Raw genomic sequence first — 56,455 nt, forward strand, 5'->3', positions numbered from 1 at the left:
CATTCATCTGCCCGTTTGGAGCGCTTTATGCAGTTATGCGCTGATACCAATATGCAGGTGATTCAACCAACTACAGCATCCCAGATCTTCCATGTCTTACGCCGTCAAATGATTCGTCAGTTCCGCAAACCGCTGATCTTGATGACGCCAAAATCATTGTTACGCAATAAAGAAGCGGCTTCACCTTTAATTGAATTCACAAAGGGAGGGTTCCAAACCATTCTTCCTGAACGTGATCAGACAATTGACAAGCAAAAGGTTACTCGTTTAGTGATGTGCTCTGGTAAGGTTTACTACGATTTAGCCAAAGTGCGTACTGAGAAAAAATTAGATGATGTTGCGATTATTCGTCTAGAGCAACTCTATCCATTCCCACACAAGGCATTGACGGCCGAGTTAAAAAAATACCCAAACCTTGCTGAAGTGGTGTGGTGTCAGGATGAGCCGCAAAATCAGGGTGCTTGGTTCTTTGTTCAGCATAATATTTTGGAGAACATGTCTGAAGGCATGAAGCTGGCCTATGCCGGTCGCACAGCATCAGCCTCACCAGCCTGTGGTTACGCCCATTTACATCAAGAACAACAGAAGTCTCTACTTACCGCAGCCTTCGCAAAACTTAAAGGTTATGTCATTACGAAGTAAACGTAGACATTACTCCATATAAAAACACTCAATAGGATTAATCATGGCCATTTTTGAAGTTAAAGTTCCCCAGCTCTCTGAGTCCGTAGCAGAGGCTACTTTATTGCAATGGAAAAAGAAGGTCGGCGATGCAGTTGGTCAGGATGAAATCCTGATCGAAATTGAAACGGATAAAGTGGTCTTGGAAGTTCCAGCGCCATCTGCTGGCGTCATTACCGAGATTGTGGTTGCTGATGGCGGCACTGTTCTCGCCGAGCAGTTGATTGCAAAAATTGATAGTACTGCTGTTGCCTCTGCCCCTGTAGCCGCAGCTCCTTCACCTGCAGCAATTCCAGCTGTTGTTCCTGCTAAAGCCGCTCCTGTAGCAAAGTCATCTGCTGCTGCCGCTCCTTCAGCCGCAAAAATTCTTGCTGAAAACAATCTTGGCGCTAGTCAGGTTGCTGGTTCTGGTCGTGATGGTCGCGTGACTAAGGGTGATGCACTGAACGCCATTGCTGGCGGTGCAAAACCCGCTGCATTGCCAAGTGCCCCTATGCCATCAGGTGAACGTCCCGAAGAGCGTGTTCCAATGAGCCGCTTGCGTGCGCGTATTGCTGAGCGCTTACTCGAGTCTCAGGCAAACAATGCCATCTTGACCACCTTTAACGAAGTGAACATGGCCCCAGTCATTGCCATGCGCAACAAGTACAAAGATCAGTTTGAAAAAGTACATGGCGTGAAGTTAGGCTTTATGTCTTTCTTTGTTAAAGCCGCAACGCATGCACTGAAGAAGTTTCCGCTATTGAACGCTTCTGTTGACGGCAATGACATCATCTACCACGGCTACTTTGATATTGGCATTGCAGTGAGTTCCCCGCGGGGTTTGGTGGTTCCCATTTTGCGTGACGTTGACCAAATGAATTTAGCGGATATCGAGAAAAAGATTGCTGAGTTTGGTGCGAAAGCCCGTGAAGGGAAGTTGTCCCTAGAAGATTTAACTGGCGGCACATTCTCCATCTCTAATGGTGGTGTATTTGGATCGATGCTGTCTACTCCCATTATCAATCCTCCTCAGTCTGCTATTTTGGGGATTCATGCGACCAAAGAGCGTGCGGTAGTAGAGGACGGTCAGATCGTGATTCGTCCAATTAATTATTTGGCTTTGTCATACGACCACCGCATTATTGATGGTCGTGAAGCGGTGCTTGGTTTAGTTGCCATGAAGGATGCTTTAGAAGATCCCTCACGCCTCCTGCTGGATTTGTAAGGGGAAGATGATGAGTCAATCTTTTGATGTATTAGTAATCGGTGCAGGCCCTGGCGGATATATCGCTGCTATTCGGGCAGCACAACTGGGCTTTAAAGTCGCCTGCGCCGAATGGAATGCTTATGACGATCCCAAAGGCGAGCCCCGTTTAGGCGGTACCTGCCTTAACGTGGGCTGTATTCCTTCTAAGGCTTTGTTGGCCTCTTCTGAGGAATTTGAAAAGATCAATCATCACGCCGCAGATCACGGCATTACTGTTGGTTCAGTCAAGCTAGACTCCAGCAAAATGATCGCTCGTAAGGATGCGATTGTGACCAAGATGACCTCAGGGATTCAGTTCTTGTTTCGTAAGAACAAAATTACTTTACTTAAGGGCCATGCCTCATTTGTAGCTAAGGATGCTGATGGCTATCAAGTCAAGATTGACGGCAAAGACAAAGAAGTGGTGACTGCTAAGAATGTCATTATTGCCACCGGATCTAAAGCGCGTCATTTGCCGAATATTCCAATCGATAACGTCCTGATCAGCGATAACGAAGGTGGTCTTAAGTTCGACTCCATTCCGAAGAAGCTTGGCGTCATTGGAGCTGGCGTCATCGGTTTAGAGTTGGGCTCCGTATGGCGTCGCGTTGGTTCTGAAGTCACCATTCTTGAGGCATTACCCTCTTTCTTGGGCGCTTGCGATCAAGGGATTGCTAAAGAAGCGCATAAGATCTTTACGAAGCAAGGCCTCAAAATCAATATGGGTGTCAAGATTGGTGAAGTCAAGGCAGATAAAAAAGGGGTAGTGGTGAACTACACCGATAGCGAGGGCAAAGCGCAGAAATTAGAATGCGATCGCTTGATAGTTTCTGTTGGTCGTGTACCCAATACCGATAAGTTAGGACTTGATCAGATCGGTCTCAAAGTGGATGAGCGTGGTTTTATTCCAATCGATGAGCATACTTGCGCTACTGCAGCCCCTGGCGTTTATGCAGTAGGTGACGTAGTGCGTGGACCCATGCTCGCCCACAAAGCTGAAGATGAAGGCGTACTCGTTGCTGAAATCATTGCTGGTCAAAAGCCACACATTGATTACAACTGCATTCCTTGGGTGATTTACACCGACCCTGAAATTGCGTGGGTTGGCAAAAGCGAAGAGCAGCTTAAACAAGCGGGCATTGCTTACAAGGCTGGTCAGTTCCCCTTTGCTGCTAATGGTCGTGCATTAGGTATGAATCGGACCGATGGTTTTGTCAAAGTATTGGCTGATGAAAAAACCGATGAAATTTTGGGTGTGCATATTATTGGACCCAATGCCTCTGACCTGATTGCTGAAGCAGCTACAGCCATGGAATTTAAAGCGGCAGCCGAGGATATTGCTCGTATCTGCCATCCACATCCAAGCTTATCTGAAGTATTTCGTGAGGCAGCATTAGCGACAGATAAACGCGCATTAAACATGTAATTGAAAGTATTAGAGTATTACCATCAAGAGTTAAAGGCGCGCGGGTATCAAGGTGATCCCGCGCAGCTTGCTGCCATTGAGCGCTTACAGCGCTGCGAAAATGAGTGGGTTGCTTATAAAGAAATCCGTAGCAATGGCTTTAAAAAGAAACTCTTCCATCCGGATTTACCTCGGGGGGTCTATCTTTGGGGTGGCGTCGGTCGGGGTAAATCTTTTCTCATGGATTGCTTCTTTGCAGCCTCTCCTTTAGAAAAAAAGCTACGCATTCATTTTCATGAGTTCATGCGAGAAGTGCATCATGAGTTGCATGAGCTTTCGGGAATGTCTGATCCTCTAGACGAGCTTTCCAAGAGAATTGCTCAGCGCTATCGCCTGATTTGTTTCGATGAGTTTCATATTAATGACATTGCGGATGCGATGATTTTGTACCGTCTGCTTAGTGCACTCTTTGAAGATCGTGTCCAGTTTGTGATGACCTCAAACTATCAGCCTAGCGAACTCTATCCTAATGGCCTGCATCGTGATCGCTTGCTTCCTGCGATCAAACTCCTAGAAGAGCAGCTCGACGTGATGAATGTGGATGCTGGCAATGACTATCGACGAGTACAAATGGCTCAGGTTCAGGCTTATCTCACGCCTGTCAATGCGGGCACCCAGTCCATCTTGATGCAAATGTTTAAGACCTTGATTGGCAATCAAAAGGAAACAGTGCGTCCCGTTCTGCGGATTGAGTCTAGAGAGTTGAGGCCTCTCCACATGGCCGAAGGAGTAGTGTGGTTTGATTTTCAAACCTTGTGTTGTGGCCCGCGCTCCCAAAATGATTATCTGGAAATTGCCAAGCGCTTTCATACGGTCATTTTGTCTGGAGTGCCTTATATGCCCCCGAGAATGACCAATGAAGCAAGACGTTTTATTTGGCTGATTGATGTCCTTTATGACCATAAAATCAAATTAATCCTCTCTGCAGAGCTGCCCGCGGTTGATTTGTATACCGAGGGTCAAATTACCAGCGAGTTCTCCAGAACAGTTTCTCGCTTAATTGAGATGCAAAGCCGTGCTTACCTAGATGCACCTCGCCGGGTAATTGATACCAGCTTGACCTAAAATAGGTTCATGACCAGTATTTCTACCCTAAATGCCGATTTACATTGCCACTCGGTGGTTTCTGATGGAACCTTGACTCCCGAGCAATTAGCAGAGCGTGCCTATAAAAACGGTGTCCATTTATGGGCATTGACTGATCACGATGAGTTGGGTGGCCAGGAGAGGGCTCGCATTGCAGCTGGCTCTCTGGGTATGGATTATCTTGGTGGTGTTGAGATCTCAGTAACTTGGATGGGGCAGACCATTCACATTGTGGGACTTGGTATTGATGCCACTCACGCTGGAATTCTCGAGGGATTGCGAAGGACTCGTGAAGGCCGTGGTAACCGTGCCAAGCAGATGGCCGAACAATTATTAAAAGCGGGGATTCCAGGTGCTTATGAGGGTGCCCTGCATTTTGCAGGAAATCATGACTTAATTTCTCGCACCCACTTTGCCCGTTTTCTAGTTGAGCAGGGCATCTGTCGTGATACAGATCATGTGTTTAAAAACTACTTAGTTGAGGACAAACCCGGCTATGTGCCACATCTCTGGGCAACCCTAGATGATGCGGTAGCCTGGATTAAGTCGGCAGGGGGCGCTGCTGTGATCGCTCATCCTGGCCGGTATAAGTTAAACGCAATGCAGATGGATGCGCTTTATAGGCATTTCAAAGAAATCGGCGGCATAGCAATCGAAGTGATTACCGGTAGTCATAGTCCGCATCAATATCAAACCTATGGCAAGATTGCCCAGCACTATGGTTTTTTGGCTTCTCGGGGGTCTGACTTTCATGATCCGAAAGAAAGTCATATGGATCTGGGTGCCTTGCCCCATTTGCCTGATCATTTAACCCCAGTATGGACGCTGTTCCACTGAGCCTGTATTTATACATAACCGTTTCATTTACCTTTAAAGAATAACGATCAAGATGTTTGCAGAACGCGTTCTCTCTGGCATGCGACCAACCGGTAGCTTGCACCTGGGCCATTACCATGGCGTTTTAAAGAATTGGGTTCGCTTGCAGTCTGAGTATCCTTGTTTCTTTTTTGTAGCAGACTGGCATGCCTTAACGACTCACTACGAAACCCCAGATGTGATTGAACAATCTGTTTGGGATATGGTGATTGATTGGCTGGCTTGTGGTGTTGATCCCAATCAGGCCACGCTATTTATTCAGAGCAAAGTGCCTGAGCATGCTGAGCTTTTCTTGTTATTGTCGATGGGCACCCCCTTAGGTTGGCTTGAGCGAGTGCCTACCTACAAGGATCAAATTGAAAAGCTCAAAGAAAAGGATCTACAGACCTATGGTTTCCTGGGCTATCCCTTGCTTCAAGCGGCTGACATTCTGATCTATCGCGCGCAATTTGTGCCGGTGGGTGAGGACCAAGTGCCGCATGTGGAGATGACGCGTGAAGTAGCCCGCCGTTTTAATTATCTGTATGGACGCGAGCCTGGCTTTGAAGAGAAAGCACTTGAGGCCGTCAAAAAATTAGGCAGTAAGCGTGCCAAGATGTACGCTGAACTCCGTGTGGCATACCAGGAGCGGGGCGATGATGAGGCTTTAGAGCAAGCTAAGGCATTGCTTCAAGAGGCACAAAGTCTTTCCATGGCGGATCGGGAAAGATTATTTGGTTTCTTGGAAGGCGCTCGCAAAATTATTCTGCCAGAGCCACAAGCGCTGCTGACCTCTGCGTCACGCATGCCCGGTATTGACGGACAAAAAATGTCGAAGTCTTATGGCAATACGATTAGCATTCGTGAAAAACCAGAAGAAGTGATTCGCTCTATTCGTACTATGCCGACAGATCCTGCGCGGGTTCGTAGAACGGATCCAGGAGATCCTGCGCGTTGCCCTGTATGGCAGTTGCATACCGTCTATTCCAATGAAGAGACTAAAGCTTGGGTTCAAAAAGAATGTCAGTCAGCCGGCATCGGTTGCCTGGAATGTAAGCAGCCCGTGATTGACGCGATTCTTGCCGAGCAACAACCCATGTTTGAGCGTGCACAGAAATATTTAGATGATCCTAGTTTGCTGCGCTCTATCATTGCTGATGGTGGTGATCAAGCACGCAAAGTTGCTCAGGAAACCATGCGTGAGGTCCGTGAGTGTATGGGGCTAGCGTACGACTAAGGCCACTTCTTTGTTCCCAGGACATGATTTGATTGCAGAAGCTTCTACTTGGGTGAGACGTTTTGCCCCAGTCATTCCAAAGGGTGGGATCGTCTTGGATCTGGCTTGTGGTACTGGTAGGCATACCGCGTTAATGGCATCTCTTGGCCACACCGTGCTGGCAATTGATCAAGATGTTTCAGCAGTTCAACTTCTACAAAGTGACTCAATTCAAATCCTTGGGCTCAATCTTGAGGCTTCTAATTGGCCATTGCTAGGTCGGCAGTTTTCCGGGATTATCGTGACGAATTACCTCTACCGGCCATTTTTGGATGAATTGCCCCAAATGCTCATTGAGGGTGGCGTCTTGATCTATGAAACCTTTGCGGATGGGAATGCCGCATTTGGCAAACCCTCAAATCCGGATTTCTTACTAAAGCCGGGGGAATTGCTTGCTTTGGCTGGGGGAGCTGGGCTGAAAGTGATCGCCTATGAAGATATTTACGTAGATCAGCCTAAACCAGCCATGGTTCAGCGGATTTGTGCCGTAAAAGGGCATTTAAATGAACCCATTCCGTTACAATTTGTTGGTTAACCATCAGATAATCTAGACCCATTCAGTGACTTATAGCAGCCAATCAAACGCCCATAAAAAGCCGATCGCTGGCAGCATGCCGGCCATTGTGACGCCGATGTTCGAGGACGGCAGCTTGGATTTTCCTGCCCTACGTTCTTTGCTCGATTGGCATGTGGCGGAAGGTTCAGATGGCATTGTGATTGTCGGTACTAGTGGCGAGTCTCCAACGGTTTCTGTGGAAGAGCACTGTGAGCTGATTAAAGTCACCGTTGAGCAGATTGCAGGACGAATCCCCGTTATCGCCGGAACAGGCGGTAACTCCACCACTGAGGCGATTGAACTCACCCAGTTTGCAAAATCGGTTGGCGCCGATGCTAGCTTGCAAGTTGTCCCTTATTACAACAAGCCAACTCAAGAGGGCATGTATGCTCACTTTATGAAGATAGCTGAGTCGGTTGATTTACCGGTCATTCTATATAACGTCCCCGGCAGAACGGTTGCAGATCTTGCTGGAGAGACCACAGTTCGTCTCGCTGCAGTACCTGGCATCATTGGGATTAAAGATGCCACCGGTAGTATCGAGCGCGGCACCTTACTGCTGGCTGATTTACAGCGCGCGGGGCATGCTGATTTCTCCGTATTTTCTGGTGACGACTTGAGTGCTGCGATGTTGATGTTGATGGGGGGCAAAGGGAATATTTCGGTGACTGCCAATATCGCACCTCGTTTAATGCACGATTTGTGTCAGGCAGCGATGTCGGATGATGTCCTTAAGGCGCGTGCGATTCAATATCAATTACTGGCCGTTCATAAAGCCATGTTTACTGAGGCAAACCCGATTCCTGTGAAATGGGCCTTGCATGAAATGGGCAAAGTCACAGCCGGAATTCGTTTACCGTTAACCCCTTTAAGCGTTGCCTTACGTGAACCTTTAAAGACTGCAATGTTACAGGCCGGCTTACTATGATGAATTTGATGCAACTCCTGCGTAAGTACTGCGCCTCTTTTTTGATTGTCACTATCTCAGCCCTTGGTTTGGTTGCTTGTAAGTCTGTTACGACCAACGATACAGTGGACTACAAGTCTGCCGGCGCTGTTCGTGGACCCAATTTATCGTATCCACCTGACTTGATTACCGCTCAAGCAGATCGTCGCTATATTGTTCAAGATGGCTCTGCCACGATGTCTGAGTACAACGCTGCGGTGAAAAAATCTGTACAGATGCGCAAGAATGTGATGACGGGGATTCCTGGCATGCGTATTGCTCGTGATGGCGAGCGCCGTTGGTTGGTAGTGGATAAGCCAGCTCCAGAACTGTATCCCCAGGTGAAAGATTTCTGGCAAGAGAACGGCTTTTTATTGGTCATCGATTCACCGTCGACTGGCATTATGGAAACTGACTGGGCTGAGAACCGCGCCAAGATTTCTCAAGACTTCATTCGCTCCACTCTTGGTAGTATGTTGGATTCTCTTTACGATACTGGTGAGCGTGATAAATATAAAACCCGCCTTGAGGTTATTAACCCAGATCAGACGGAGATTTATATTACTCAGCGTGGCGCGCTGGAAAAATGTACAACGGATGCTACCGGTAACTGCATCTCAACCATTTGGACTTCACGACCTAATGACCCTGAGCTCGAGGCCGTCTTCCTGGCGCGTTTGATGGAGCGTCTTGGCATGACCCAAGAGCAGGCTAAAGCTCAAGTAGCTTTACCTTTGGGCCCTAAAACGCCTAAGGCTAAGTTGGTTCAGGAAGGCGTGAACACAGCTCATATTGAAATGGCAGCAGGTTTTGATCGTGCCTGGCGCGATGCCGGACTTGCCTTAGATCGCTCAAACTTTACGGTTGAAGATCGTAACCGCGCTAACGGTATTTACTATGTTCGTTATGTCAATCCAAAAGATTTAGGCGACACCAAAGGCTTCTTCTCGAATCTATTTAGTAGCAAGGATGATTCCAGTTTGAAGGCCAAGAAATATTTAGTGGTCGTTAAATCAACAGGGGATAATTCCTCAAGCGTTTACGTTCAAGGCGCAGATGGAAAGCCTGAAAATACCGCTGCTGGATTACAGCTCTTAACTTTACTGACTGAGCAGATGCAGAGATAGCCTCTATAAGCTCATTAATTTTAGTCAAATAAAAAAGCCGCTTTTCAGCGGCTTTTTTTCTTCAAGAAGAAGATTACTTCTTAGCGTCAGCTGCTGGAGCAGCAGCAGGTGCGGCAGGTGCAGCAGCGGCAGCAGGAGCGTCAGCAGCTGAAGCTGCAGCAGCAGGAGCAGCAGGAGCAGCTTCTACAGGTTTTGCTTCTTCTTTCTTACCGCAAGCGGCCAAAGCGATTGCCAACATTGCTACGAGTGCTAGTGACTTCTTCATTTGTAATTTCCTCTTAAAAATGATCATTAATAACCGGTTATTGATACTAGGAATGCACAGGGTTCGCCCTTAGATACTTTCCAGAAAGCATTATAGCCATGTATTTATACGCTATTTAAAATTTAGCCAACCTGCCTTGAAGGCTTCAAAGAGGCTGTTGTCTAGCCCTATTTTGCCCGATCTATCGATCAGCTGTTTATGGGCTGCAAGGGTGTACCAAGCCCTTGCAGTTGATGCGGTCTGGCCAGCAGTCATATTTTCTCCATTGCAGTAAATGGTTTTCCCGATGGCAATGAGCCGGGTTTGAGGGTGGGGGATTAATACCTGCTTTTCTAATAGACGCTTAAATTCTTCAAGGGATTGGATATTAATTGAACCATCAAAATAAGCCTGAGGTTTAGGTTCACTCAGGTAGGCAGCAATTCCAGGAAGAAATGTCTCTACTTGATCCAGTTTGAGACCTTGCAATTTTTGAGCTACCTGCTGAATCAGCTCTTCTGGAAGTTGCTCTGCTGAGCTGGTCGCTTGTTGCTTGGGGTCAGCAAAATGTTGCTCTAGCCCTGGAATATCCTCGAGCGATTCGGCTAGGCGCCATAAGCCCTCCTGAAGCATTTCTTTGAAGCTTTGTGCCCTAAATCCTACTGACCAAGTTTGGCAGCCTGCATCCAAGGCAATTCCCTCATGGGCTATGTGAGGAGGTAGGTAGAGCATATCGCCCGGCTCTAAATCCCACTCTTGCTCCACTTTAAAATCTTGCAAAATTTTTAATGGAAGATCAGGATTTAAGGTTAAATCGCTTTGCTCTGAAATGCGCCATTTTCTGCGGCCAGACATCTGAATCAAGAAGACATCATAAGAGTCAAAATGGGGTCCAACACCACCACCGGGACCTGCAATGCTAATCATGAGGTCATCTAAGCGCGCGTCGGGAATAAAGCGAAACCAAGCCAGCACTTTGGCTGCTGCTGGATGCTGAGCTTCCATACTTTGGAGTAGCAGCGTCCAGTCGGGTGAGTCTAGCGACGGAATGGATTTCTTCTTAAATGGACCATGAGTAATACTCCAGGGCTTAGCTTGAATTAACCTCGCCTCGACTAGATCGCTCCCGGCAATCTTCAATAGCTCTTCTGGAGAAATTGGGCTACCGAGTGGCTCCCCAATTTGTTTTGCAAGTGCAAAAGCAGGCACAGCCCCCCGAATCAATAGTGGCTTTTTATGCCAATGCCTTTTCATGAACTGTTGGGGGCTAATGCCTCCTAGGAGAGCCCAAGGACAATCTAGAGGGAGGTTTTGGGGAGCCTGGGGTGGATCATAAGGCTTACTCAAGTAAAATGAGGTCATATTAGTAAGAGGCCGTTTAAATCACAATGTTGAATGAATTACGCATGAAGATCGAAAAAAATACCGTTGTATCCCTGCGCTACAAATTAACCGATGCGCAAAATAATATTATCGAGGAACCAGAGTCACCGATGGTATACCTGCATGGTGGATATGAGGGTACTTTTCCCAAGATTGAAACCTTATTGGATGGCCAGGATCTTGGCTATGAGGCCAGTATTCAGCTGGAACCTAGCGAGGCCTTTGGTGAATATGATCCAGAGCTCCTAAAGATTGAGCCACGCGCACGCTTTCCGGAGCCTTTGGAGATCGGCATGCAGTTCGAAGGCGTTCCGGATGCTGAGGAAGAGGGCGATGCTGATGAAGTAGATGATGAGCCCTTAATCTATACAGTTACCGATGTAGCTGATAGTCAAGTGGTGCTAGACGGCAATCACCCCTTGGCAGGAATGGCACTGAGATTCTGGGTGCAGGTAGAGGACATTCGCGCGGCCACAGATCAAGAGATAGAAAACCGCTACCCTGAAGGTGCTGAAGCTTTCGCTTTCGGAATGCCCAGTGATAATGAGGACGATGCAGATGATTTAGATGATGGTGAAGACGAATTGCCCATTAGATCGTCACCTACTCTGCATTAACTGATTCTTAGTTACTCTTTCAGCCATTCTTTTAAGGCGCCAAGATCGCGTTTTGTGCCACTAGATTCATTGGAATCTGATGCTGGTGCATTGCCAAGTTTCGCTAAAACTTTCTCCAGCGCTGCAATTTTGGCTTCTTGCTCGAGAGTGGCATCAATCAAGCCCTTCAAAGCCATCGAGACTGGATCGTCCACATTGGGCGTCACTCCATAGGCTTGGAAATATTCTTTGGCTTTGCTTTCAGGCGTACTTGCCTGGGGTAACTCAGGCTGCAGGACGCGTGCAGGTATCCCTACTGCAGTCGCCCCAGCCGGAATTTCTTTCAATACGACGGCGTTTGATCCAACGCGCGCGCCATCACCAACCGTAAAGCCTCCAAGAACTTTAGCGCCAGCACTAATGACTACGCCTTTGCCTAGAGTAGGGTGGCGCTTGACACCTTTATATAAAGAAGTGCCCCCTAAGGTAACGCCTTGGTAGATCGTGCAATCATCACCAATTTCTGTAGTTTCCCCAATCACGATACCAAGGCCGTGATCTAGAAAAACGCGGCGCCCAATCTTTGCTCCAGGGTGGATTTCAATACCCGTAATCAAGCGGGATACCATCGACAGTATCCGAGCGATCAACTTTAAACCGAGATTCCATAGGAAATGCGATGCCCTATGAATCCATACCGCATGCAAACCGGGGTAGCAGATAACGACCTCGAGCCGATTTCTGGCGGCTGGGTCTCGAACGATGATGGAGTCGACTTCGTCGAAAAGTGCATTAAACATCTGCTGATTTTAACGGGTAAAGGCTGATTTTATTTCCTCAAGAGCATCTGCTTGGCAATTCCGCGCAGGAGATCGATCTCTTCCTTGTGCAGGCGAGTCCTTGCAAATAGCGCCTGTAAGCGAGGCATCAGCTTCTTAGGGTTGTCTGGGTCGAGATAATCAATTGCCTCAAGTCCTGCACGCCAGTGCTCTAGCATTGCGGCCACGGCTGTAGGATCTGCATAGTCAATTGGTTCAGCTGCCATCAACTCTGCAACCCCCCCCAAAGTCTCCCTGAGGGTAAAGGCGCACACCATGACGGCTTGTGCGAGGTTAAGGGAGGGATAGAGCGGATTGGCATCTAGCCACACCCGATGAGTACAGAGTGAGAGGTGGTGGTTATCTAGACCCGTGCGCTCTGGACCAAATAGGAGCGCTACCCGTTGCTTGCCTGCAATCGCAGTCTTAATCAGGGGGCGAGCGGCTTGCCAATCTAGTGCTGGTGGCCCGAATTCTCGATCACGACTAGTGAGACCTAAAACCAGGGCGCAGTCTTGAACGGCCGATTCAAGGTTGGGGGATTCTTGGCTAGATTCCAAAATATCGGCTGCACCACTCGCCAGAGCAATTGCCTCAGGCATCTTCGCAACCCCAGTGATCTTTGGATTAATGAGTTGCAAATCTTGAAAACCCATTGTTTTCAGGGCGCGCGCTGCGGAGCCTACATTTCCAGGATGGCTGGTTTCGACCAAAACCCAGCGCAATAATTGAGCTTGAGCGGTGTTCATTACGGTAGGAAATCTCTAAGAGCTTGGGGGTTCACAGGGGCAATCGTTTAGAATCATCTAGTTAGCTCCTTATTGTCATGCAGTTTGCAATTTGCTGAGCTTGTTCTTATTTAATTTGTCCATCAAAACTATGCATCCCATGTTAAATGTGGCCGTCAAGGCTGCCCGTCGTGCCGGAACCGTAATTAATAGGGCCTCTCTCAATCTCGAGCGCCTGCAGGTAGATCGTAAGCAACACAACGATTTTGTAACTGAGGTGGACAGACAGGCTGAAGCAGCCATTATTGAAACACTCAGCGAGGCCTACCCATCTCACGGCTTTTTGGCTGAAGAAACCGGCGCTCAAAATATCGATGCAGAAAATATCTGGATCATCGATCCTTTAGATGGCACTACCAACTTTATCCATGGCTTTCCACAATATGCTGTGTCGATTGCCCTATCTGTCAATGGAGTGACTCAGCAAGCTGTTGTCTATGACCCAACGCGTGATGAGCTTTTTACTGCCACTCGCGGCGCAGGTGCGTATTTAGATCGTCGGCGCTTGCGGGTTGCCACTCAAGATCGTCTGGCAAATTGCCTTCTGGGCACGGGCTTTCCTTATCGTGAAGATCAAGATTTAGAAAAGTATTTAAAAGTCTTTGGTGATATGTCGCGCCAATGTGCAGGTCTTCGTCGTCCCGGAGCTGCTTCTCTAGACTTAGCTTATGTTGCTGCTGGTCGTTACGATGGATTCTTTGAGAGCGATCTCAAGCCATGGGATATGGCTGCTGGTGCTTTATTGATTACCGAGTCTGGCGGCCTCATTGGCAATTACCGTGGCGAAGAAGGCTTCTTGCAGAGTGGTGAAGTGATGTGCGCTAATCCCCGCATCTTTGCTCAGATGGTGCAGTGCTTAAATAAATACTCCAACTGCTAACGCATATAAAATTACGTTGAACGTAATTTATGAGTTGAATGACCTGTATTAGGCTTTGACCAAATCGGTGTACTGAACGCCATCTCGATCAATGAGTAATGCACTCGCTCGGGGTTTGACCCCTTCAGGATGATCCAAATCCCAGTCTGATAAAACCCAGCGTTGCCATTCTTGAGTTTGAAAATGCTCTTGATGATGGGCGGGTAGATGGGTATGCCCATGAATCAATCGATTGCCATTCTGATTTCTCAATACCGCAGCACACGCTACTAAGGTGACATCCATCTTCGCCTGCAACCCCTCGACTTTGTATTGAACTGCGCGCTGGTATTGGATGCCACTATTACTACGCAGGCGATTGGCAACAGAGCGACGCCAATGCAGAGGAAGCCTTAAGAATAATTTTTGAATCCAAGGTTTACGAACCCAAGATCGAAAGACTTGGTAACCTATATCAGCAGTGCAGAGGGAGTCGCCATGGCATAGAACATATTCCTGACCAGCGATTGCTATCTTGCTGGGATCGCTCATGAGCGTCATGCCGGTCTTGCTTAAGAAGCGTGCACCGATCAGAAAGTCCCGATTGCCATGCAAGTAATAGGTTTTTACTTTGGTAGAAAGGATTGCTAGGGCGCGCTTGACTTCTAGCTGAAAGGGGGAGTGCAGTGCGGCATCATCGCCTACCCAATACTCAAAAAGGTCGCCCAAGATAAATACGGCCTCTACCTTGGGGGCCTCTTTTTCGCAAAAGTCGAAGAATCGTTGTGCCGTCAAAGGCATTGACGGCGTGAGATGCAAATCCGAAATGAGCAAGGCGCTCGCGTATTGCGGAATCATTCCTCGAGGACGGTTGCCTTTTCAATCACAACATCTTCAGCAGGAACGTCTTGATGAAACCCAGAGCTACCCGTTTTCACTTTACGAATGATATCGACGACATCCTGGCCATCAGTTACTTTCCCGAATACTGCATAGCCCCAGCCTTGGGCATTGGGTGCTGTGTGGTTCAAGAAATCGTTGTCATTCACATTAATAAAAAATTGTGCCGTAGCCGAATGCGGGTCGCTCGTGCGGGCCATAGCCACCGTGCCGCGATCATTTTTCAAACCATTATTTGCTTCATTTTCAATTTGAGCGCCAGAAGATTTTTCTTTCATCCCAGCAGTCATGCCACCACCTTGAACCATGAAATTATCAATTACGCGATGAAAGATCGTGCCATCGTAGTGACCAGATTTGACATACTGTAAAAAATTGCTCACTGTCTTAGGCGCTTTGACAGCATCGAGAGTGAGGGTGATATCACCCTGATTGGTTTTCAGTAGAACTTTAGCCATGATGAATGCACTTTCTGATGAGTTAGTAGATAAAACGATGAAAAATTATTTCGGGCCAGATGGCTCTGGAGAAGCAGGTATTGTTTGCATTGTTGGCGCAACGATCTTTTTGGTGGGCTTGAGTATTTCCATTAATGCTTTTGCGCGATTGGTATATTGGCGTTGATTGAGGGCTGCATCTTTGGCTGCATTATCGTAGGCTTGGACGCCAAGGCGAATATAAACTTCACCTAAATTCGCTGAGGCAACGGTATAGCTGGGACGCAATTTCAAGGCAAGTTCTAAATAGTCTCTTGCTTCAATCCAGTTCTCCTGATTTGCTGCCAGCGCCGCTAAGTTGTTATAGGGCTCAGGAAGCTCCGGAAATTGCTGGGTGATCTCAACTAAAGTCTTTTTGGCCTCCGCCCACTGACGCATTTCAATCTGCATCCGTGCTTTGACATAACGTAACTGCACATTCCCGGGCGTTTTCTTTAATTGCTTATTAATTAGGTCAATTGCCTCGGGATATTTCTTCGCTTTCACCAGCTTTTCGATGTCAGATGGAACGCCGTTTTTGGTGACTGGATCTGGTTCAATAATTAAAAACGATAAAAAAGGAACCGCTACAGAGTCTGATAACTCAGCATTAAATTGATCATATCCCGCACCGTTATCTGTCAGTCTGGGTGGGTCATTGGGGCCGTAGGATCCTAGATAAGGGGATTGAACAGTGGGTGTGTTTCCTCCAGGAGTGGCATTGAGAGCCTTGATTTCAGCATTCGCGAGTTGCTGACCTGGAGTGCTGCATCCAGCCAGGCAGAACAGGGCAAAAATAGAACTGATCCCACTAAAGAGGGCAGGGCGGAGGGCAAAAAGGTTAACTGGCATAGAGGGTGGGGTGAAAAACTGGCTCATTCGATATACTCAGCGCTCAGTCTAACAAATTGGCGTTACTTGCCCCCTTTTATAGTCCCTATGCTGCAAATCTATAACACCCTCAGTCGTTCTAAACAGGTATTTAAGCCTATCGAGCCCGGCAAGGTGAAGCTGTATGTCTGCGGGATGACGGTGTATGACTTTTGCCATATCGGGCACGCCCGAGTCCTGATTGTGTTTGATATGGTGGTGCGCTGGTTACGAGCCAGTGGCTATGAGGTCATTTATGTCCGCAATATTACCGATATTGATGACAAGATCATCAATCGGGCTATTGAAAATGGCGAGCCTATTGCTGCTTTGACCCAACGTTTTATTGACGCCATGCATGCCGACTCCGAAGAGTTGGGGCTAATGCACCCCGATCATGAGCCTCGCGCCACAGATTACATTATGCAAATGCAGGGAATCATTGGCCGTTTGATTGAAAAAGAACTGGCCTATGAAGGGGAGAATGGCGACGTCAATTTTGCAGTGCGCTTATTTCCGGGCTACGGCCGTCTTTCCGGAAAGTCATTAGATGACTTAAATGCTGGTGAGCGTGTTGCGGTTAGTGGCGGCAAGCGGGACCCCTTGGACTTTGTGTTGTGGAAAAGCGCTAAAGCAGAAGAGCCAGAAGATACCCGCTGGCATTCCCCTTGGGGTGAAGGTCGTCCGGGGTGGCATATTGAATGTTCTGCAATGTCCTGCGATTTATTGGGTGAGCATTTTGATATTCACGGAGGCGGAGCGGATTTGCAGTTCCCGCATCATGAAAATGAGATTGCGCAAAGTGAAGGTGCTTTATATGGTCAAGAGCACAAGTCTAGTGATGCGCCCTTTGTAAATTATTGGATGCACAACGGCCATATTCGGGTAAATGAAGAGAAGATGTCCAAGTCACTCGGCAACTTTTTCTTAATTCGAGATGTTCTCAAACAATTTGATCCTGAAGTATTGCGATTTTTCATGTTACGCGCTCACTATCGCAGCCCCATTAACTATAGCGATGCTCAGCTTGAGGAGGCGCGCGCTGGTTTAGTTCGGCTGTATACCGCGCTATCACAAGTTTCTTTAAGCAATCCGCCTGCAGACCTTCATGCGGCTTGGGTCCAGCGCTTTGCGGATGCAATGAATGACGACTTTAATACCCCCGAGGCTATCGCTACGCTATTTGATCTAGCGAGTGAGATTAATCGTGTGCAGGGGGAAGAGAAGACCCAATTAGCCCACACCTTAAAGGCACTTTCAGCAAACTTACATTTTTTACAGCGTGACCCAATCCACTTTTTACAAGCGGGTTCTCGTGGTAGCGAAGCAGGTTTATCTGCTGAATATATTGAAGAGCAAATTGCCGCTCGTTTATCTGCTAAACAAGCAAAAGATTTTGCGGCAGCTGACTTAATTCGTAAGAGTTTGCTTGAGCAGGGCGTAGTATTGGAAGATAAAGCAGGCGGCATCACGGAATGGCGTAAAAGCTAAATCGATGAGTGCAGTTTAGAGGCGCAGTGATTCAGCAGATTAAGTGATAGAGAATATATTTTGAGTAAAGCGGTAAAGCAATCGATTCATGAAGAGGTAGCTCCAGAATATTGGGATCAAGCTTGCACTGAGCTCATGAAGCATGACCGTATCTTGAAGAAAATTATTCCCAAACATGGGCCTGGTTTTTTAATCACGCGGGGCGATGCTTTCACGACGCTGGCTAGATCGATCGTGGGTCAGCAGATCTCGGTGGCAGCAGCCCAGTCTGTTTGGAATAAAGTCCTCTTAGCCTCAAAGGCCAAAGTCAACCCTAAAAATATTCTTGCTTTAACGGTAGAAGAGTTACGCGCAGCGGGTCTTTCTGGCCGGAAAGTGGAATACATTCGTGATTTAGCCGAACACTTTGATTCTGGCCGTCTACATGCCAATCAGTGGCAAGGTATGGAAGATGAGGCCATCATTAAGGAATTGAGCGCAATTCGGGGAATTGGCCGCTGGACAGCGGAAATGTTCCTGATTTTTAATATGGTGAGACCGAATATCCTCCCCTTAGATGATGCAGGGCTTATTAAGGCTATTTCCCTCAATTATTTCAGTGGGGAGCCAGTCAGCAGGCATGAGGCCCGAGAAGTTGCTGCTAATTGGACCCCTTGGCAGACAGTAGCCACTTGGTATATGTGGAGAAGTATCGACCCTATCGCCATTGAACATTAAAATCGAGCTATGAAAACGACTTTCCTAGATTTTGAGCAATCAATTGCTGAGCTTGAGTCCAAGATTGAAGAGCTGCAATTTGTGCAAGATGAATCATCGGTAGACATCTCCGATGAGATCAAAACGCTGACTGAAAAAAGTCAGCAACTCACTAAAGATATTTACGCCAACCTCAGTCCTTGGCAGGTGTCGCAAGTGGCACGCCATCCTCAGCGTCCTTATACTTTAGATTATGTGAATGCATTGTTTACCGATTTTCATGAGCTGCATGGCGATCGCAATTTTGCGGATGACCAATCCATCATTGCAGGCTTAGCGCGTTTTGATAATCAACCTTGCATGGTGATTGGCCATCAAAAAGGTCGTGATACCAAAGAGCGTGCTTTAAGAAACTTTGGCATGAGTCGCCCAGAAGGCTATCGTAAGGCAATGCGCTTAATGCGTTTGGCCGAGAAATTTAAATTACCCGTATTTACGTTTGTGGATACTCCAGGTGCATTTCCCGGAATTGATGCGGAAGAGCGTAACCAATCGGAAGCGATTGGTCGCAACTTATATGTTCAGGCGGAATTAGAGGTGCCGATCATCGCCACCATTATTGGTGAGGGTGGTTCTGGAGGTGCATTGGCCATTGCCATGGGTGATGTGGTCTTGATGTTGCAAAACTCAACCTACTCCGTGATCTCTCCTGAAGGTTGCGCTTCTATTCTTTGGAAGACAGCTGATAAGGCGCCTGAAGCTGCTGAGCAACTTGGCTTAACTGCGCAACGATTAAAGACCTTGGGCTTAATTGATAAGATTGTGGCTGAACCTACTGGTGGGGCCCACCGTGACTATGATGTCATGATGACGAGCATGCGCAAGGCCTTAACTGAGTCACTCAAGACCTTCGATGGTATGAAAGTGGATGCGCTACTAGAGCGTCGCCATGAACGTTTGATGAGCTATGGCAAGTTCAAAGAAATCGAAACCAAGTCCTAAGATATTTCCTTTGGCGGATTCAATGGCAACGCCAACAACAGCCAAACGAATCGCGCTTGCCTTAAGTGGGGGTCTAGATTCGGTTGTGTTACTCGATACGGTTTGCAAGGTATTTCAAGCGAATCAAACTTCTAAAAAACCTACTGAAGTGTGGGTATTTCATATTCATCATGGTTTACAGAAACCCGCTGATGCATGGCTCGAGTTTTGTGAAAAGCTAGCTAAAAAATATGGCGCTCATTTTGATTTCCGTCTTCTCCATTTCATGGATAAGACACAAGGTAATATCGAGGCGCGAGCACGGGCGGAACGCTATGATGCTTTGACTGACCTCTGTATTGAGCACGGCATCAATGATCTCTTGCTGGCCCATCATCAGAATGACCAAGCGGAAACTATTTTGCTGCAACTCTTGCGAGGTGCTGGTGTAGCAGGGCTATCTGGTATGCCATTAGAGCGGATAAACACGGCTGACGGTCTCTCGATTACTTTGTGGCGCCCGCTATTAAATCAAAATAGGGCTGAGCTCGAAGCCTATGCTAAGCAACATAAACTCAAATGGGTAGAAGATCCTAGCAATCAAGATCTTCGACATCGACGCAACGCGATTCGTAAAGACATTATTCCGAGATTAGAAAAAATTCAGCCAGGTGCCATCTCTAATTTAGCGCGTAGTGCTGAGTTGCTGGCCCATTCCCAAGCACTACTCGATCGCTTAGCGATGCAAGATGGCAGAGAGATGATTCTCGGAGTTGCCCTAAAGCTCAAGCCACTCTTAGCTCTCGCGAGGTCTGATAAACCGGCTGCCAATAATGTCATGCGTTATTGGTTAAAGTTAAATGAACTGGCAATGCCATCTCAAGAGCGACTAGAGTCGTGGTGGAAAGATCTGTTGGCGGTGAAGCAGGATTCCAGTTTGGAATGGCATCACGACGAGCGGAGCATTCGTCTTTGGCGTGGCATCTTACAAGTCGCTCATGCTCAAACGGGTGAGTGGATTTTCAAGGATATTGCGCCACGCAGTAAATTGCTTGGCCTGCCTGCTGCTTGGGTTAGTCAGGCTCAGCAACGGGGACTGATCGAGCAAAGACAGCGCCTTGGGGCGGAAAAGATTCAAATTAAACCCCACGGCCCTCGTAAAACGCTGAAGAATCTATTTCAGGAGTCAGATACGCCGCCCTGGGAGCGCCAAGCAACACTTCTCTATATCAACGATGAGCTCATCGCAGTAGCGGGAGTAGGAGTAAGTTATCCACATTTGGTATCAACCGGAAAAAGAGTCCTGCCCCAGTGGCTTGATAAGCCATAGTGCTGATAAAACCCTGTAAAATAAGCCCCTTTTAGACCCTAGGGAATGTTTTTCCCTTCAAATAGACAATACGACTCTTTTTATGGCACTCATCGTTCATAAGTATGGCGGCACCTCAATGGGCTCAGTGGAGCGCATTCAGAATGTGGCTAAACGCGTTGCCAAGTGGATGCGTGCAGGTCACCAAGTCGTCATTGTGCCTTCGGCCATGTCAGGCGAGACCAATCGTTTACTCGGTTTGGCAAAAGACATTAATCCTGATGCAAATGGTCGTGAGCTCGATCAAATTGCTTCAACTGGAGAGCAGGTAAGTTCTGGCCTCTTGGCTTTAGCATTACTGCGTGAGGGTGTTGATGCAGTTAGTTATGCAGGTTGGCAAGTGACCGTCCATACGGACTCCTCCTTTACGAAAGCCCGCATCAAGAGCATTGATGATCAGAAAATTTTGGCCGACCTTAATGCTGGTCGTGCTGTGGTGGTGACTGGTTTTCAGGGTGTTGATCCCAATGGCAACATCACGACTTTAGGTCGTGGCGGATCCGATACATCAGCAGTGGCAGTGGCTGCAGCCCTGAAAGCAGATGAATGCCTGATCTACACCGATGTCGATGGTGTTTACACGACTGATCCTCGCGTCTGTGAAGATGCGCGTCGCCTAGATCACATTACCTTTGAAGAAATGCTAGAAATGGCCAGTCTTGGATCAAAGGTATTGCAGATTCGTTCAGTAGAGTTTGCTGGGAAGTATAAAGTTAAAACCCGAGTTCTGTCATCACTGACAGATCCTTTGATGCCCCTTGATCAAGAGATGAAGTCGGGCACCTTGATTACATTTGAAGAGGACAGCACTATGGAAGCCGCAGTTATTTCCGGCATCGCCTTTGCGCGTGATGAAGCCAAAATTACCGTTTTGGGTGTTCCTGATCGCCCAGGTATCGCTTATCAAATTTTGGGTCCGATTGCGGATGCCAACATTGATGTCGACATGATTATTCAGAATCAATCTTTTGAAGGTAAGACTGACTTTACTTTTACAGTGCCGCGTGCTGATTATCAAAAAGCATTGGACTTGCTCAAGAGCAATGTTCAATCACATATTGAAGCCAAAGAAATTAATGGCGACCCGAAGGTTTCTAAGGTATCCGTGGTAGGTGTAGGTATGCGCTCCCATGTTGGGGTTGCCAGCAAGATGTTCCGCACTTTATCGGAAGAGGGCATCAATATCTTGATGATCTCTACCAGTGAAATCAAGATTTCCGTAGTGATCGATGAGAAATATATGGAGTTGGCTGTACGCGCTCTCCATAAGGCCTTCGAGCTCGATCAGAAGTAATTGATGTAATAAAACTGCAGTAAATCCCTCGGTTTGGCGGAATCCGTTAAACTACAGGGCGTTGTAAATGCATTAATACGGAGACGTGGCCGAGCTGGTCGAAGGCACTCCCCTGCTAAGGGAGCATCGGGGCTAAAACTCTGATCGGAGGTTCGAATCCTCTCGTCTCCGCCAGGACCTTACATGGATAAAGCCCTTCGGGGCTTTTTTCATTTCCGCTTGCTATTTTAAGGGCCTTTTGATTTCTCTAGGCAATTCGAATGCTAGCTATAAACTAAGCTATAAGTCAAACTTCTATTCTTTAGTAAATTTTTTATGGCGATTTTCAAAAAACTTGTGACTAGCAAAAAATCTTTAGTTGCTGGACTATTTCTATTGATTTGCCTGCCTGGATTTGCCCAAAATATTCAATACGGGGTAAGACCATTTTATTTAATTGAGGCTATGAAAGAAGGGCCTTTAAAAAGTAAGTTAAAAAGTTGTGTCGACAACACTCCCCATCGGACCTCATTCTCCATAGCGCATCGTGGTGCCCCCTTAGAATTTCCTGAGCATACGGTTCAGTCTAATCAAGCCGCTGCTTTGATGGGAGCTGGTATTTTTGAATGTGACATTACCTTTACCAAAGACAAGCAATTGGTTTGTCGTCATAGCCAAAATGATTTACAGGCAACTACCAATATATTGTTGACTCCCTTACAAGACAAGTGCACTAAACCTTTTAGCGCTGCGAATGGCACACAGCCTGTGGTAGCGGAGTGTCGCACTACGGACATTACTCTGAAGGAATTTAAAACCCTACGCGGAAAGATGGATGGGTTCAATAAAAATGCTAAAGATATTCAGTCGTATATGGCAGGTACACCGTCTTGGAGGACTGAATTGTATTCAGGGACAGGCGGAACTCTGTTAACGCATCAGGAATCCATCGCCTTATTTAAACAATTTGGCGGAAAATTTACCCCAGAATTAAAAGAGGCAGTTGTGCCTATGCCTTACATGGGTTTTACCCAAGAACAATATGCCCAAGCTCTGATTGATGAGTATAAGCAGGCTGGCATTCCCCCTAAGGATGTTTTTCCACAATCATTTAATTTGAATGATGTGTTGTACTGGGTGAACAAAGAGCCTGAGTTTGGAAAGCAGGCCATTTATTTGGATGGCCGCTATGAGCAGAAAGGGTTTAACGCTGCCCAACCTGAAATGCTACAGCCAACCATGCAAGAGCTCTATTTAAAAGGGGTTCGATATATCGCCCCTCCTATTTGGGTTTTGCTGACAACTGATGGCAATGGTGACATCGTTCCTTCGGCTTATGCTAGAGCAGCAACGGATGCCGGATTGCATATTATTACTTGGTCCCTAGAGCGTGATGGACCAATGAATAAGGGCGGAGGGTGGTATCACCAGTCAATTAAATCTGCCATTCATTCCGATGGTCAAATTTATGAGGTTTTAGATGTTTTAGCTAAGCAAGTTGGTATCAAAGGAATCTTTTCTGACTGGCCTGCAACCGTGACTTACTACGCCAATTGCATGGGATTTAATTAAACGGAGCAAGGCTCTAATAAGATCTCTAGTTTTTTTCATCATTCCTGAAATTCTTTAATGACAATTTTTAATACTTGATTTTTCTCTTTCAGTTTATGATAATGATTATCATTTACAGTAAGATTGAAAGAATGAAGTCGAGCATGAAAATTATTGATTTAATGGATCAAATCAAGCAAAAGCCTGATGTATATGTAGATGCGCCAATGCATACCCTTCAAGAGAAAAGATATACCAGCGGCGATCTATTGGGCACATCAAACTCAGTCCTCATTGACCACCGTGGGGTAATGTATACCTTACGGCTTACCCAATTTGGAAAACTCATTCTGACTAAGTAGTCTTTAATGACCCAGTTAAAAATGCACTCCCTACATATCGGAATGGGTTTCTTAGTTCTTACTTTCCATGCATTCATTTTATTTTTAATGATCTTTGGAGGACATGACACAGTTGATAAGAGGTCCAATTTAGTTCTTGTAAGAGAGATTATTGAGTTAGAGTCCGCTGACGTATCAAAAGCGGTGGATAGGCGTTCCACATCCGATAAGTCTATTACCAAGGGTGGCACCAAAATCAACCCTTATTCCCCCGAAGGATATGGGCAGATAAACCCAGTTCAAGATTACAAAGTCGCTTCAGCGCCGATATCTATGCCATCTGCAGATTCCGCAGCGTTGAGTAATCCTAAGCCGCCTTATCCTATTACAAGTCGCGAGAATGGCGAGCAGGGAAGGGTTTATCTCAATGCTTGTGTTAGTGAACGTGGAAAAATTGATCGCTTAGACTTGGCTAAGAGCTCTGGCTTTCATGCGCTAGATAGATCTGCCCTGAATACTGTTCGTCATTGGGAGTTCATACCCGCTTATGAAAGCGGTAAACCTATTTCAATGTGTTATCGCCTTCCAATTCATTTTGTACTTAGCAGTCATCTCAATATCCCCATTGAGAGCGATGGATAATTTTTTAGCGCTTTACAATTGACAATGAGAATCATTTAGATTATTATAACTATTCAGTCAGACAGCTTTTGACTGGAAGTCATTAATGTCACAGCCCGCCGCCGCTAGCTAGTGTTTGAGCTAGAGGTTATATGAGGAACGGGTTGGAGATACGCAAATTAGCGCTATTGTTGGCAGCGTCATTCACGACAGCAATAGTGAATGCACAAAATGTGATCGATCAGGATGAAGCCAAGCAAGCTAATAGAGATCTCAAGGAGGTCACTGTATCTTCTACGCGCTCAGAACGAAAAACAGATAACGCGCCTAATCTGGTCACAGTCACTACTGCAGAAGAAATTCAAGAGTTAGGAGCGCGAAATATTGGCGATGTCTTTAAAGACTCACCTGACGTCACAGTACCGCAACAAACTGGACGATTTAGTATTGCCACGGGTGGAACGGGTAGAGGCGGTCAAGAGAGTATTAATATCCGTGGCTTACAAGGAAATAATGTCCTATTGTTAGTGGATGGCATTCGCATCCCAAATCAATTTTCATTTTCAGCTTTTCAAGTCGGCCGTGGAAATTTTTTAGATGTGGATGGCTTCAGAAAAATCGAGGTAGTGAGAGGTCCATCTTCTACTCAGTATGGAAGTGATGGATTAGCTGGTGTCGTGAACTTTCAAACCTTCAATCCAGCCGATTTGATCAAAAAAGGGGAAGATCAGGGTGGCTTTGTGAGATCGGGCTACTCCAGTGTAGATAACTCATCGAATACAAGCTTGGCTTACGCTGAAAAAAATGATCGAGCCCAAGGTATGGTGCTTGGCAATTTTCAAGCAGGTCATCAATACGAAAATAAAGGATCTGACTACTCCAACGGAATCAACCGTAGCGCGCCAAATCCTGCTAATTATGGAAACTATTACCTTTTATCAAAAGGCACTGTAACGATTGACTCCAGAAGTCAGATTGGCATTACCTATGAGACTCAACACGTTCAGCAAAGCGTGAGTAATTTATCTGATTTAGGAGTGAGTGGTGGCTGGGGTAGCAACAACGTAGTGACATCAACTACTCAAGATAGCACTTCACGCAATCGCATATCTGCTGAATACGATCATAAGGATTCATCGGCCGAGTACCTTCAAAAAGTTAACGTGATGGCGTACTATCAGGCCGCTAATGTGACTCAAGATGGTTATCAGCAACGGGTTAACGCGCCAACACCTACTGTCCCGAATTGGAGGGGCAGAAATAATACTTATACTCAAGACACTAAAGGAATAAACGCTTTACTGGAAAGTAACTCCACGGTCCTAGTGAATCAGCGTTTAACGTACGGTCTCGATTGGAGCTCTGCTGCCATTACAGGGCAGATGAATACCTCTGGATATGGAAGTGAAGCCTATCCACTGGGGCGTAAACCCCTTTATCCATCCCTCACTCCCATTCCGTCTTCTACTTATGAATTATCAGGTGCATTTTTACAAAGTGAAATGGAGTTTGACACTCTGAGCATCATTCCTGGCGTTCGATACGATGCTTATTCCATTAAGGCAGATAGCGGGGCATATCCCAGCAATAGTGCTTCAGCCATCTCACCAAGAATAGGTACGATATGGAATTGGATGCCAGAATTTAGGCCATTTGCAAACTGGGGGACAGGCTTTAGTGCGCCCACTCCTGATCAGGCCTTATCGAGCTATAACCCATTCGGAGCGGGTGCTGCAGGCCAGTATTACACCTTAATTCCTAATCCAGCTTTGAAGCCTCAGACCGGGAATGGGGTTGAAGCAGGGACACGTGGTCGAGTAGGCAACTGGCGCTATCAGTTTTCGGGATATGTAAATAATTACCATGATTTTATTGCTCAGGTCACTACTAAAGGCAATGCCTACAACCCAATCAATCCTGCAATTTATCAGTATCAGAATTTAAATCATGTCTACATTCGTGGATGGGATGTCAGGACTGACTGGAATTTTTCTGAAGCTTGGCAAGCGAATGCTGCGATGGCATATAGCCATGGTCAACAAATGCAAAATGGCATTGCTGCTCCACTCAATACGACTCAGCCCTTACGTGCCATATTTGGCCTGAGGTATGACTCAGTACAGTGGGGTGCATTTGCCAATCTGATTTGGAATCAAGGGAAGTCGGCGAGTACCGTTAACTATGACACTACGAGTGGAGGAACTGAAAACCAGTTCTTACCACCAGCATTTACAGTGCTGAATTTAACAGGCTATTGGAGGCCTGCTAAACAGTGGACCATCAATGCCAACCTAAATAATCTATTTAATAGTACTTATTGGAATTGGTCTGGCGTACAAGGTTCTGTGACTAACATGAGCTCTTCTACTTATAACGCTTCTGCTGCCCAACAATCCGCTACAGCTGCACCCCGCAATATACAAGTTTCTGTGCGCTACGATTTTTAAGGAGAAAACATGATTGAAAAAATACACTCCACTCGACAATCATTTACCCGATTGCGCAAGGATGAACAGATGCGTCATCGTGATATCGCCCATCATCTTGGGATTTCAGAGGGTGAATTAATTGCTGCCCATGTAGGCATAGAATCCATGCCATCTGCAATTGGAACAATACAAGCAATACGCCTTCGTTCCGAGTGGCCTGAAATCATCAGCTCTGTTGAGTCTTTAGGTGAGGTCATGGGCCTGACCCGTAATAATGCGTGTGTCCATGAAAAGATAGGCATTTATCAGAATGTTTCCAAAGATGGCCCTGTCGGAATTTTAATTGGTGAAATTGAATTGCGGATTTTCTATCGATCTTGGGTTCATGGCTTTGCCGTTTGCGAGATGGGCAAGGAGGGTATGCATCGTAGTCTGCAATTCTTTGACAACACTGGGATGGCTATCCATAAGATTCAATTGAAGCCTCAAAGTTTTATTAACAAATATGAAGAACTTGTAATTCAATTCAAGAATCATGATCAGTCTCCAGAAATTCAGGTAGGGGAGCTAGATAAGCTTGCAGCAGAATTACCTGATCAGGATATCGATATTTCACGTTGGCATCAAGCATGGCGTGCCATGAAAGATACGCATGATTTCTTTGTCTTGCTCAGAAAATTCAAGCTCACTCGAACTCAGGGACTGCGTCTAGCTGAGCCAGAATTTGCTCAAGAGTTGCCTGTGACTTGTATAAAAGACTTATTGGAATTAGCTGTAAGCACCGGCACTTCCATTATGGTGTTTGTGGGTAACGCTGGCATGATTCAGATCCATAGCGGCCCAATCAATAAAGTAGTTTCGATGGGTACATGGATCAATGTGATGGACTCGAGGTTTAATCTGCATTTGCGTGCAGATAACATAGTTAAAGTATGGGTAGTGCGTAAGCCAACCCTGGATGGAATCGTTACCTCTGTGGAGTTATTTGATTCGGAGGGTGAAGCAATTGTCATGTTCTTTGGCGAAAGAAAGCCTGGTGTTCCAGAACTAGAAAAATGGCGTTCCCTAGTGCAAGACCTTGTCACTAAGTCCAGAAATGTGGGGGCTTAATATGAACTTTCTGCGTCGAAACATACTGATCAATTCTTTAACAGCAGCGGGTCTACTAGCTCTAGCTGAAAATGGATTTGCCCAAGACAGACCAACTTCATTGTCTAGGCCTATGCGCTTGATTAGTATCGGTGGAGCATTAACTGAAATCATTTATTTGCTCAATGCCAGTAAGGAGTTGGTCGGTGTAGATACGACCTCTATTTATCCTGCGGCTGCTATTCAGTTGCCTAATGTAGGGTATGCCCGAAGCCTTTCTTCGGAAGGTATCTTAGCGCTGCGTCCAACTCAAGTAATCACTACGCAAGACGCTGGACCCCCGGCAGTTTTAAGGCAAATCAGCAATGCAGGTATTCCTCTTGCTGTTTTACCATCCAATTATCAGTTTCAAGGTGTCATTGATAGGGTGAATCAAATTGGAGACTTGATTTATCAGCCTAGAAGAGCTCAAGATTTAGCTTATCAATTGAATCTGGAGTGGAAAAAAACCCAACAACTGGTGGCTAATTCCAAGACTAAAAATATTAGCGTCTTATTTATCCTATCGCAAAATCCAAGCCAACTCATGGTTGCTGGTCAGAAAACTAGCGCAGATGCAGTAATAACCTATGCTGGTGCCAAGAATGCGATTTCGGGATTCAGTGGATATAAACCGCTTACCCCTGAAGCTGTTATTACTGCTAATCCTGATGTGATCTTGATGACTGCTCAGGGGATTAAAGCGGTTGGTGGCATTGCTGGCGTTGTCAGTCTTCCTGGGCTAGATAAAACGATAGCAGGCAGACAGAAGAGGATCGTCTCCTTAGAAACGATGTATATGCTGGGATTTGGCCCGCGCATGCCATTAGCAATTGCTGAGCTGAATACGCTTTTGCAGCAAACAATGGCCTAGTTTAAGCAGATTTTTCTTATGGTTTCGACCTCTTTCTCCATGAGGGCTTACAAGTCTTTGATTGCATTGCTCGGTTTTGCCTTTGTGATTGGATTGGTAATAATTGTTTCGCAATTTGGCGCAGTCAAAATTGGTTTAGATGATTGGGCCTCGCTTCTTCATGGCGGAGGCAATACGCAATCCAATAGTAGCTATATTTTGTGGCAGCTCCGGTTCCCACGAATTATTTTTGCTATTGGCATTGGGGCTACTCTTGGGCTCTCAGGGGCACTCACTCAGAGTTTATTTCGCAATCCGCTTGCTGACCCAGGATTGCTGGGTGTGTCTGCAGGTGCTGCATGCGCAGTAGCGGTAGCCATTGTGATTTTCGGAGATGTAAACATAGAAATCCTTTCACATTGGAGATTGTGGACCACACCCATATTTGCATTTGTAGGCGCTGTTCTAGTTTGTTTGACTTTAGATAGGGTTGCACGCTGGATTACACCTGGGTCAATCGCAGGCCTACTGTTAACCGGTATTGCTCTAAATGCAATTGCCGCTGCTTTCATCGGCTTATGCACTTACTTAGCCACTGATGAGCAATTAAGAAATTTCACTTTTTGGACCATGGGCTCTCTCTCCGGATCGAATTGGATGTTGGTTCAAGCTGTTAGCGTTCTTTTTATGCTGGCATGGTGGCGTTTACGCAAACTCGTTAAGGTAATGAATGTCTTTGCCCTAGGTGAGTCAGCAGCAGTTCATGTTGGCGTCGAGATCAGTCCCATCAGAATGGAAGTTATTGTTTGGGTGGCTTTGTTGACTGGATTTGCCGTCGCTTGGTGTGGAATGATTGGTTTCGTTGGCCTAATTGCCCCCAATTTTGCTCGTGCTTGGTTAGGGGGTGATCAAAGAAAAGTCATTCCAGTATCGATGATCTTGGGTGCCATCCTATTGTTATTGGCCGATACCTTTGCTAGGACGATTGCAATTCCTGCAGAACTACCCGTTGGAATTTTCACTGCTCTACTTGGGGCACCATTTTTTATCATGCTATTGCGGACATCGCGTCGCCAAATTGCATGAATACTCTTTGTAATCTCGATCAATTGGGCCTCAATCTAGGCGAAAAAGAGTTTGGTCCATTTTCATTAACAATAGCTCAAGGCGAGAGGATCGCCATACTGGGCCCTAGTGGCGCAGGAAAAACGACATTACTGAAGTTGATATCACGCGATCTACAATCAGATTCCGGGCTTTATCTATTCAAGGGTTCAGCAATTCATACTTGCTCTTCATATGACCTTAGCAGAGTAAGGGCTGTATTACCCCAGTCTAGCGATGTTGCATTTGGATTGTTGGCTCAGTTAGTCATTGAATTGGGCAGAATCTCTATTTCAGTCGATCCCCATCTTCATCAAATCACTCAAGATGCAGCCCGCTTGAGTTGCTGTGAACACCTCTTAAACAGAAGTTTTGATACCTTGTCTGGCGGTGAAAAGGCTCGCGTACAACTAGCAAGGGTATTTGCCCAGCTATGGGATGAGAAAGATGGCCTGATTTTGGTTGATGAGCCTTTAGCTTCATTAGATCCAGGTCTTCAAATCGAGCTTTTGGAAAGCATGAGACAGTATGCTTTCGATAGAAATCACACGATCGTGGCTATCCTGCATGATATTAATCAGGCCATGCAATATTTTGACCGATTGGTTTTGGTGAAAGAGGGAAAAATCATTGGCGATCTACCGCCAGGGCCTCAAGCCATTTACGCTTTAGAGCATCTGTACGATATTCAATTGGATATATTGAGCTCGAAATCAGCTACAAACTTTGTTTTTCCTAGGGCTAGGACATTAGAAATATGACTGCGCGTAAGTGATTGTTGATGTTACTGCCGAAGTAATGAGAATATTTTTGTGTGCAGTAAGAGCCTACGCCTTACATTACCCTCTAGGCATCTCAATCAGGAAGCAGGCACCACCATCTGGATTATTCTGGGCTTTAATATCACCACCATATCGATTGAGAATGTTTTTTGAAAGCCATAAACCGATACCAATCCCTGTGATTCTGTTAGTGACCATTAATTCAAAAATTTTAGCTTCTTGACCTGCTGCAATTCCAGGCCCGTTATCTTGAATAGACACTTTAATTAGATCTCCAAGTCTCATAACAGAAATAATGATCTTTTTATGATTTCGTCTTGACTCATCCAATGCCTCGATAGCATTATTCAATAAGTTGATCAATACTTGCTGCCACTCCGCTAAATTGACATTGATTTGATAAATAGGATCGCATTCAAATTCAAGCGTAATATCTGCGGCCCGTAATTTACTTTTCGAAATTGCAATTACCTCAGCAATAGACCCAGATAGGTTTACTGCTGAAATAGCATTATTTTTATTTTCTGCCATTCTAGACAAATTTTTCACTATTTCTGAGGCGCGATTAATGTCAACTAATACGCTTTTATTTAATTCTTTTAAAAGTGAAATATTGGTTGGATCAGACTCTAATTTCATTTCTAAAAATTGAGCATTGAGCTTGGTTGCTCCGAGGGGTTGATTGATTTCATGAGAAATAGTCGAAGCTAAAGCATTGATAGAGGCATATCTATTTAGTTTTTGCAGTGAAAGGATCATCTCATTTCGCCCTTCCAAAGCATTTCCGAGCTTAAGATTCATATTGTTTAGACGGCTGTGCTCTGCAAAGCCAAGATGTAGTCTTAAGATAATGTAAGTAAAGTTTCGGATCGATCCGAGTAAAACAATGCAATACCAAATAATCAGGTTGTATGTCTTAGGTTCAAATGCGAAACCACTATAACCAGTAAGAGCATTGATGGCCCGAATAAAGTACATAGCGCTCATGAAGCCAAACACCCCAATCAGAAATTTAAAAAATACTTTATTTTCAAATTCCTTAGAGGTGAGATTTGCTTGGTACAGACATATCAGATTGCTAACTCCAAAAAAGCTTGTTCATATTGCTGTAATGAGGGGTGTGATTTGCCCGTTATTGAGGTGTCTTTCAAATTCAACTATGACAAATAGGATTACTGGAAGAGCAGGAGTAAACCAACTAATTCGGTAATTAGATTCATGCGCGGATAGTCTTTTAAGGGATTCGGCAAAGAGTAGAACAGATATTGTTTCTAGTGAAACCATCATGCTGTAGCTGAAAAATAGTGGTATTTCAGCTCTGAAGACGGTGACTATAGTCGCAGTTGAAGTTGCAACACATCCAAAAATCCAAAGTCTTGCTGAGCCATCATTCTTTTTCCAAAACAGAGCAGCAATTAAGGCCCCAGCTGAAAAACTGATAGCGCTATAAAGAATGAAGAGGGTTTGGATAGTAAATTGTTGCATTTGTGTACTTGCACGCCATCTCAGCTTTGATTATCTTAATAAGTTGCTTACCCTAGGTCTAATAGCGTAGTTACATTTATTTGATTGAAATATACACCGATTGAGCATCTCGCAATTATCTCCTGCACTAGCTTATTTGCCTCCTTTATCTTGGGATATGGACTTCCTTCAGGGATAGGGGTTCCCTCCCACCATAAAAAATACTAATCCAGACTCTTGAGTCACGCTCTTTAGTGTTTAAAGGCCTATTGAATGGTTATTTTTATGCGGATTAGGTGAGAATCAGTCATATTGATAGTAGATAATCCGTGCAAAGAGCCACTCAAATGCGCGTGTTTTCTAAGATAGCCTCTGAAATTGCTCAATCCGTATCCCATTAGTATGTTAATAAACTAATTACCCTCAAGGTTATCTATTTACAATGCAATAAATTCAATTGAATAAGGAATAGTAATGAATCCAAAAATGATTAGTAAGATTGTTGCTGCCTCAGTATGGGCTACATTGGCTTTTGCGCCAATGGTGGGTAATGCCTGCACTAGCTTCTTATTAAAGGGCAGCGATGGCGGCTATGTTTATGGTCGCACTATGGAATTTGGCATGGCCTTAAAATCACAGCTCACTTCTATCCCCAGAAATTATGCTTTGAAGGGCATTGGTGTTGATGGAAAATATGGTTCAGGCCGTAATTGGAGTAGCAAATATGCTGCCGTTGGCATGAATGCTTTAGGTTTGTCTGAGTATGTTGATGGTATGAATGAAAAAGGGCTTATTGGTGGCCTGCTGAACTTCCCCAATAGCGCCGGCTTCCAAGCTGTAAATGCTGTGAATTCTAGCGATAGCATTAATTCAGTTCAAGTGTTGACTTATGCGTTGACAAATTTTGCTACTGTTGAAGAAATTAAAGTCGGATTACAGAAAATTAAAGTCAATGGCGCTAAGCTGGCTGTATATGGTGATCTGACTCCACCAGTGCACTATACCTTCCATGATGCTAACGGAAAAAGTATTGTGGTTGAGTATGTCAAAGGCGAGTTAACGATTACGGATAATCCAGTGACTGTGATGACGAATGATCCACCGATTCAAGATCATTTAAAAAATATTGGCAATTACTCTAATCTCTCTAAAGTAGAGAAGCCACCTTTAGTGATTAATGGCGCTACATTTGCGGCCCCTAGCTCTGGAAGTGGCTTGCACGGTCTTCCTGGAGACTCACTGAGTCCGAGCCGTTTTATTCGTGCTGTTTTCTTATCTAGCTCAGTTCCCACTACCTTTACTACCAGTCAAATGAATGATGCTGCATGGCATGTTTTAGGTAACTTTGATATTCCCCCAGGTTCAGTGACATTGCCAGCTAGCAATCCATACGGAGGTGGCACAGGAGGGTACGAAACAACTGAGTGGGCTATTGTAGCCAATAACAAAGAGATGATTTATAACGTCAAAATGTATGAAAACAATAATATCTATGCATTTGATCTAAAGAAAATGGACATGAATGCGAAAGAAATTAAGTTCACCAAATTGGATCAGCCCAAGATTTTGGTTCCAGTAAATTAAATCAAAGCCATTAGCAAAAGAATCCCATCATGAAAGCCCGTAAATCATTTTTGAAGGCCTTGCCTTTACTCTCAATCTGCTGTCTATCTAATGTAGCCTTAGCTGAAACGCAGATTCTCAAGGCATCCACAATTATTACTATGAACGAGAGAAGCCCCCGTGCAGAAGCGGTGGCTTTTGACACGGTAAGCAAAAAGATTACAGCTGTTGGATCTTTTGCTGATGTGCAAGCTCAATCACCGCAGGCTAAGATTACTGATCTGGGGTCAACTGTGCTAATGCCTGGCTTTGTTGAACCCCATAGCCATCCTTTGTTAGGCGGCATGGTTACGCAATCGCCAGCGTATTGGGTTGCTCCTTACGTTGGTTATAAAACCTGGGATGACGTGAAGGCAAAGATATTAAAAGAAGATGCAGCGATGCCTGCTCGTACGCCGTTAATTTTTAATGGCGTTGATCGCTTACTTCAACAAGCGCCAACCCCAACCAATAAAATATTGGATGCTTTAACACCTAGTGGTAGGCCGATTCTGTTGTTAGATAATTCTGGTCACGCTGTTTACTTCAATACGGCAGTGATCAAAGGCTTACCTTGGGCAAACGGCAAGCCACCCAAAAATCCTGTGGGCGGTAGTTTTGGTCGTAATGCAGATGGCACTTCTAATGGTGTTGCTAATGAAGTTCCTGCTCTCATGGTGGTCGTGGCGCCATTGTTAGGTAAAGCCATTCCTCATCCGTTGCTGTCTGGTGCAAAGTGGTATGCCTACATGGCTTCTTTTGGCATTACCTCCACATCGGATATGACTTACAGCTCCGGTGAATACAAAGCGTATTTAGCGCTTGCATCGCTTCCCGATAGTCCACTGCGTATTAATGTGTACCATATGTCAACCGAACCTGATGCGGCTAAACAAGTTACTTGGCCGGATCCCGGTATGGTTCGCAAGCAGGGTATCAAACTTTGGGCTGATGGGACGCCTTGGCTTGGAACTGTTGCGCAAAGTTTTGGCTACTTAGACAACCAAACTACTAAAAGGGCCCAAATTATTTTGGGGCCACTGGGCGAAAAGGGCATGAACTATACGCGCCTTCAGTTAGATCAAATTTTGGATCAATTTGCACCATTGGGCTATCAAATGTCTTTCCACTGTAATGGCGATGTAGGCTTTGACGTAGTGATGGATGCATATGAACGTGCATTGAATAAATATAAACTCATCGGTACAGATCACCGCTGGCGTGTTGAGCATTTAGGCGCTGCGCAGGGTGATCAATTTAAGCGTGCTGCTTCTCTTGGGGTGACTGTTTCAATGTCGCCATTTCAGTATATTTACTGGGGAGACTTGCTTGATGGCACCATGTTTGAGTCATCGTACGGCTCACAGTGGGAGCCTTTAGGTGATGCCTTTAAATCTGATGTCAAACCATCCTTTCATAATGATGGCCCAGTTTCCCCGCCGAATCCGCTCTTAAATATTCAAAGCATGGTCACTCGCACTACGATTTCGGGTAAGGTTCATGGGGCCAATCAAGCAGTTTCGATGAATGATGCTCTCAAAGCAGTAACAGTCAATGGCGCATATCAACTCAAACGCGATAAGGAAGTTGGTTCGCTAGAAGTGGGTAAGTATGCTGACTTTGTCGAGCTTTCTGGGGACTTAACTGCCGTTAAGCCGATTGAAATTACTGAGAAGGTCAAAGTGCAGGGTACTTGGGTTGGCGGCAAGAAAATTGACCTTACCAAGTTCATCAACGAAGTGACTGCAATGGATCCAAGCTCACATCAGGATTTGGCTAAATCTTCACTTTCAACTTGGCACGGTCATATGCGCTAAAGCATTCCTCGGCAAAAGCGGCCATATTGACCAACTTTTCATCTTCCTTGTAATTGCCAATGAGCTGAATGCCCAGTGGCAGTCCATTACATGACCTATTTACTGGAAGTGCGATAGCGGGAGTACCTATAAAGGTCCATAGGGAGCAAAAGATTGGATTGCCTGTTAAGTCGAGGCCTTTCGGAGCCTCGCCGGTAGCGGGGTTAGCTAGGATCGCGTCAAAGCGCTGAAAATATTCCCCGATAGACCGACGCAATTGCATTTGAAGCTGTTTTGCTTTGATGTAACCACTGACTGAGCAAGCATTGCCTTTCTCTACGAGTTCTTTGATATCGGCACCCAGGAGATCGGGAAATTTCTCAAGATGCTTTTCATGAACTACTGCGGCTTCACAAGCCATCAGTACTGCTAGGGCCTCAATCCCATCCCAATAAGTTTGGGGTAGGGTGAGTTCTTCAGCGCTAGCCCCCGAAGCCTTTAAAAGATGAATGGCTTTTTCCATTGCATCAATTTGTTCAGCGCTCAACAAGTCATCAAATGGAGTTTTCAGAACTGCAAAGTGGGGCTTTTGCTTACCCAAGACGGTACTGAGGGGTGACAGTATTAATTCAGGAATGACAATGGAGTCATCCTCATCCGTTGAGGTATTCTTAAGCAAGTTAAATGCATAAACAGCATCAATCACTGACCTAGTAAAAAACCCAATATGGTCAAGAGAATTGGCAACGGGGTGTACTCCAGCCCGCGGAACAGCTCCAAAGCTGGCCTTAAAACCGACGATTCCACAATAGGTAGCAGGTCTAATGATAGAGCCAGCAGTTTGTGATCCTAATGCCAATGGCACAATCCCACTGGCTACTGCTGCAGCTGACCCACTAGAAGAACCTCCGGGGGTGTGAGCACTATTCCACGGATTCGTAGTGACACCAGCATGACGCCAGGCAAATTCAGTGGTGACCGTTTTCCCAAAAATGATACCCCCCAGTTTTCTGATCTTTCGCACGATTGCGGCATCTTCCGCCGGGGTAAAGCTACTGTAAATAGGCGAACCATAGCTGGTAACAAAATCTTTCGTAGCAATAATATCCTTCACCGCTATAGGAATGCCCATCAAGGGGCCGGATCCTGATTGTTTCTGAAGGTTTGGTAATGGGGCTCTTACGGTAAATGCTTTTAGCACTGGCTCTATTTGATCCGCTCGTTCCACGCATTGCTCCAGATATTCGTCAACCATGAGCTGTTTACTTTTAATCAGTTCGCTAGCCTGTACCAGCCCCAAAGCAGATTTCATCCTATTTATCCATGGTTTTATATGATTCTGCTTACTTTATCACCGCCCAAGATAGGGTGTTGATTCTCTTCTCACAAAGCATTTTCATAGCAGTTCAATTCAATTTAATCATATTTTTAATATAGTTCACAACTTCACAACTTTTGTAGTATAGTATGTTCATAGGAGGTGAAATGAGAAAAGTAATACCAAAAACACATCAAGCTTTAGATTGGATAGGGAAGGGGATGAGTGCGGCTCAAGCAGCTAGGAAGATGGAAATCTCAGAATCCAGCGTCTATGCCGCCCTTAGAAAGACAAGAGCAAAAGATTCAGGTTGTTGCCCAACATGTGGTCACAAAATAAGGAAATAAAATGAAAAAGACTTTATTAGCTGTTGTTTCAATCTCAGTAGCTGCTTTTGCCTATGCCAATAGCCCATCTGACTCTTCTGAGTTAGTCAGTCAGCAGTGCAAGATATCTGCTGAAGCCGTTTCTACATTAAAAGGTTTGCGCTATGGAAATACATCCATCCGTAAAGATGTATCAGGATTAATTAACCTGAGCTTAAAGGTTCAGGAGAATAAAGATGCAGCTCAAATGACCTTAAATAGAATGGTTGATGATCACATCAATTCAGCATCTGCTTTAGAAACAAAATACTGCTCTTGAGTCTTTATTGACATTGCAGTATTAGGGGTCATGATTGAACCCTACAGTCAATTATTTCTTCAATTTTGCTAAGAACTCTGCGATCACTTTATTTTGGAATTCATTTTCTTCTTTAGTGGCTCCGGCGCCAGACAAATGACCCATTGGAAGGCGATCATTGATGGCTAAATATTGAGCACCTGGAATCAATTTTGCCGACATTTTTGCATCAGACTCTGGATTCAATAGATCGCCAGTGCCAGCAAGAATGAGGGTCTTGGCCTTAATTGATTTTAGGGCGGCAGAGGTGTTGCCATTAAATCCCTGAGTTTGACCAACATCATGACGGTCATAAGCGCGGGATTGCCAGATCCAATCGTTGGCATCCATTCTCTTCCATCCAGCATCTTGTACTTTTTTAAGGTATTCAATTTCGGCTTCAGGCGTAGCATTGAGTTGCTCTTGGTAGGCGGGCGTTCTGACTATCACGCCGCTAAGCCATCCAGACCAAAGGCGCATTCCTTGCTCAACTGGTTTATCGTATTTGCCACCCTGATAGCTTGGATCTGTCATGATGCTTTGGCGTAGCATTTCAAGAATGCCGGTTGTCCATGCATTGGTTTTTGCCAATGGGATAATGGGAATAATTGCTTGCATCGAATTGGGATAGGAAACCGCCCATTGCAAGGCTTGCATACCGCCCATTGAGGCACCAACTATGGCAACTAACTTCTTGATCCCGAAGTGATCTGTAATCAGTCGATGTTGACTATTCACCATATCACGCATGTTGAATTCAGGAAACTGGATATTGGGCTGCAACTTGCTATTCGATGGCGAGCTCGTCAAGCCATTACCAATCGCATCAGTACAAATCACAAAATATTTATTCGTATCTAAGGCTTTGCCTGGACCAATCAGATAATCAATCCGATGATGATTACCGCCAATTGCAGTAACCATCAGAATAGCATTACTTTTATCGGCATTTAAGGTGCCTTGCGTTGTGTAGGAGAGCTCAAAATCTTTAATAATAGAACCATTTTCCAGGGCAAAATTACCCTCTGCATACGTTTGATGCGCCGGGTCAGTGGGTTTATGAGCAAGTGCGTATGTAGTCGTTAAAGTCAGGACTAAAAATAGTCCGTTCATAATGATCCGATGCATGATTGTCTCCTCTTTATTATTCGATATTTATAACAGGATTTTCAATTGACCCATTCATTTGAGTGCCCGGTATGTGGAAACCCCAGGGGGATGCTTGGGGAGTGTCGCCAGTGTGGCAGCGAAGAACTTCCTATGCCGCATAGTGACACCATCGTATTGAATCTGAAATTCGATAATCCGAGTGCTGAAGAGGCCCTAGAGCGACTGACGATCGCGCTACGTCGTGCTTCAGAGGTGGGCATCAAAGCCATGATTGTGATTCATGGTTACGGGGCTAGCGGCGAAGGTGGCAAGATTAAATGGGCTGTACACAATGCCCTTGAAAATAACTATTTCTCAGACCGGGTAGATGAGTATCATTTTGGCGAGCAGACTGCTTTTGGAAGTGATGCTTATCATGCGCTATTAAGAAGAAGGCCTGGACTCAAAGGCTATCTTAAGCACTTTAAAGAAGGTAATGCAGGAATGACCGTATTAATACTGTAATCCTCGCCATAATTGCTTAGAATAGGGAATGGAGCAATAATTCCATCAATTCTAAGGAATAATCATGACCGCGAAAAAAACAGTAGCACATGAAGAAGCTCAGCTTGACTCTGCTCATCTGATGGGGGATTTCAAAGCTTTGATGGCAGACGCTGAAGCCTTGATTAAAGCAACTGCTCACCATGAGGAAGGTCCACTCAGTACTATTCGATCTAAGGCGCTCGATACTCTCAACAATGCCAAAGAAAGTCTCTCTGCTATGGAGGACACCCTGACCGAAAAAGCCAAAGTTGTGGCAGATGGCGCCGATGACTTCGTCCATCGTAATCCTTGGGAGGCTGTTGGGGTCGCTGCTGGACTTGGTTTATTGATTGGCCTGTTTATTCGCGGTCGTTAATCACTTATGTCACAAGAAAATCTTTTAGCTTCACTAAAGAATCTCGTTTCAACTGGGGCTTCGATCGCGCAGACTCGCTTAGAGTTACTTTCTACCGATGTGCAAATCGCCCGTGCTCAGTTTCTGAGTCTTCTCGTGATGGTAATCTTCACCTTATTTTTCTTATTCTTCGGCTTGGTCATGCTTGCTTTGCTCATCGTAATCTATAGCTGGGAGACTGACCGCATATTGGCACTCAGTTTGCTGACTAGTAGCTTTTTGGTGATTGGGCTTATTTTGGCCTTTGTGGTTTTGCGTTCTTTAAAGATGATGCCTCGATTATTTGAAGCCACAATTACCGAATTAGCTAAAGACCGCCAGGAGCTTGCAAATAGATGATGCACAAGTTATCTGACCTAGAGGAAAGACAAAGAGTGCTGCAAGAACGAGCGGCGCAAGAGCGTGCTGAGGTTGCGGTTCACTTCGAGGCGATAGAAAAGCCATTATCTTGGGCTGACAAAGGAATTGATGCCTTTAATTTTGTGAAGGGCAATCCATTGATATGGACCAGCGCCTTCGCCATGCTGGCGCACTTCAAGCCGAAGATAGCTAGCAAGATCCTGACAGTGGGTTGGGGCACAATGAAATTACTCAAAAGCGCCAAGACCCTTCTGTAATTTCTTTTCTAAGCTATTAAGATTGTCTTGTTGGCAATTCCGTTTTGCTGGAGGATTTGATTCCCATTTAACCCAGCAATCTCTAAAAACGTGAGGGCTCCGGCAACTTGGAAACCAGCTTGTTTCATTAATTTACTGGCTGCAATGATGGTGCCGCCAGTAGCCAAAACATCATCCACAATTAATACCCGCGCATCTGATGGCAGGGTAGATTGTTGAATCTCGAGTGCATCAGAGCCGTATTCCAAACCATAAGTCTCACGATGGCTAGCTATTGGAAGCTTGTTGGGTTTTCGGGCCAATGCTAAGCCTTTGCCTACCTGTTGCGCCAGAGCGGCTCCAAAGATAAAGCCGCGAGATTCAATCCCCAGAATATGGGTATATTCGAACTGCTGTGCAAGAGCCTCAAGCTGGAGAATGGCCTCTTTAAATGCGGCTGGATGGGCCAACAATGGGGAGATATCCCTAAAGAGGATTCCTGGCTTAGGAAAGTCAGGCACTCCGGGTAGATAATCAAGTAAATTCATAATTAATGGTCATAAGATCACAACTGCTATGAGAGCACAATTACTTATTATTACCGCATTAGAGTCTGAGCTGGATAAAAACACTTTACCGACTGGTGTAGAGATTGTGTATTCAGGGGTTGGCAAGATTAATGCTACCGCAGCAAGCATTCAGGCGATCCATCAATTTCAACCTCAGCGGATAGTGAATTTTGGTACAGTGGGGAAAATTAATCCTGCCCTCCACGGCTTACTGGAAATTAGTAAGGTGATACAGCGAGATATGATGACGGCGCCCTTAGCCCCTCGCGGCCAAACCCCGTTTTGCCCTAAGCCATCAGAATACCTCTCCTTGAGCGGTGAGCATATTTGCGGCACTGGTGATAGCTTTGTTACTGCTCATGATCCTTGGTTAATTGCTCAAGGCATTGATGTGGTGGACATGGAGTTATTTGCCATTGCCCGTATTGCCCATCAATTTAATCTTCCATGGCAATCATTTAAATATGTGACTGACGATGCTAATTCAGATTCGGGAAAAGAGTGGCAGCAGCGCGTGAATCATGGGCAAGAACTCTATCTCGAAAAACTCACAGAGTTGTTGAGCGCCTAAATAGAGACCATGGATTGCGCAATGCAGATAAATCCTCAAAAACCTTGGCTAAAAAACTATCTCGAGGGTGTGCCTCACGAGATTCATTTAGGAGCGTATTCATCCATTGTGGAATTGCTAGAGGAATCTTTTGCTAAATATCCCACTCGTATCGCAATGGAGTCGATGGGGCATACCACTAACTATCGTCAGCTTGATATTCTCTCGCAAGACTTTGCTGCTTACCTGCAAACCTTAGGATTGGACGCCGGAGCGCGCATAGCTATTATGTTTCCCAACATCCCGCAATATCTCATTGCGATGTTAGGTACACTCCGTGCTGGATTTACTGTGGTGAATGTTAATCCGCTGTACACGGCACGTGAGTTGGAGCATCAGTTACGGGATAGCGGCGCATCCGTATTACTCATCTTAGAAAATTTTGCTCATATCTATCAAGGGATAGTTGATCAAGCATTAGTAAAAAAAGTCATCGTGAGTAGCTTAGGTGAAGTCATGGGTCCTAAGGGCGTCATCATCAATCTCATTGCTCGCCATGTCAAAAAACTTGTGCCGCAGTGGCGTTTTCCGTTTATCAAATTCAATCAGGCCCTCAAAATCGGTGCAGGACATGGCTTTACTCGGCCTAGTCTTGGTTTAGATGCCATTGCTTTCTTGCAATATACGGGGGGCACTACGGGCGTTTCTAAAGGGGCCGTTTTACTCCATCGCAATATATTAGCCAATATCATTCAAATTGAGTCCTGGCTAGAGCCCGCTCTACGAAACCGTGAACAGCAACTGGTTTTTTTATGTCCCTTGCCGATGACCCATATATTTGCCCTTACGGCATGTGCATTGTTAGGTATGCGGAAGGGCGCTAAATTAATCTTAATAGCCAATCCTCGTGACATCACTGGTTTCATTAAGTTATTGATGAAGCATCCTGAGGTTAATATCTTTCCGGGTGTGAATACGTTATTTCATGCGCTGATACATCGCCCTGAATTTAAAGCAGTGAAGTTACCTAATCTCTTAGTGACGATTGGCGGTGGTATGGCAGTACAAAAGAAGACGGCCGATCTCTGGAAAAAATTAACTGGTGTGCCGATTGCGCAAGGCTATGGCCTTTCAGAGACATCGCCAGTGGTTTGCGTGAATACTCCCTTTGTAGAGGATTTCACTGGCTCAATTGGCATGCCAGTGCCTAGCACGGATGTATTGATATTAGATGATGACGGTGTTGAAGTGCCGTTCGGCACGCCTGGAGAAATTTGTATTCAAGGTCCGCAAGTGATGGCAGGGTATTGGAATAGACCTGAAGAGACTGAGCAATTTATCACGCGCGAGGGATATTTTAAGTCTGGCGATATAGGCATTATGAGTGCTGACGGCTTTGTGCAGATTATTGATCGTAAGAAGGACATGATTGTCGTTGCTGGCTTTAAAGTATTTCCGAATGAAATAGAGGAGTTGATTTCATTGATGCCTGGAGTCAGAGAGTGTGCGGTGATTGGATTCCCTCATCGAAAACTGGGAGAGATTGTGAAGGCTTATATCGTTAAAGACCAAGCTGATTTAACGGCAGCCCAGGTCATTCAATATTGCAAAGAACAAATGACGAGCTATAAGCGCCCCAGGAAAGTCGTCTTCATCGATGAAATGCCAAAATCTAATGTTGGCAAAATTCTGCGTCGTCATCTACGCGAGTTATAAAAAACTAGAGCCCTCCGCCAAAGCGGTATTGCCAAGAAATCCCGTAAAGATCATAGTTATTGTTTGTTCGAGAGTAAGTGCCAGTACTTGCTGAAAGTCGAATTGAATTATGTTTATTCACGGGATAAGACAGCGTGCTACCAAAGCGCCAGTTTTCTTGACTGCCACTGATAGCGTTGCCATTGAGATAAGTCTGCCCACCCTTGGAGTACGTTGCATCTAGTGACATCCAGGCGGTATTTTGAAAATAGTAAATACCATGGGTTTGCGCTACGTAGACCGGGCTTTGGGAAAGGGAGTTACCGCCCATAAAGTCAGTATTGTTAGAATAAAAAATACCTTCTCCTGCCAACTCAAATCTCCAAGGTCCTAGCGCTTTTGATACACCAAGACCGGGTTGTATAAACCAACGATTTGCACCGACATTAATCAGCTGGTTGTCATCATATTTTCCCCAGGGTATAGATGCCGCTAGACTGACTCCTACGATTAAATCCTGCTGGTAGCTCTTAAATTCATCTAAGGTTAATGCAGGGGCACCATATAGATTCACCGCTGCCTTAATGACTGGGTCAGATAAGCCTTCTGTGCTGGAAATGACTGTCTGCCCGCTTATTTTTTTGGATCCACTAAATTGGGCATAAGGAAGCACGAGTGTGAGCTTACCGGATTGGCCGCCAGCGTCAAAAATGTGCGTCATACTCATCACTTCACTAGTGAGTCGATAATTACTTGTCTTTGCTTGAACTATACCGGCGCTAATGAAATTGATTCCAATCGGAGCATTAGAATAAGTACGCGCTTCAATTTCTTGCGCATATGAAAGGGTAGGCAACAAAAAACTCAAGCAAAGTGATAAGAACAAGAATGTTCTTAGAGCATGATGGATTGAGCCTAAGGGTTGCTTGAGATGAAACAGCACATTACTTGCCAGATTTAGGCTGCTTACCAAAGAGAATCTCTAATGTTGCCGTACTGCCGATGGTTAATTTAAAGCCCAACAGTAATAAATAAGGCCAAACGATGAGCCAGTACACAATGGACATTGCCACTACGTGCAGGGGATTGGACTGACCAAAATCAGTGAGGGAGGTAATAAATTCCTTACCTTTTATCAAGCCATGTATACCGGCTTCGAGATAGTTCAGTGAAACTACAACGAGTAGATAAAGCACAGATGCTAAAAACAGTGAATAGACAATGCCATGATTCTTATTGATCTTAATCGGAAAAATTGCTTCGCCGACGATCATAAATTTAGCGCAAAGGGCCGCTTTAATTAAGGCAAAGCCAAAGAGGGATAAGGGTATAGGTCTTACATCTAAGCTAGTGGAGGCTAAAAAGGTCAAAGCACAGAACCAAGTAGCAAAGTAAATACTCAACTGAAATGCCTTGATAAACTCTGCTTCAGCCTTGGCCTTAAAGCCGTGTGGATGCATCTTATTTCCAGATGAAGTGTTCAAGCATATCCTCGTTTAGGATGCTTCACAGTTATTACAGGCGCCTGCTGCTTCAACCGGGGCGGGCTCATGGGTGTAGCGGGCAATAAATGCGTGCTTACTCTTTAGTGGTAATTGAATCCAAACAAAGTGACCTGAGCCAGGGGCGACATCGATGGATTCGCCCTTGAGATTCCACATGGCATCTAACACCATGTCTTGGTTACCCTCAGGCTCAATAATTTCTAATTTATCTCCAATGGAAAAGCGATTCTTCACATCTACTTTCACTCGACCTGATACAGGATCACTTTCTAGAGTTTCGCCAACATAGAGACTTCTACCCGATAGGGAGTGGCCACGCATATAGAGTTGATATTCTTTGTCATGGTGACGCTCATAAAAGCCATCGGTGTAGCCCCGATTTGCAAGACCTTCTAAATTACCAATCAGAGACATATCCATCGGACGACCAGCCACTGCATCATCGATAGCAGTGCGATAGGCCTGGCAAGTGCGAGATACATAGTAGGGTGACTTGGTACGACCTTCAATTTTGAAAGAGTCCACACCCATCTTCGTTAATCTCTCTATATGCTCAACAGCACGGAGATCTTTAGAGTTCATGATGTAAGTGCCATGTTCATCTTCTTCCATGGGCATCAAATCATCAGGTCTTCTCGCTTCTTGTAGTAGTACCACGTCACCACTCGTATTTTGTTGACCCGGCTTGACCTTGTAATCCCATCTACAGGCATTAGTGCAGGCCCCTTGATTGGAATCTCGATGCGACATGTAGCCAGACAATAGGCAGCGACCCGAATAGGCGATACACAAGGCACCATGAACAAATACCTCTAGCTCCATTTCTGGACAGTCTTGACGGACTTCTTCAATCTCATCGAAAGAGAGCTCACGCGACAAAATGACGCGGCTGATACCAACCGAGCGCCAAAATTTGGCGGAGGCACCATTCACTGTATTGGCTTGTACTGATAAATGAATGGGCATGTCTGGCCAAGCTTCTCTGGCCATCATGATGAGACCGGGATCAGACATGATGATCGCATCCGGTTTTAATGCAATCACCGGATTCATATCCTTAATATAGGTGCGAGTCTTGCCTCCATGAGGAAGGAGATTGGAAACTAGGTAGAACTTTTTACCTAAGGAGTGGGCTGTATCTATACCCTCCTGGAGAGTCTCTAGTTTGCCAAAGTCGTTATTACGTACTCGCAGGGAGTAACGGGGTTGGCCGGCATAAATTGCGTCTGCTCCAAAGTCGAAGGCGGTGCGCAGCATGCTGAGGCTGCCGGCTGGGGCTAAGAGTTCTGGCATTTTTTTCATGAGCCTATTTTAATGCTTGCTAAACCGCTTTGAAGCTAACTAGACTCACCAAATCAGCCATTTTTATCGCCTTTTTGGCTAAATAGCTTGATATTGTGGCAAATTATTCATCTTTGATGGTGTTACTTAAAACCCCGATCGACTCAATTTCAATCTCGCAAATATCACCTGGTTTCATGAAAACGGGGGGTGTTCTTGCGTAACCAACCCCAGCAGGGGTTCCGGTGATGACCACATCCCCCGGCTCTAGTGTCATGCACTCCGTGATCAGCACAATAGTTTCAGCAACGCCCCATAAAAAATCTTTGGTGTTGGCATGTTGCATGACTTGACCATTTAGACGGGATTGAATGATTAAGCCATCACATCCCGGAGGCAACTCATCTGGCGTTACAAGACAAGGACCAAATGCGCCTGTTTGATCGAAGTTTTTACCAATGGTCCATTGGGTCGTTTTGCGTTGGTAATCACGAATGCTGCCATCGTTGAAGATGCTATAGCCGGCGACGCAATCCAAGGCATTGTCTAGCGTCAGGTGGCGCGCTTTTTTGCCAACTACAAAAGCGAGCTCTGCTTCGTAATCTAGTTTGTCTGAGACTCTTGGCCGCACAATTGGATTCAAATGCCCCGTCAAGGAACTTGGTACGCGCATAAAAAAGCTGGGGTATTCCGGTCTGGCATTACCACCTTCTTTTGCATGATCAGCATAATTCAGACCCATGCAGACAATTTTTCCGGGTTGTTCAATGGGTGGTTTAAAAGTGATGGTGCCTAGCTTGCCTTTGACTGCATTCGTACTCTGGACCGCTGCTGTCGCGCGATTCATCCAATCTGGAGACTGAATCAATTCCTGAAGGCTATTGGGTATCAGTGGATCTGTAGCACATAAATCAATAAAGTGATCTGGCTCACCCCTGGAGAGAGCCCCCACACCATGATGGCCATTCAAGTCCTTAAAGCTAAATAGTCTCATATCAAACTCCCCGATTCAATTGCTGTATTTATAGTAGTGCTCGCAGTATAGGTCAGTCTTCTTTGGCTTAGCCGATTGAATCCTAGACTTGATACACTGTGATAACTTTCCTGAAACTATTTATCAATAACATCAATATCATTCATCATTAGAAAGCATAACAATTCTATGGAGACGCCAATCAAGGACTTAAATGGTGGCCAGATCTTGGCAAATGCATTGGTTAGGCAGGGTGTCAATATTGCCTTTGGTGTTCCCGGTGAGAGCTTCCTCCCCTTATTAAATGGTTTAGTGGATCATCCTGATTTTCAATTTATTACCTGTCGTCAAGAAGGGGGCGCTGCTTATATGGCAGAGGCATATGCCAAATTGACAGGTCAGCCCGGTGTGGTCATGGTCACCCGTGGTCCTGGCGCCTCGAATGCCATGATTGGCATGCATACGGCTTATCAAGATTCGACCCCAATGGTTTTGTTAGTTGGTCAAGTTGGTACCGATATGGTTGAACGCGAGGCATTTCAAGAAATCGACTATCGCCGGATGTATTCTGAATGCGCAAAATGGGTTGGCAGTATTGACCGTGTCGATCGCATTGATGAATTCGTCTCTCATGCCTTTCATGTGGCGCAAGCAGGTCGTAAGGGTCCCGTGGTACTGGCATTACCTGAAGATGTCTTGTACATGTTCGGACAAGAAAATCCTGTCAAACCGGCCCACATCGTTCAACCCGGCTTAGATCTCAAGAATTTTGATCAGGCCATGAGGGCATTTGTCTCTGCTAAAAAACCGCTGATTATTGCCGGTGGCGGTAATTGGAATCGCGTTGCTTGTGAAGATCTAAGGCAGTGGGCTAATGCACAAGGCGTGCCAATTGCTACTAGCTTTCGCTCTCAGGACATCGTAGATAACCTGGACCCAGCATTTGCTGGAGATTTGGGCATCGGCGCTAACCCTGCCTTAGTCAAACGGATTGAAGAAGCAGATGTGTTGTTGGTAATTGGAGAGCGTCTGGGAGAAATGACGACTGCTGGTTATCGCATATTGACTGTTCCTCAAGCTAAAACGACATTAATACATGTGCTCTCTGGCCCAGAAGAGTTAGGCCGTGTTTACAGGCCTGACTTTGCCCTTAATTGCAGTCCAGAAAATTTCTGTGCCGCTTTAAAGACAGTGGAAATGGATTCACAGTATGAGCTCACTAATCTGAAAGCAGCGCATGATGCGTATTTGACATTCTCCAGCCCGGTTGCTGTATCAGGAACTTTGCAACTAGCAGAAATTATGCATTCATTGCCAAACGTTATTCCACGAGATGCCATTATGACGAATGGCGCTGGAAATTTTGCTGCTTGGGTGCATCGTTTTTATCCCTACGGAGCCTATAAAACCCAATTGGCTCCAGCTAACGGTTCAATGGGTTATGGACTACCAGCTGCGATTGCTGCCAAGATCGTGAGTCCTGAAAAAGTCGTTATCGCAGTTTGTGGAGACGGTGACTTCATGATGAACTGCCAAGAATTAGCAACCGCAGCACGCTACGATGCTTTCCCAATTGTGCTGGTGGTGAATAACAGCATGTTGGGGACTATTCGCATGCACCAGGAGAGAGAGTTCAAGACCAGGGTCATCGCAACGGGTTTAACCAATCCTGATTTTATTAAGTTCGCAGATAGCTTTGGTATGCCTGGCTTTAGAGTGACTAAAACAGAAGAATTTGCTCCCGCATTTGCTAAGGCACTGGCCAGTAAAAAAGGCGCCTTGATTGAATTAGTCTTAGACCAAGAGGTAATCTCACCTAGTAAGCGACTTTCTGAATTGGGTAGCTAAGCAAGATTAAAGAAAAAATCAAGCGCGAGAAAAATCAAACAATTAAAAAGAGGAGCCATGCTCCTCTTTTGCTAAACAAGATCAGATGGCTTAATCGACCTTTGCTCCCGAATCTTTTACAACCTTTGTCCATTTCGCAATTTCATTTTTAATGAAGGTTGAAAATTGCGCGGGCGTATTACCGACTGGCTGGGCTCCCATAGCTAAATACTTTTCTTTCACAGAAGGGCTATTAATTGCTGCCATTAATACTGCACTATCTTTATTCAGAATATCTGCCGGCATGTTTGCAGGACCAACGACTCCAAACCAAGAAGTTGCCTCATAGCTTGGTAGATTCGCTGCTTCAGCAATCGTTGGTAAATCTGGAAAAGCGGGTGAGCGCTTAGCGCTCGTTACTGCCAATGCTTTTAAGCGACCCGTCCGAATAAAGTTAATCGAGGAGGGGAGATTATCAAACATGATATCCACATTGCCTGCCACGAGATCAGTTACCGCTGGCGGACTTCCTTTATATGGCAAGTGAACCATATAGGTTTTGGTCATTGCCTTAAAGAGCTCTCCAGCCATATGGATTGAAGTACCGTTACCGCTCGAGGCCATATTTACTTTTCCTGGGTTCGCTCTCGCATAAGCAATCAAATCATTGACGCTATTAATTTTGTTTTTAACAGCAAATTCAGGATTTAGTACCAAGACATTGGGCAATTCAGCTACTAATGTAACCGGAGTGAAATCCTTAATCGGATCAAAAGGTAACTTTCCGCCACCTTGGGTATAGAGGGGTAAGTTAATGCCGTGTGTGCCTACGGATGCCATGAGCCAGGTATAACCATCCGGGGCTGATTTGGCGACAATCTCTGCACCAATATTCCCGCCAGCACCCGGCTTATTATCAATAACAACATTCCATTTAACCGTATTCAGGAGCTCATTTTGGAGCGGTCGAGCAATATTATCGGTTGCCCCGCCAGCAGGGAAGGGGACAATAAAACGGATTGGCTTATTAGGATAATCCGTTTGAGCATGAGATATTTTGGTGCTACCGATAAATAGGGCAGCAAAGGCCATAAAAAATACCGCTGTGCGAATGAGCGCCTTAAAAAGCTTACTTAGAAACATGACTATCTCCTGAAGAATAAGATCATTCTGATGATGATTTTTAATACAGAAATTAAAGCATAGCAGACCGATTGATCGCTTGCTTCTGAAAGCCTTAAGAAGGGGTGTTGAAGCAACAGAGATAGGCATTTTCCTGAATTAACCGAAGACTCTTGAGTCAATACAGCGTAATGAAGAGTATTCTGTAAGGTCTATGGTGAGCAATCTAAATAAACGGGATTTCCCCCTTCATCTTTCACCCTAAATTGAAGTGCTTATGAAAAGAGTGAAATGAGCAAGCTAACATCTAAACCCATCCTAAAAAAAGCCAGTCTGATTCTGGCTCAAGAATTTGCCACACCAAAAGATATTGCATGGGCCTGGGTGACTTTATTGTTTTCTCAAGAGGAGCAAAAGCGCGATAGTGAGGAAAAGCGCTACAGCCGTATTGCAGAATTTGAAGCCTGGATTTTAGAGTTGGGCTTGCCAACTGATCCTAAAAATCCGGAGGGTGGGGTAGTAAGTCCGGTGTCTGTAAAAAACTCAGCAAGAAATGTGTTTGAGTGGCCGCATGAATATATCTTTGCGGATCCAGTGAGCGCTAAGCATCCAGACGCTAAAGTGACCTACAGCGATACGATTACTAAACCGATTTTGGATGCAATCAAGGACGCCGGTGGATCAGAGGATCGCGCTGCATTAATGGCCATTCTTGAAGGATATGCAAAAGAAGGTAATGAGCCGTTTGCTAAGATCACGTCAGAAGGTATTGAGTGGAAGAGTGCTAGTTGGACGGAGGGCGATCAATACAATCTGCTCACTACCAAGACGCTGAATAATCGCCTAGCTAACCTTCGAAAAAAAGGATTGATTTAATTTTTAGTGTAATGAAGTCTGTCACCCTGACAAGTGCAATGACTAGCTAGAGAATCTGCTTGACTGGTTCAGTTTCGTGGGGACGAGAATTGCCAAGCGCCTGTTTAATGTAGAGCGCTTTCTTTTCAATCGATTCATCATCATCTGAGAATTTCTTAGAAATCTCAAGAAACTGATCTTGTATCTCTATAAATGCTGCGATCATGTCAGCATCAAAGTGGATGCCACTTCCCTTAGTCATAATCTCTACTGCCTCAGGGTGAGGAATGGGTTGCTTGTATACGCGGCGACAAATTAACGCATCATAAACGTCGGCTACGGCCATTAACCGGGCGGCAATCGGAATGTCTTCGCCTGCAAGTCCTTGCGGATAGCCACTACCATCCCATTTTTCTTGGTGCGAAAGAATGATCTATGGTTTTTTTGCTTGCTCAGGCAGCACTGCAAATCGAATGGTATTTCCGCCCTTATTTTTGCTGAGATACATTGCTTTATCTGCTCGATCTAAGATGCTTTCCTTGTCTGACATGACTCCATCGAACATCGCGATACCTAAACTAGAAAAACTTTGATATTCAATTGCCTTAATAGCTTTTTTGCCATCTCTAATACGCAGGGTGTAGGGTAGGGCCAAAGAGGTCAATATTTTGCTAGCAACGAGGTTGGCCTCTTTTTGCGCCTCTTTTAAATTGCCATCTAAGCTATCAAGCAGAACAACAAACTCATCTCCCCCATAGCGAGCAACGGTGTCGGATGCACGTATACAGGCCGTCAAACGACTAGCCACACCAATTAAAAGCGCATCTCCTGCTTCATGACCATAAGTGTCATTGATGGCTTTGAACCGGTCGATGTCTACAAAGATGGCAGCGCTATAGGATTTCCAGCGTTTATTATTTAGAATAATTTGGTTTAAACGATCATCTAAAAGACGGCGATTTGGTAGCCCAGTCAGCGCATCTATGAATGCTAGATTGTGGATTTGACTATATTCCGATACTTTTTTTTCTAGATGAATGCGATTTTTTTCTACGATTTCTTTAAGCTCTTCTAGAACAATATTTTTTTGTTCCGCGTCCTTACTGTTTTTCTTAAGTACTTCCTGCAAGTGTGTCACTATTTCTTTTGTTGCTTGAATAATGTTGTCACTATTTTTTTGAATGATTTTTAACGTTGCAAATGATTCGCTACTATTTTGCAAGGCGTTTTCAGCCTTTTCGGCACGCAAGCTCATTAACTCCAAGGGCGTACTACTTCTTTTTTCGGCTCTTCAGTTTTCGAAATCATAATTGCAGGCATTCTTTCTTTTACCTATGACCTGTTCATTATTTAAATAACTGTAATCATGGTCTGTTCGATTCCGCACACATTTCAAAAAAACTGTATTAATGAATTTATATGACTATCGATCTATTGATTTGGCATCCTCATCTGCATCGCTATTTAAGTGGAGGAATTGCTTCAAAATGAATGGACCTAGTATTGAGTGTGGCGATCTCATTTGCTTGTCGTATCGGGCAAAGCTTAAAGACTGGAGTTGGTTGAGGAGGAGAGCTCAAAGCTCATCGACCTATTTAGCCTTAACCACTAGGTCTTGGATGAATGAATGAGTTTTGGCTCACAATAAAGCTCTCCGCAATTAAGCAAAAATCAAAGCAAGGATTACTTATGAGATTGCTTTTTACGCTTAAAAAGGATCCAGGCTGTATTGATTCTCGTGATAACCATGATCGGCCAGAGAAATGTACAAACCATGACCCAAAAAATACGCCCCTCTAGAGGGGAATTTTGATCTGGGTTCTCTGCCTTGCGAGGCCCTTCGCTATACAAGTGCCGTTGCGAATAAGTCGCTAAACCAAAACATGCGCCAAAGAAGAGGAAAAAGTAGATATAAGTATATTCATTCATCATTTTTAGCTTGCATAAAATTGTTTGATCGAAATCTTACACGACCTTTCCCGCCAATAAAAAACCCTGTAGCTTTATAGGCTTACAGGGTTTTAATTTGGCTCCTCGACCTGGGCTCGAACCAGGGACCTACGGATTAACAGTCCGGTGCTCTACCAACTGAGCTATCGAGGAATAAGCCGATATTATAGCAAGATGAAATCATCCGTTCCAAGTTCCATTCAGATCCCTAAGGTACTGACTATTGCCGGCTCCGATAGCGGCGGTGGTGCAGGCATTCAGGCGGACCTCAAAGTCATTACAGCCCTTGGTGGATATGGGATGTCGGTGATTACCGCTATTACTGCCCAGAATACTTTGGGGGTTACTAGTATTCAAGACGTGGCTTTGGATGTTGTTGAGGCTCAAATTGATGCTGTATTTCTCGATATCGGGGTCGATATTGTCAAAATTGGGATGCTGGCCAGTCCAGAAATCGTACGAACAGTAGCATCAGCTTTAAAGCGCCTTGGTGCCAAAAGAATTGTCCTGGATCCAGTATTGAGAGCTACATCAGGCGCTAGTCTTGGTGGTGACGATACTGCCCAAGCTATGATTGCGGCGTTATTTCCGATGGCTACTCTCGTGACGCCGAATTTAGAAGAAACTGCTTTGCTCTTGGGTCGCGATATAACTAAGCCTGAAGACTTTAAGGCGGCAGCTCAAGAATTACTCGATATGGGCCCGCAAGCAATCTTGATTAAAGGTGGGCATCTTGACAGCACACATACCCAGCTGACTGATTTTTTAATGTGGCGCACGCTTGAGGATGGCCTCGAAGTCATCCAATCAAAAGAATTCAAACACTATCGCGTGAACACTCCCAATACTCATGGTACTGGTTGCTCTTTGTCCTCAGCTATTGCAAGCTATTTAGCTGATGGACATGATCTTCCTCATGCCGTTGCTAAAGCGATTTCCTATGTGGAGGCTGGATTAGAGGCAGGTCGATTCCTCAGTATTGGTGAAGGTCCTGGGCCCTTATGGCATATGCACGATTTTTACCCCACGATATTGCCAGAAGAAGAGGGTAAGTTTTAAGTATTAGTAGCTAACGGTTAGCAGTTTGTTAATAGTTAACAGTTAATAATTAGGTTTTCATCAATTCTTGAAGATGCTTGACTGCCGCCTTCGGGTCACTCGCTCCATTAATGGCTCTAACAACTGCCACAGACCCAACCCCACTTTGTGCTACCGCATGAATACTGCTCTCATCAATCCCGCCAATCGCTACTAAAGAGTAGTGATTCATCAGCTTGGCATATTGATAGAGGCGGCCCAAGCCCTGTGGTGCAGTCGGCATCTTTTTGAGATTGGTTGGGAAGACGGCCCCCATCGCAATATAACTAGGGCAAAAGCGATCTGCGCTCACCATCTCTGCATAGCCATGCGTACTTAAGCCTAGACGTAAACCCTTTGCTCGAATCGCATCTAGATCCGCCGACTCGATATCTTCTTGACCTAAGTGCACACCATAAGCCCCAGCCTCAATGGCCTCTTGCCAAAAATCATTAATGAAGAGCAGAGTCTTACTACCCTTGACGGCCTGAACTGATTCTTTAATCTGATTGCGAATGCGTTTATTGTCTTCAGACTTCAGTCGCAGTTGGACGGTTGGCACTTCGGCTTCAACCATTCTCTTCACCCAATCGGCATCTGGCATCACCGCATACAAGCCTAAACGCTGAGGACATTCTGCAAAGGCGTTGGGATTCATATTCCGAGTCCAGGGCAGGAGGTCAAAATGCTCGGGCCTCGCTGGCCACTTGAGGGGATTAAAACCACCATCCTGATTCACCATACGTGACCATGCTTTGCCTAATACTCTAGCGTCATTCTCTATAAATCCCATCGTGATCGCTGCAACAATACCGGCTAATTCGTAATGGTCTGCCGCATGCTCATTATCAATTTTAGGTGGGGGCGATGCCATGCTATATGCCGGAATCGGAATGCATAAATCATCCGCGCTGTGGGCAGCAACAATTTGATCGGCAAGATCGCGAACTAAGCTCATCAATAAACCTTCCTTAGTTCTGATGCCAGAAGGGCGTACCTACCAGCGGCGTGCTGGCTTGTGCTGATTGTTGGGCTTTCATGGCTCCGGAAAGGTAGGCGGTGCGACCCGCGTCTACTGCCGTTGCAAATGCTTTGGCCATGGCAACGGGATCATCGGCCAGAGCTACTGCGGTATTCAGTAAGACGCCATCAAAGCCCCATTCCATTACGCTACAGGCATGCGAAGGGAGTCCTAGGCCAGCATCTACTAAGAGGGGCACCTTTAAGCGGTCGCGCAGCAGTTTTAATGCATATGGATTTAATGGCCCTTGACCCGTTCCAATTGGTGCAGCCCAAGGCATGACCGCTTGGCATCCCACATCCACTAAACGCTGACACAAAATCAGATCTTCAGTGCAATAAGGCAATACTTTAAAACCGGCTTTGATCAAGGTTTCTGCGGTATCCACTAAACGTAAAGTATCGGGTTGTAAGGTGTAATCATCACCAATCAACTCTAATTTAATCCAGGAAGTTTCAAATACTTCTCGAGCCATCTGTGCAGTAGTGATGACTTCTTTGGGGCTATGACAGCCAGCAGTGTTGGGTAAAACGGGTACTGCCATTTTCTTGAGCAGATCCCAAAAGCCAGAATGGGCTTCGGCGGTAGAGGTACCTTGCCTACGTAAGCTCACCGTAATCATGCCAGGGTTGGATTGCTTCACGGCATTTTCTAACACCTGTGGAGAAGGATAACGAGAGGTGCCAAGTAATAAACGGCTAGCGAATGTTTCCCCATACAGTACCAAGGGGTCTGCTGTATTTAAAGGGTTTGGTAATGGCGCAGTCATGTTATTAAATTACGATTTAGATAATGAGTTAGCCGCCAGTAACCGGGGCAATCACTTCCATCTCATCGCCTTCTTGCAAAATGGCTTCAGCATGTTTGCTCTTTGGAACAAATTCATAATTAATCGCAACCGCATAAGGTGGCGTAGCTTCGATGAGCAGGAGCACATCATCAATGCTGCTATTTTCAGGAACTTCTCTCTCCAGTTGATTGACAATTAAGCGCATACGCTTGCCTCCAAAGGAATGCTCACAGCAGAAGCGACCTTTAAGCCTAAGTTCATCGCAGTAGTGCTAGCGCCATCACTCAATATCTCTAAGGCACAATCTAAGATTGCGGGAGAAATCATGAAACCATGTCTATACAGGCCATTAATCATCATGAGGCTAGCCTCATTCGAGGCGTGATCAAAGCAAATCTCTGGAAGATTGTCTTTTAAGGTGGGTCGGCACTGTGTTGCCATTTCTAAAATACGCGCCTCAGCAAAGCCGCTATGCACGGTATAAGTAGCGCTAAGCAACTCCATAGCAGAGCGCACGCTCATCGGAGACATATCCTCAGACTCAATCTCGGTTGCACCCACGACATAAACATCATCCTCTTTTGGGGCAATATAGATCGGATAGCGGGGATGGATTAAGCGAGTGGGGCGATGTAACTTTACTTCAGGCGCATATAGGCGTATCACTTCACCCCGAATACCCCGCAAATCTTTATTCGAATTTTCTGCTGAGTTCCAGGATGCTTTTGCGCCTAAGCCACGACAATCGATGACCCATTCAAACTGCTGATTCTTGCGCAGCGTTTCTGGTTCGATTGCTTGACTCCAATGACAAGGCACTTTCATTAAAGTCAACTCAACAAGCAAAGCTTCAAGAAGTTGGCGATTATCTAGCTGGCCTTCGTTAGGGAGATACAGTCCCTGAGTAAAGCGCTCAGCGACACTAGGCTCAATTTTTGCGAGAGACTGACTATCTAAGTGCAGCGGTTTAGAGAGATT

At 45.4% G+C, this 56,455-nt stretch carries 59 protein-coding genes and 2 tRNA genes (2 of these 61 running past the window's edge); 37 read left to right on the forward strand and 24 right to left on the reverse strand.

The features are described from left to right. The 9 genes from ICN15_RS07800 to bamC all read left to right on the forward strand — a co-directional run. Nucleotides 1-642 carry the end of a 2-oxoglutarate dehydrogenase E1 component gene (locus ICN15_RS07800; RefSeq protein ID WP_216202150.1) on the forward strand. It extends 2,214 nt beyond the left edge of the window, so the window shows 642 of its 2,856 coding nt (coding positions 2,215-2,856); the start codon falls outside the window, past its left edge; the stop codon is at nt 640-642. 43 nt (nt 643-685) lie between these two features. After that, entirely contained in the window at nt 686-1,888 is a 1,203-nt protein-coding gene (odhB, locus tag ICN15_RS07805) for a 2-oxoglutarate dehydrogenase complex dihydrolipoyllysine-residue succinyltransferase (RefSeq protein WP_216202151.1), read from the forward strand. 10 nt (nt 1,889-1,898) lie between these two features. Further along, on the forward strand, nt 1,899-3,335 hold the full coding sequence (gene lpdA / locus ICN15_RS07810; RefSeq protein WP_216202152.1) for a dihydrolipoyl dehydrogenase: 1,437 nt from the start codon (nt 1,899-1,901) through the stop codon (nt 3,333-3,335). Continuing rightward, nucleotides 3,336-4,439, forward strand: a complete 1,104-nt coding sequence (zapE, locus tag ICN15_RS07815; protein ID WP_216202153.1) for a cell division protein ZapE — start codon at nt 3,336-3,338, stop codon at nt 4,437-4,439. A 9-nt stretch (nt 4,440-4,448) separates the two neighbouring features. Next, a complete protein-coding gene (locus ICN15_RS07820) occupies nt 4,449-5,297 on the forward strand; it encodes a 3',5'-nucleoside bisphosphate phosphatase (RefSeq protein WP_216202154.1) in 849 nt (282 codons plus the stop codon). A gap of 52 nt (nt 5,298-5,349) precedes the next feature. Further along, the gene (locus ICN15_RS07825; RefSeq protein ID WP_216202155.1) at nt 5,350-6,552 is read left to right on the forward strand and encodes a tryptophan--tRNA ligase; all 1,203 of its coding nucleotides are present in this window, start codon (nt 5,350-5,352) and stop codon (nt 6,550-6,552) included. 10 nt (nt 6,553-6,562) lie between these two features. Continuing rightward, nucleotides 6,563-7,126, forward strand: coding sequence for a bifunctional 2-polyprenyl-6-hydroxyphenol methylase/3-demethylubiquinol 3-O-methyltransferase UbiG (locus ICN15_RS07830; RefSeq protein ID WP_216862821.1), 564 nt, complete (start codon nt 6,563-6,565; stop codon nt 7,124-7,126). A gap of 76 nt (nt 7,127-7,202) precedes the next feature. After that, on the forward strand, nt 7,203-8,075 hold the full coding sequence (gene dapA, locus ICN15_RS07835; RefSeq protein ID WP_216202381.1) for a 4-hydroxy-tetrahydrodipicolinate synthase: 873 nt from the start codon (nt 7,203-7,205) through the stop codon (nt 8,073-8,075). Continuing rightward, entirely contained in the window at nt 8,072-9,220 is a 1,149-nt protein-coding gene (gene bamC, locus ICN15_RS07840) for an outer membrane protein assembly factor BamC (RefSeq protein WP_216202156.1), read from the forward strand. The genes dapA and bamC overlap by 4 nt, the downstream gene beginning before the upstream one ends. A gap of 73 nt (nt 9,221-9,293) precedes the next feature. On the opposite strand, the gene ICN15_RS07845 is transcribed toward bamC, so the two are convergent. Continuing rightward, nucleotides 9,294-9,485 carry a hypothetical protein gene (locus ICN15_RS07845; protein ID WP_216202157.1) on the reverse strand — a complete coding sequence of 64 codons (192 nt, stop codon included), beginning with the start codon at nt 9,483-9,485 and terminating at the stop codon, nt 9,294-9,296. A gap of 111 nt (nt 9,486-9,596) precedes the next feature. Beyond that, nucleotides 9,597-10,718, reverse strand: a complete 1,122-nt coding sequence (locus ICN15_RS07850; RefSeq protein ID WP_255532928.1) for a cupin domain-containing protein — start codon at nt 10,716-10,718, stop codon at nt 9,597-9,599. 152 nt (nt 10,719-10,870) lie between these two features. Here ICN15_RS07850 and ICN15_RS07855 point away from each other — a divergent pair, with 152 nt between their 5' ends. Next, entirely contained in the window at nt 10,871-11,464 is a 594-nt protein-coding gene (locus tag ICN15_RS07855; protein WP_216202159.1) for a peptidylprolyl isomerase, read from the forward strand. Nucleotides 11,465-11,475: 11 nt separating this feature from the next. On the opposite strand, the gene cysE is transcribed toward ICN15_RS07855, so the two are convergent. Both cysE and ICN15_RS07865 read right to left on the reverse strand, forming a co-directional pair. Beyond that, nucleotides 11,476-12,243 carry a serine O-acetyltransferase gene (gene cysE / locus ICN15_RS07860; protein ID WP_216202160.1) on the reverse strand — a complete coding sequence of 256 codons (768 nt, stop codon included), beginning with the start codon at nt 12,241-12,243 and terminating at the stop codon, nt 11,476-11,478. A 29-nt stretch (nt 12,244-12,272) separates the two neighbouring features. Further along, on the reverse strand, nt 12,273-13,010 hold the full coding sequence (locus ICN15_RS07865) for an RNA methyltransferase (RefSeq protein ID WP_216202161.1): 738 nt from the start codon (nt 13,008-13,010) through the stop codon (nt 12,273-12,275). Nucleotides 13,011-13,140: 130 nt separating this feature from the next. Between ICN15_RS07865 and ICN15_RS07870 the strand changes: the two genes are divergently transcribed. Then, entirely contained in the window at nt 13,141-13,929 is a 789-nt protein-coding gene (locus ICN15_RS07870; protein WP_216202162.1) for an inositol monophosphatase family protein, read from the forward strand. A gap of 48 nt (nt 13,930-13,977) precedes the next feature. Here ICN15_RS07870 and ICN15_RS07875 read toward each other — a convergent pair whose 3' ends face one another. From ICN15_RS07875 to ICN15_RS07885, 3 genes are read right to left on the reverse strand one after another with little or no spacing between them, the layout of a single operon-like run. Beyond that, nucleotides 13,978-14,766, reverse strand: a complete 789-nt coding sequence (locus ICN15_RS07875; protein ID WP_216202163.1) for a UDP-2,3-diacylglucosamine diphosphatase — start codon at nt 14,764-14,766, stop codon at nt 13,978-13,980. Beyond that, nucleotides 14,763-15,266: a peptidylprolyl isomerase gene (locus ICN15_RS07880; protein WP_216202164.1), complete on the reverse strand. Its 504-nt coding sequence runs from the start codon at nt 15,264-15,266 to the stop codon at nt 14,763-14,765. Before ICN15_RS07880 ends, ICN15_RS07875 begins: the two co-directional genes overlap by 4 nt. 45 nt (nt 15,267-15,311) lie before the next feature. Then, nucleotides 15,312-16,163, reverse strand: coding sequence for a lipopolysaccharide assembly protein LapB (locus ICN15_RS07885; RefSeq protein WP_216202165.1), 852 nt, complete (start codon nt 16,161-16,163; stop codon nt 15,312-15,314). A gap of 60 nt (nt 16,164-16,223) precedes the next feature. Between ICN15_RS07885 and cysS the strand changes: the two genes are divergently transcribed. The 14 genes from cysS (at nt 16,224) to ICN15_RS07955 (ending at nt 30,752) form a co-directional block, all read left to right on the forward strand. Further along, nucleotides 16,224-17,645: a cysteine--tRNA ligase gene (gene cysS / locus ICN15_RS07890; protein ID WP_216202166.1), complete on the forward strand. Its 1,422-nt coding sequence runs from the start codon at nt 16,224-16,226 to the stop codon at nt 17,643-17,645. A 60-nt stretch (nt 17,646-17,705) separates the two neighbouring features. Further along, nucleotides 17,706-18,362, forward strand: a complete 657-nt coding sequence (locus tag ICN15_RS07895; RefSeq protein WP_216862822.1) for a DNA-3-methyladenine glycosylase — start codon at nt 17,706-17,708, stop codon at nt 18,360-18,362. A gap of 9 nt (nt 18,363-18,371) precedes the next feature. After that, the gene (locus tag ICN15_RS07900; protein ID WP_216202167.1) at nt 18,372-19,343 is read left to right on the forward strand and encodes an acetyl-CoA carboxylase carboxyltransferase subunit alpha; all 972 of its coding nucleotides are present in this window, start codon (nt 18,372-18,374) and stop codon (nt 19,341-19,343) included. A 22-nt stretch (nt 19,344-19,365) separates the two neighbouring features. Beyond that, nucleotides 19,366-20,652 carry a tRNA lysidine(34) synthetase TilS gene (gene tilS, locus ICN15_RS07905; RefSeq protein ID WP_216202168.1) on the forward strand — a complete coding sequence of 429 codons (1,287 nt, stop codon included), beginning with the start codon at nt 19,366-19,368 and terminating at the stop codon, nt 20,650-20,652. Between the two features lie 82 nt (nt 20,653-20,734). Further along, entirely contained in the window at nt 20,735-21,985 is a 1,251-nt protein-coding gene (locus ICN15_RS07910) for an aspartate kinase (RefSeq protein WP_216202169.1), read from the forward strand. Between the two features lie 79 nt (nt 21,986-22,064). Continuing rightward, nucleotides 22,065-22,159: transfer RNA gene (locus tag ICN15_RS07915), tRNA-Ser, on the forward strand. 162 nt (nt 22,160-22,321) lie between these two features. Next, a complete protein-coding gene (locus ICN15_RS07920) occupies nt 22,322-23,536 on the forward strand; it encodes a glycerophosphodiester phosphodiesterase family protein (protein WP_370625432.1) in 1,215 nt (404 codons plus the stop codon). Nucleotides 23,537-23,679: 143 nt separating this feature from the next. Then, a complete protein-coding gene (gene hemP, locus ICN15_RS07925; RefSeq protein WP_216202171.1) occupies nt 23,680-23,877 on the forward strand; it encodes a hemin uptake protein HemP in 198 nt (65 codons plus the stop codon). A 6-nt stretch (nt 23,878-23,883) separates the two neighbouring features. Beyond that, nucleotides 23,884-24,498, forward strand: coding sequence for an energy transducer TonB (locus ICN15_RS07930; RefSeq protein ID WP_216202172.1), 615 nt, complete (start codon nt 23,884-23,886; stop codon nt 24,496-24,498). A 131-nt stretch (nt 24,499-24,629) separates the two neighbouring features. Beyond that, complete coding sequence (locus ICN15_RS07935) at nt 24,630-26,924, forward strand: TonB-dependent hemoglobin/transferrin/lactoferrin family receptor (RefSeq protein ID WP_216202173.1); 2,295 nt, start codon at nt 24,630-24,632, stop codon at nt 26,922-26,924. 9 nt (nt 26,925-26,933) lie between these two features. Beyond that, the gene (locus ICN15_RS07940) at nt 26,934-28,016 is read left to right on the forward strand and encodes a hemin-degrading factor (protein ID WP_216202174.1); all 1,083 of its coding nucleotides are present in this window, start codon (nt 26,934-26,936) and stop codon (nt 28,014-28,016) included. 1 nt (nt 28,017) lies between these two features. Then, the gene (locus ICN15_RS07945) at nt 28,018-28,908 is read left to right on the forward strand and encodes a hemin ABC transporter substrate-binding protein (RefSeq protein WP_216202175.1); all 891 of its coding nucleotides are present in this window, start codon (nt 28,018-28,020) and stop codon (nt 28,906-28,908) included. Nucleotides 28,909-28,926: 18 nt separating this feature from the next. Further along, nucleotides 28,927-29,973 carry an iron ABC transporter permease gene (locus tag ICN15_RS07950; protein WP_216202176.1) on the forward strand — a complete coding sequence of 349 codons (1,047 nt, stop codon included), beginning with the start codon at nt 28,927-28,929 and terminating at the stop codon, nt 29,971-29,973. After that, on the forward strand, nt 29,970-30,752 hold the full coding sequence (locus ICN15_RS07955) for an ATP-binding cassette domain-containing protein (protein ID WP_216202177.1): 783 nt from the start codon (nt 29,970-29,972) through the stop codon (nt 30,750-30,752). The genes ICN15_RS07950 and ICN15_RS07955 overlap by 4 nt, the downstream gene beginning before the upstream one ends. A gap of 78 nt (nt 30,753-30,830) precedes the next feature. Here ICN15_RS07955 and ICN15_RS07960 read toward each other — a convergent pair whose 3' ends face one another. Beyond that, a complete protein-coding gene (locus ICN15_RS07960; RefSeq protein ID WP_216202178.1) occupies nt 30,831-31,760 on the reverse strand; it encodes a sensor histidine kinase in 930 nt (309 codons plus the stop codon). Between the two features lie 111 nt (nt 31,761-31,871). After that, nucleotides 31,872-32,258 carry a hypothetical protein gene (locus tag ICN15_RS07965; RefSeq protein WP_216202179.1) on the reverse strand — a complete coding sequence of 129 codons (387 nt, stop codon included), beginning with the start codon at nt 32,256-32,258 and terminating at the stop codon, nt 31,872-31,874. A gap of 453 nt (nt 32,259-32,711) precedes the next feature. Here ICN15_RS07965 and ICN15_RS07970 point away from each other — a divergent pair, with 453 nt between their 5' ends. Continuing rightward, nucleotides 32,712-33,821 carry a linear amide C-N hydrolase gene (locus tag ICN15_RS07970; protein WP_216202180.1) on the forward strand — a complete coding sequence of 370 codons (1,110 nt, stop codon included), beginning with the start codon at nt 32,712-32,714 and terminating at the stop codon, nt 33,819-33,821. A 29-nt stretch (nt 33,822-33,850) separates the two neighbouring features. Next, nucleotides 33,851-35,656 carry an amidohydrolase gene (locus ICN15_RS07975; RefSeq protein ID WP_216202181.1) on the forward strand — a complete coding sequence of 602 codons (1,806 nt, stop codon included), beginning with the start codon at nt 33,851-33,853 and terminating at the stop codon, nt 35,654-35,656. Here the strand turns inward: ICN15_RS07975 and ICN15_RS07980 are convergent. Next, nucleotides 35,616-36,947: an amidase gene (locus ICN15_RS07980; RefSeq protein ID WP_216202182.1), complete on the reverse strand. Its 1,332-nt coding sequence runs from the start codon at nt 36,945-36,947 to the stop codon at nt 35,616-35,618. The genes ICN15_RS07975 and ICN15_RS07980 overlap by 41 nt on opposite strands. 354 nt (nt 36,948-37,301) lie before the next feature. Here ICN15_RS07980 and ICN15_RS07985 point away from each other — a divergent pair, with 354 nt between their 5' ends. Beyond that, nucleotides 37,302-37,598, forward strand: a complete 297-nt coding sequence (locus ICN15_RS07985) for a hypothetical protein (RefSeq protein ID WP_216202183.1) — start codon at nt 37,302-37,304, stop codon at nt 37,596-37,598. Between the two features lie 51 nt (nt 37,599-37,649). Here ICN15_RS07985 and ICN15_RS07990 read toward each other — a convergent pair whose 3' ends face one another. Continuing rightward, complete coding sequence (locus ICN15_RS07990; RefSeq protein ID WP_216202184.1) at nt 37,650-38,744, reverse strand: alpha/beta fold hydrolase; 1,095 nt, start codon at nt 38,742-38,744, stop codon at nt 37,650-37,652. A 45-nt stretch (nt 38,745-38,789) separates the two neighbouring features. Between ICN15_RS07990 and ICN15_RS07995 the strand changes: the two genes are divergently transcribed. The 4 genes from ICN15_RS07995 (at nt 38,790) to ICN15_RS08010 (ending at nt 40,283) form a co-directional block, all read left to right on the forward strand. Next, nucleotides 38,790-39,230, forward strand: a complete 441-nt coding sequence (locus ICN15_RS07995) for a Smr/MutS family protein (protein ID WP_216202185.1) — start codon at nt 38,790-38,792, stop codon at nt 39,228-39,230. 64 nt (nt 39,231-39,294) lie between these two features. After that, a complete protein-coding gene (locus tag ICN15_RS08000) occupies nt 39,295-39,627 on the forward strand; it encodes a YqjD family protein (RefSeq protein ID WP_216202186.1) in 333 nt (110 codons plus the stop codon). Nucleotides 39,628-39,633: 6 nt separating this feature from the next. Further along, nucleotides 39,634-40,005: a phage holin family protein gene (locus ICN15_RS08005; RefSeq protein WP_216202187.1), complete on the forward strand. Its 372-nt coding sequence runs from the start codon at nt 39,634-39,636 to the stop codon at nt 40,003-40,005. Continuing rightward, nucleotides 40,002-40,283: a YqjK-like family protein gene (locus ICN15_RS08010; RefSeq protein ID WP_216202188.1), complete on the forward strand. Its 282-nt coding sequence runs from the start codon at nt 40,002-40,004 to the stop codon at nt 40,281-40,283. The genes ICN15_RS08005 and ICN15_RS08010 overlap by 4 nt, the downstream gene beginning before the upstream one ends. An 8-nt stretch (nt 40,284-40,291) precedes the next feature. Here ICN15_RS08010 and ICN15_RS08015 read toward each other — a convergent pair whose 3' ends face one another. Beyond that, on the reverse strand, nt 40,292-40,810 hold the full coding sequence (locus ICN15_RS08015; protein ID WP_216202189.1) for an adenine phosphoribosyltransferase: 519 nt from the start codon (nt 40,808-40,810) through the stop codon (nt 40,292-40,294). 28 nt (nt 40,811-40,838) lie between these two features. Here ICN15_RS08015 and ICN15_RS08020 point away from each other — a divergent pair, with 28 nt between their 5' ends. Continuing rightward, on the forward strand, nt 40,839-41,402 hold the full coding sequence (locus tag ICN15_RS08020; RefSeq protein ID WP_216202190.1) for a 5'-methylthioadenosine nucleosidase: 564 nt from the start codon (nt 40,839-40,841) through the stop codon (nt 41,400-41,402). Between the two features lie 21 nt (nt 41,403-41,423). Next, complete coding sequence (locus tag ICN15_RS08025; RefSeq protein ID WP_216202191.1) at nt 41,424-43,097, forward strand: AMP-binding protein; 1,674 nt, start codon at nt 41,424-41,426, stop codon at nt 43,095-43,097. A 4-nt stretch (nt 43,098-43,101) separates the two neighbouring features. On the opposite strand, the gene ICN15_RS08030 is transcribed toward ICN15_RS08025, so the two are convergent. From ICN15_RS08030 to ICN15_RS08045, 4 genes are all read right to left on the reverse strand, one after another. Next, nucleotides 43,102-43,932, reverse strand: coding sequence for a transporter (locus ICN15_RS08030; protein WP_216202192.1), 831 nt, complete (start codon nt 43,930-43,932; stop codon nt 43,102-43,104). Nucleotides 43,933-44,020: 88 nt separating this feature from the next. After that, complete coding sequence (locus ICN15_RS08035) at nt 44,021-44,560, reverse strand: hypothetical protein (protein WP_216202193.1); 540 nt, start codon at nt 44,558-44,560, stop codon at nt 44,021-44,023. A 12-nt stretch (nt 44,561-44,572) separates the two neighbouring features. After that, on the reverse strand, nt 44,573-45,883 hold the full coding sequence (locus ICN15_RS08040) for a U32 family peptidase (RefSeq protein WP_216202194.1): 1,311 nt from the start codon (nt 45,881-45,883) through the stop codon (nt 44,573-44,575). A 103-nt stretch (nt 45,884-45,986) separates the two neighbouring features. Then, entirely contained in the window at nt 45,987-46,856 is an 870-nt protein-coding gene (locus tag ICN15_RS08045; protein WP_216202195.1) for a fumarylacetoacetate hydrolase family protein, read from the reverse strand. Between the two features lie 168 nt (nt 46,857-47,024). On the opposite strand from ICN15_RS08045, the gene ICN15_RS08050 reads away from it, so the two are divergent. Further along, on the forward strand, nt 47,025-48,683 hold the full coding sequence (locus tag ICN15_RS08050; protein ID WP_216202196.1) for a thiamine pyrophosphate-binding protein: 1,659 nt from the start codon (nt 47,025-47,027) through the stop codon (nt 48,681-48,683). 90 nt (nt 48,684-48,773) lie between these two features. Here the strand turns inward: ICN15_RS08050 and ICN15_RS08055 are convergent, their stop codons facing one another. Beyond that, the gene (locus ICN15_RS08055; protein WP_370625433.1) at nt 48,774-49,805 is read right to left on the reverse strand and encodes a Bug family tripartite tricarboxylate transporter substrate binding protein; all 1,032 of its coding nucleotides are present in this window, start codon (nt 49,803-49,805) and stop codon (nt 48,774-48,776) included. Nucleotides 49,806-50,075: 270 nt separating this feature from the next. Between ICN15_RS08055 and ICN15_RS08060 the strand changes: the two genes are divergently transcribed. Then, the gene (locus ICN15_RS08060; RefSeq protein ID WP_216202197.1) at nt 50,076-50,660 is read left to right on the forward strand and encodes a hypothetical protein; all 585 of its coding nucleotides are present in this window, start codon (nt 50,076-50,078) and stop codon (nt 50,658-50,660) included. Nucleotides 50,661-50,706: 46 nt separating this feature from the next. Here the strand turns inward: ICN15_RS08060 and ICN15_RS08065 are convergent, their stop codons facing one another. From ICN15_RS08065 to ICN15_RS08075, 3 genes are all read right to left on the reverse strand, one after another. Beyond that, nucleotides 50,707-51,072, reverse strand: coding sequence for an HD domain-containing phosphohydrolase (locus ICN15_RS08065; RefSeq protein ID WP_216202384.1), 366 nt, complete (start codon nt 51,070-51,072; stop codon nt 50,707-50,709). Next, nucleotides 51,073-51,894: a GGDEF domain-containing protein gene (locus tag ICN15_RS08070; RefSeq protein WP_216202198.1), complete on the reverse strand. Its 822-nt coding sequence runs from the start codon at nt 51,892-51,894 to the stop codon at nt 51,073-51,075. Between the two features lie 772 nt (nt 51,895-52,666). Then, nucleotides 52,667-52,742: transfer RNA gene (locus ICN15_RS08075), tRNA-Asn, on the reverse strand. 21 nt (nt 52,743-52,763) lie between these two features. Between ICN15_RS08075 and thiD the strand changes: the two genes are divergently transcribed. Continuing rightward, nucleotides 52,764-53,648, forward strand: a complete 885-nt coding sequence (thiD, locus tag ICN15_RS08080; RefSeq protein ID WP_216202199.1) for a bifunctional hydroxymethylpyrimidine kinase/phosphomethylpyrimidine kinase — start codon at nt 52,764-52,766, stop codon at nt 53,646-53,648. A gap of 49 nt (nt 53,649-53,697) precedes the next feature. On the opposite strand, the gene ICN15_RS08085 is transcribed toward thiD, so the two are convergent. The 4 genes in view from ICN15_RS08085 to ICN15_RS08100 are tightly spaced (at most 28 nt apart) and all read right to left on the reverse strand, a layout consistent with a single transcriptional unit that may run on beyond the window. After that, complete coding sequence (locus ICN15_RS08085) at nt 53,698-54,624, reverse strand: thiamine phosphate synthase (RefSeq protein WP_216202200.1); 927 nt, start codon at nt 54,622-54,624, stop codon at nt 53,698-53,700. Nucleotides 54,625-54,637: 13 nt separating this feature from the next. Next, a complete protein-coding gene (locus ICN15_RS08090) occupies nt 54,638-55,456 on the reverse strand; it encodes a thiazole synthase (protein ID WP_216202201.1) in 819 nt (272 codons plus the stop codon). 28 nt (nt 55,457-55,484) lie between these two features. Further along, a complete protein-coding gene (gene thiS, locus ICN15_RS08095) occupies nt 55,485-55,682 on the reverse strand; it encodes a sulfur carrier protein ThiS (RefSeq protein WP_216202202.1) in 198 nt (65 codons plus the stop codon). Continuing rightward, nucleotides 55,673-56,455 carry the 3' portion of an FAD-dependent oxidoreductase gene (locus ICN15_RS08100; protein ID WP_216202203.1) on the reverse strand. The gene runs 372 nt beyond the window's last position, so 783 of the gene's 1,155 nt are visible here — the last part of the coding sequence; its start codon lies beyond the right edge, outside the window; its stop codon occupies nt 55,673-55,675. The genes thiS and ICN15_RS08100 overlap by 10 nt, the downstream gene beginning before the upstream one ends.

Source organism: Polynucleobacter sp. CS-Odin-A6, from assembly GCF_018882095.1.
Lineage (GTDB): Bacteria > Pseudomonadota > Gammaproteobacteria > Burkholderiales > Burkholderiaceae > Polynucleobacter.

Excerpts from the sequence above, each read along its gene's own strand:
- odhB (WP_216202151.1), top strand. The coding sequence starts at position 686 with ATGGCCATTTTTGAAGTTAAAGTTCCCCAGCTCTCTGAGTCCGTAGCA.
- lpdA (WP_216202152.1), top strand. The coding sequence starts at position 1,899 with ATGAGTCAATCTTTTGATGTATTAGTAATCGGTGCAGGCCCTGGCGGA.
- ICN15_RS07820 (WP_216202154.1), top strand. The coding sequence starts at position 4,449 with ATGACCAGTATTTCTACCCTAAATGCCGATTTACATTGCCACTCGGTG.
- ICN15_RS07825 (WP_216202155.1), top strand. The coding sequence starts at position 5,350 with ATGTTTGCAGAACGCGTTCTCTCTGGCATGCGACCAACCGGTAGCTTG.
- dapA (WP_216202381.1), top strand. The coding sequence starts at position 7,203 with ATGCCGGCCATTGTGACGCCGATGTTCGAGGACGGCAGCTTGGATTTT.
- bamC (WP_216202156.1), top strand. The coding sequence starts at position 8,072 with ATGATGAATTTGATGCAACTCCTGCGTAAGTACTGCGCCTCTTTTTTG.
- ICN15_RS07845 (WP_216202157.1), bottom strand. The coding sequence starts at position 9,485 with ATGAAGAAGTCACTAGCACTCGTAGCAATGTTGGCAATCGCTTTGGCC.
- ICN15_RS07850 (WP_255532928.1), bottom strand. The coding sequence starts at position 10,718 with ATGAAAAGGCATTGGCATAAAAAGCCACTATTGATTCGGGGGGCTGTG.
- ICN15_RS07855 (WP_216202159.1), top strand. The coding sequence starts at position 10,871 with ATGAAGATCGAAAAAAATACCGTTGTATCCCTGCGCTACAAATTAACC.
- cysE (WP_216202160.1), bottom strand. The coding sequence starts at position 12,243 with ATGTTTAATGCACTTTTCGACGAAGTCGACTCCATCATCGTTCGAGAC.
- ICN15_RS07865 (WP_216202161.1), bottom strand. The coding sequence starts at position 13,010 with ATGAACACCGCTCAAGCTCAATTATTGCGCTGGGTTTTGGTCGAAACC.
- ICN15_RS07870 (WP_216202162.1), top strand. The coding sequence starts at position 13,141 with ATGCATCCCATGTTAAATGTGGCCGTCAAGGCTGCCCGTCGTGCCGGA.
- ICN15_RS07875 (WP_216202163.1), bottom strand. The coding sequence starts at position 14,766 with ATGATTCCGCAATACGCGAGCGCCTTGCTCATTTCGGATTTGCATCTC.
- ICN15_RS07880 (WP_216202164.1), bottom strand. The coding sequence starts at position 15,266 with ATGGCTAAAGTTCTACTGAAAACCAATCAGGGTGATATCACCCTCACT.
- ICN15_RS07885 (WP_216202165.1), bottom strand. The coding sequence starts at position 16,163 with ATGAGCCAGTTTTTCACCCCACCCTCTATGCCAGTTAACCTTTTTGCC.
- cysS (WP_216202166.1), top strand. The coding sequence starts at position 16,224 with ATGCTGCAAATCTATAACACCCTCAGTCGTTCTAAACAGGTATTTAAG.
- ICN15_RS07900 (WP_216202167.1), top strand. The coding sequence starts at position 18,372 with ATGAAAACGACTTTCCTAGATTTTGAGCAATCAATTGCTGAGCTTGAG.
- tilS (WP_216202168.1), top strand. The coding sequence starts at position 19,366 with ATGGCAACGCCAACAACAGCCAAACGAATCGCGCTTGCCTTAAGTGGG.
- ICN15_RS07910 (WP_216202169.1), top strand. The coding sequence starts at position 20,735 with ATGGCACTCATCGTTCATAAGTATGGCGGCACCTCAATGGGCTCAGTG.
- hemP (WP_216202171.1), top strand. The coding sequence starts at position 23,680 with ATGAAAATTATTGATTTAATGGATCAAATCAAGCAAAAGCCTGATGTA.
- ICN15_RS07930 (WP_216202172.1), top strand. The coding sequence starts at position 23,884 with ATGACCCAGTTAAAAATGCACTCCCTACATATCGGAATGGGTTTCTTA.
- ICN15_RS07935 (WP_216202173.1), top strand. The coding sequence starts at position 24,630 with ATGAGGAACGGGTTGGAGATACGCAAATTAGCGCTATTGTTGGCAGCG.
- ICN15_RS07940 (WP_216202174.1), top strand. The coding sequence starts at position 26,934 with ATGATTGAAAAAATACACTCCACTCGACAATCATTTACCCGATTGCGC.
- ICN15_RS07945 (WP_216202175.1), top strand. The coding sequence starts at position 28,018 with ATGAACTTTCTGCGTCGAAACATACTGATCAATTCTTTAACAGCAGCG.
- ICN15_RS07950 (WP_216202176.1), top strand. The coding sequence starts at position 28,927 with ATGGTTTCGACCTCTTTCTCCATGAGGGCTTACAAGTCTTTGATTGCA.
- ICN15_RS07955 (WP_216202177.1), top strand. The coding sequence starts at position 29,970 with ATGAATACTCTTTGTAATCTCGATCAATTGGGCCTCAATCTAGGCGAA.
- ICN15_RS07960 (WP_216202178.1), bottom strand. The coding sequence starts at position 31,760 with ATGAGCGCTATGTACTTTATTCGGGCCATCAATGCTCTTACTGGTTAT.
- ICN15_RS07965 (WP_216202179.1), bottom strand. The coding sequence starts at position 32,258 with ATGCAACAATTTACTATCCAAACCCTCTTCATTCTTTATAGCGCTATC.
- ICN15_RS07970 (WP_216202180.1), top strand. The coding sequence starts at position 32,712 with ATGAATCCAAAAATGATTAGTAAGATTGTTGCTGCCTCAGTATGGGCT.
- ICN15_RS07975 (WP_216202181.1), top strand. The coding sequence starts at position 33,851 with ATGAAAGCCCGTAAATCATTTTTGAAGGCCTTGCCTTTACTCTCAATC.
- ICN15_RS07980 (WP_216202182.1), bottom strand. The coding sequence starts at position 36,947 with ATGAAATCTGCTTTGGGGCTGGTACAGGCTAGCGAACTGATTAAAAGT.
- ICN15_RS07985 (WP_216202183.1), top strand. The coding sequence starts at position 37,302 with ATGAAAAAGACTTTATTAGCTGTTGTTTCAATCTCAGTAGCTGCTTTT.
- ICN15_RS07990 (WP_216202184.1), bottom strand. The coding sequence starts at position 38,744 with ATGCATCGGATCATTATGAACGGACTATTTTTAGTCCTGACTTTAACG.
- ICN15_RS08000 (WP_216202186.1), top strand. The coding sequence starts at position 39,295 with ATGACCGCGAAAAAAACAGTAGCACATGAAGAAGCTCAGCTTGACTCT.
- ICN15_RS08005 (WP_216202187.1), top strand. The coding sequence starts at position 39,634 with ATGTCACAAGAAAATCTTTTAGCTTCACTAAAGAATCTCGTTTCAACT.
- ICN15_RS08010 (WP_216202188.1), top strand. The coding sequence starts at position 40,002 with ATGATGCACAAGTTATCTGACCTAGAGGAAAGACAAAGAGTGCTGCAA.
- ICN15_RS08015 (WP_216202189.1), bottom strand. The coding sequence starts at position 40,810 with ATGAATTTACTTGATTATCTACCCGGAGTGCCTGACTTTCCTAAGCCA.
- ICN15_RS08020 (WP_216202190.1), top strand. The coding sequence starts at position 40,839 with ATGAGAGCACAATTACTTATTATTACCGCATTAGAGTCTGAGCTGGAT.
- ICN15_RS08025 (WP_216202191.1), top strand. The coding sequence starts at position 41,424 with ATGCAGATAAATCCTCAAAAACCTTGGCTAAAAAACTATCTCGAGGGT.
- ICN15_RS08040 (WP_216202194.1), bottom strand. The coding sequence starts at position 45,883 with ATGAAAAAAATGCCAGAACTCTTAGCCCCAGCCGGCAGCCTCAGCATG.
- ICN15_RS08045 (WP_216202195.1), bottom strand. The coding sequence starts at position 46,856 with ATGAGACTATTTAGCTTTAAGGACTTGAATGGCCATCATGGTGTGGGG.
- ICN15_RS08050 (WP_216202196.1), top strand. The coding sequence starts at position 47,025 with ATGGAGACGCCAATCAAGGACTTAAATGGTGGCCAGATCTTGGCAAAT.
- ICN15_RS08055 (WP_370625433.1), bottom strand. The coding sequence starts at position 49,805 with ATGTTTCTAAGTAAGCTTTTTAAGGCGCTCATTCGCACAGCGGTATTT.
- ICN15_RS08060 (WP_216202197.1), top strand. The coding sequence starts at position 50,076 with ATGAGCAAGCTAACATCTAAACCCATCCTAAAAAAAGCCAGTCTGATT.
- ICN15_RS08070 (WP_216202198.1), bottom strand. The coding sequence starts at position 51,894 with ATGAGCTTGCGTGCCGAAAAGGCTGAAAACGCCTTGCAAAATAGTAGC.
- thiD (WP_216202199.1), top strand. The coding sequence starts at position 52,764 with ATGAAATCATCCGTTCCAAGTTCCATTCAGATCCCTAAGGTACTGACT.
- ICN15_RS08085 (WP_216202200.1), bottom strand. The coding sequence starts at position 54,624 with ATGAGCTTAGTTCGCGATCTTGCCGATCAAATTGTTGCTGCCCACAGC.
- ICN15_RS08090 (WP_216202201.1), bottom strand. The coding sequence starts at position 55,456 with ATGACTGCGCCATTACCAAACCCTTTAAATACAGCAGACCCCTTGGTA.
- thiS (WP_216202202.1), bottom strand. The coding sequence starts at position 55,682 with ATGCGCTTAATTGTCAATCAACTGGAGAGAGAAGTTCCTGAAAATAGC.